Origin of the sequence: Nocardia sp. SYP-A9097 (assembly GCF_009649815.1) — a bacterium.
GTDB lineage: Bacteria > Actinomycetota > Actinomycetes > Mycobacteriales > Mycobacteriaceae > Nocardia.
The window spans coordinates 1-57087 of sequence record NZ_WJIC01000033.1 but is presented as its reverse complement, the minus strand read 5'-3'; the positions used below and the strand labels follow the sequence as shown (position 1 = coordinate 57087).

Here is a 57087-nt window from a genome sequence, read left to right as displayed (position 1 = left end):
CGCACGGCGCGGAGGGTGTCATCCCGCCCGCCGAGCAGGTGCCCGGCGAAACCTATGAGCACGGCGACCGCATCAAGTGCTACGTGGTCGGCGTCTCGCGTGGCCCCCGCGGCCCGCAGATCACCCTCTCGCGTACCCATCCGAACCTCGTGCGCCGCCTCTTCGCGCTCGAGGTCCCGGAGATCGCGGACGGCTCGGTCGAGATCGTGGCCGTGGCCCGCGAGGCCGGGCACCGCTCCAAGATCGCGGTCAGATCCACCGTCTCGGGCGTGAACGCCAAGGGCGCCTGCATCGGCCCGATGGGTCAGCGCGTGCGCAATGTGATGAGCGAGCTCGCCGGCGAGAAGATCGACATCATCGACTTCGCCGACGATCCCGCCACTTTCGTCGGGAATGCACTGTCCCCGTCGAAAGTTGTATCCGTCACCATCGTCGACCCGGACGCGCGTGCCGCGCGCGTCGTGGTGCCGGACTTCCAGCTCTCCCTCGCCATCGGCAAGGAAGGCCAGAATGCCCGGCTCGCCGCCCGTCTCACGGGCTGGCGAATCGACATTCGCAGTGATGCGGCCCCTGATGTGGCCGGTTCGGTGCGCTCCGAGGCGCACCGGAGCTGAATAGGGGTTGATCTTGCCGGAGCCCTCCGGCCCGGTCCGTCCCGAGATTTGTGAAACAGACCCCCTGGATGACAGCTTGGTAACTTCCAGGGGGTACGGATGCGGAGATCGGGACATGGCAGCGGTAGAGTGGACTCAGGCTCAGCGCGAGTCCTCGGCTTCTTTGCGCGCTGCACGGGTGAAATCAAGATCGGAACCCATGCGGACCTGCATCGGATGCCGTGAACGCGAGTTGACCGTCGAACTGTTGCGAATCGTGGCACAGGAAACTGTGGTCGTTCCCGATCCGCGGCACAGACTGCCCGGACGGGGTGCCTGGTTGCACCCCGCTTCGTCTTGTTTGAGCCAAGCAGTTCGGCGCCGAGCATTCGGCAGAGCACTACGAGTGTCCGGACATCTGGATATCTCAGCCCTGGAGCATTACGTAGAGAACAGGCACGAGCACTCATGAGCACACCGTGAAGCACCAACGATGATCGGCCGTCGGAAATAATCTGAGGTCGTGCGGGCCATCCCAAAAGGGTTGCCGCGCTCGACCTCTCAGTGAGGAGAGCAGTGGCAGGCAAGGCCCGCGTGCACGAGTTGGCGAAAGAACTCGGTGTTACCAGCAAGGAACTACTCGCAAGGCTCAAGGAGCAGGGCGAGTTCGTGAAGTCCGCGTCGTCGACGGTGGAGGCCCCCGTCGCACGTCGCCTGCGTGAGTCCATGACGCCGAAGAGCACCCCGGCCAATGGCACCGCAAAGCCGGCATCCGGCACCCCCGGCGGTCAGTCGCCGCGTCCGGCTGCCAAGCCGACCCCCGGCGCCACCTCGGGACCCCGTCCCGGCGCGCCCCGTCCGTCCGCACCGGTCCCGGCGGCTCCCGCCCCGGCTCCGGCCGCACCCAAGGCTCCGGCCGCGCCCGAGCAGATTGCTCCGGCCGCCAGTGCCGCAACCCCGGCCGTGCGTCCGGGTCCGGCGATCAAGCCGGGTCCCGCGCCGAAGCCGCCAGTAGTCGAAACCCCTGCTCCCGCAGCGGCTTCCGAGGCTCCGGCCGCGGCGCCCGCACCGCAGCAGCAGGGTCAGCGCCCGACCCCGGGTGCCCCGCGTCCGGCTCAGCCCGCGCCGCGTCCGGCTCAGCAGTCCGGCGCTCCGGCGCAGGGTGGCGCGCCGCGTCCGGGTGGTCCGAAGCCGGGTCCGAAGGCCCCGCGCGTCGGTAACAACCCCTTCTCCTCCGCTCCCGAGCGTCCCGCGCCGCGTCCGGCCCCCGGTCAGGGCGGTCCCCGTCCGGCTCCGGGTCAGGGTGGCCCGCGTCCGGGTCCCGGCCAGGGCCCGCGCCCGGGTCAGGGTCAGGGTGGTCAGGGTCAGGGTGGTCCGCGTCCCGGTGGTGCCGGTCGTCCGGCTCCCGGTCAGGGTGGTCCGCGTCCGGCCGCAGGTCAGGGCGGTCCCCGTCCCGGTGGTCCGCGTCCGAGCCCCGGCTCCATGCCTCCTCGTCCGAACCCGGGTGCCATGCCGTCGCGTGCTGCGCGTCCGGCTCCCGGCGGTCGTCCCGGTGGTCCGGGTCAGGGTGGTCCGCGTCCCGGTGGCGGTGCGGGTCGTCCGGCCGGTGCCGGTGGTCCGTACCGCGGTGGCCAGGGCGGTGCCCCGGGTACCGGTGGTGGCGGCGCTCCGGGTGCCGGTGGTGCGGCAGCGGGTGGTTTCCGCGGTCGTCCCGGTGGCGGCGGTGGCGGTCGTCCCGGTTCCGGTGGTGGTCGTGGCGGTGCCGCGGGTGCCTTCGGTCGTCCCGGTGGCGCGCCCCGTAAGGGTCGTAAGTCGAAGCGGGCGAAGCGCGCCGAGTACGAGAACATGCAGGCGCCCGTCGCCAATGTGCGGCTGCCGCGCGGTAACGGCGAGATCATCCGTCTCGCCCGTGGCGCGTCGCTGTCCGACTTCGCCGACAAGATCGGTGCCAACCCGGCCGCGCTGGTGCAGGCGCTGTTCAACCTCGGTGAGATGGTCACCGCTACCCAGTCGGTGAACGAGGAGACCCTCGAGCTGCTCGGTGGCGAGATGAACTACGTGGTTCATGTCGTCTCCCCGGAGGACGAGGACCGCGAGCTGCTCGCCAACTTCGACCTCACCTACGGCGAGGACGAGGGCGACGAGGACGATCTGCAGATCCGTCCGCCGGTCGTGACCGTCATGGGTCACGTCGACCACGGTAAGACCCGACTGCTGGACACCATCCGTCAGGCGAACGTCCGCGAGGGCGAAGCCGGCGGTATCACCCAGCACATCGGCGCCTACCAGGTGCTGACGCACGTCAACCAGCTCGACCGGCTCATCACCTTCATCGATACCCCGGGTCACGAGGCGTTCACCGCCATGCGTGCCCGTGGTGCCAAGGCCACCGATATCGCGATCCTCGTGGTCGCGGCCGACGACGGCGTCATGCCGCAGACGGTGGAGGCCATCAACCACGCGCAGGCCGCAGATGTGCCGATCGTGGTGGCGGTCAACAAGATCGACAAGGAAGGCGCGAATCCGCAGAAGATTCGCCAGCAGCTGACCGAATACGGTCTGGTCGCCGAGGAGTACGGCGGCGAGACCATGTTCGTCGACATCTCGGCCAAGCAGGGCACCAATATCGAGTCGCTGCTCGAGGCTGTCGTGCTGACCGCGGATGCCACGCTGGATCTGCGTGCCAACCCGGACATGGACGCGCAGGGTGTGGCCATCGAAGCCCACCTGGACCGCGGTCGTGGCCCGGTCGCCACCGTCCTCATCCAGCGCGGCACGCTGCGCGTGGGTGACTCGATCGTGGCGGGCGACGCCTACGGTCGTGTGCGCCGCATGGTCGACGAGCACGGCGACGATGTCGTGGCGGCCATGCCGTCGCGGCCCGTCCAGGTCATCGGTTTCACCTCGGTGCCGGGTGCAGGCGACAACCTGCTCGTGGTCGAGGAAGACCGGATCGCGCGTCAGATCGCCGATCGCCGCAACGCTCGCAAGCGCAACGCCCTGGCCGCGCGCAGCCGCAAGCGGATCTCCCTGGAAGATCTGGATGCCGCTCTGAAGGAGACTTCGGAGCTGAACCTGATCCTCAAGGGCGACAACTCCGGTACCGTCGAGGCCCTCGAAGAGGCGCTGCTCGGTATCGATGTCGGCGAAGAGGTGCGTCTGCGCGTCATCGACCGCGGTGTCGGTGGCGTCACCGAGACCAACGTCAACCTGGCGTCGGCCTCGAACGCGATCATCATCGGATTCAACGTCCGTGCCGAGGGCAAGGCGACCGAGCTGGCAAACCGCGAAGGCGTGGATATTCGCTACTACTCGGTCATCTACCAGGCGATCGACGAGATCGAGAAGGCCCTCAAGGGTCTGCTCAAGCCGATCTACGAAGAGGTCGAGCTGGGTCGGGCGGAAATCCGCCAGATCTTCCGCTCCTCCAAGTTCGGCAATATCGCCGGTTGCTGGGTTACCTCCGGCTCGGTCAAGCGCAATGCCAAGGCGCGCCTGCTGCGTGACAACGTCGTTGTCGCGGAGACGGTGACGATTGCTTCGCTGCGTCGCGAGAAGGATGACGCCACCGAGGTTCGTGAAGGCTACGAATGCGGTATGACGTTGACCTACAACGACATTCGCGAGGGCGACATCGTCGAGGCTTACGAGCTCCGCGAGAAGCCGCGCGACTAGTAGTACAACGACCTTGCCGGGTCGGGAGTGATCTCGACCCGGCAAGGGTTGTGTACCAACAGAATCCGGCGCACTCGTGCGCACGCCGTGGAGCGCGCCGGTCATTCGATGTAAGTGCGTGCGCAATACATGACTGAAAAACTGTTTGTTGGAGCGCTCGAGTTCGACATACTTCTCGGTGATGTGCATTCACTGAAGGAGAAGCGCTCCATCCTCCGCCCGATAATCGCCGACCTGAAACGGTTCGAGGTGAGTGTCACCGAGGGCGGAGATCATGACCGATATCGCCGGACAATGGTCGGTGTGGCCATGGTCAGCTACGGCATGAACCACTTGACCGAAGTACTGGACAAGTGCGAACGGCATGTCGCCAATCGTCCGGAGTTACAGTTGCTGGCGGTCCGCCGCCGCGTTTTCGGACCCGAAGACTGAATCTATCCAGTGAGGAGGGCATGACCATGGTGGATCAGGCCAGGGCACGCCGACTCGCCAAGCGGATCTCCTCGATCGTGGCCACGGCCATCGAGTACGAGATCAAGGATCCGCGACTGCGTTTCGTCACGGTCACCGATACCAAGATGACCGGTGATCTGCGGGAAGCCACCGTTTACTACACGGTGATGGGGGAGACCCTCGACACCGAACCCGACTACACCGAAGCCGCTGCGGGTTTGGAGAAGGCCAAGGGCATTCTCCGTTCCAAGGTCGGCGCCGGTACCGGGGTGAAATTCACCCCCATCCTGTCGTTCAAGCTCGATATGGTTCCGACCGCCGCGAAGGAGATGGAGGAGCTGCTGGCGCGCGCCCGCGCCGCCGACGCTCGTGTCGCTCAAGTCGCGGTGAACGCCAATTACGCCGGCGATGTCGACCCGTACAAGGCCGACGACGACACCGACGACGAAGACTGATTCTGCGGTCTTATTCGGGAGGAGACCGCCGGTGACCGAACCGGTCGATCTGGCTGCGGCGGTGTCGATACTCGACACCGCTCGGTCGGTGACGGTGCTGTGCCATATCCAGCCCGACGCCGACACCATCGGCAGCGGTCTGGCTTTGGGGCAGGTGCTGCGGCGGCGGGGCGTGCCGGTGCAGGTATGCTTCGCCGAACCCGCCGAACTGCCCGTCTCCATACGATCGCTGCCCGGTACCGAACTGCTGGTGCCGCCGGATCAGGTACGGCAGGAGGTTGACGTACTCGTCGCGGTGGACTGCGGCAGCGCGGATCGCCTTGGCGCACTGAAGGATCGGCTCAGCGGGGCGCGCGTCACCATGGTGCTCGATCATCATCGCTCCAATACCCGGTTCGCCCAGGTGAATATTGTCGACGAGACCGCGGAATCGACCGCGGGCATGGTGGCGCGGGTACTGGACGCCTGGGGCGAAACCATCGATCAGCCTGTGGCGCATTGTCTTTACGCCGGCTTGGTCACCGATACCGGTTCGTTCAAATGGGCTCGCCCGGGTTCGCATGCCCTCGCCGAGCGGCTGCTCGCGACGGGGATCGACGGCCCGGGGATTACCCGAAAGCTCATGGACACACACCCTTTCGCGTGGCTTCCCATGCTCTCGCGCGTCCTGGCCTCGGCCGAGCTCGACACCGAAGCGGCCGGTGGTGCGGGTCTGGTCTATGTGTTCGTGCGCCGCGAAGATACCGCGGGCGTTCGATCGGAAGAGGTCGAGAGCATTATCGATCTGGTTCGCACGACCGCCGAAGCGCAGGTGGCGGCGGTCTTCAAAGAGGCCCGCGGCAGATCGGATCAGTGGACGGTTTCGCTGCGCTCGCATGATGCGGCCGATGGTTCACTCGGTGTGGACGTAGCCCGGGTGGCGATTGCCCTGGGCGGCGGCGGACACCGTTATGCCGCAGGCTATTCCACCACCGGCAGCCCAGCCCAACTCGCAGCTGCCCTGAGATCCGAACTCGGCAAATAGCCGGATTCCTCCGGCGAGTGTGCACTCACGGCGGTAATCCGCCCATATCGCCGCCCTGAGTGCACCCTCGCTGAGCGCGTTAGTCGGGCAGGCCGAAGATGGTGACTCCCTTGGCGGCTTCCACTCGGTAGCCGAAGGTGATGGTGGTCTGGGCCTGCGGGTCGAGGGTGGATTTCCAGGTGAGGATGCCGAGGTCGTTGCGGTCGGCGGGCTGTGGCTTGGTGACTGTTTCGCGGACGGTGATGGCGGCGTCGCGGGTTATCGGGAGACGGTCGAGGATGGTCACGGTGGCGGGGCGAGCGCTGTGGTTGGCGACCGTGATGGTGTATTCGACTTCGGTGCGGCGGGCCGTGCCGAGGGTGACCTTGGTCGCGTTGCGGCGCACCAGTTCTCGTTCGATTCTGATGCGGTCGTCGACGCCGAGGGCGAGTTCGCGTTCTTCGCCCGGAGCCCAGGTTTCCAGGTCGGTGGCTCCGACGAATTCGGCCTCGTGGAAGAGGGCGGCGCGGCCCGAAGGCAGGGTGTGGTCGGAGGTGTTGCGGGCGGTGGCGCGCAGTACGGCCTCGGGCGACTGCACCGGCGCTGTCACATAGTCCAGCCGGGCCTCGAGGTCGAGGGCAGTGATGACCGTGCGGTGTTCGGTGTTGTCGGAGGGCACCGCGACGGTTCGTTGCGGGGAATACGTTGCGGCGGTGACGGAGTGCTCGACGGTGGCGACGGATTCGCGTACCGGGACCGGCGGCCGGGCTGCGGCGGGTGCCGCGGGTGCAGCGCCGAAGGCGACGGGTGCGCCGCCCGCGACCATTTCGCTCGACCGCTTGCGGGCCATCCGATGTTGCTCGGGCGCGATGGACGTGATGAACCAGGCATCCAGTTCCGGGACGTCCAGGGCGTTGGCCGGGCGGGCGGTGGAGAGCTGCAATTTGCACTCGGGCCAGTCCTCGCCGGTGCGCTGTCGCACCAGGCCGAACCAGCGCAGGGTCAGTCCGGTGTCGGCCAGGCGCAGGTCGTAGCTACTGCTCCAACTAGCTTCGGGGACAACGTAGGTGATGTCCAGGTCGACGGTTACCGGGCGCGCGGCTTCCACGGTGATCACCGCGACCTGGGTGTCGTTGCGGTTCTTTCCACGCAGATCACCGAGGCGGCGTTGAATGGCCTGCTGTTCGCGAATATGCTCCTGCCGCAATGCTTCTCGCTCCCGCCGGGCGGTGTGCACGGTCTCGTACTGTGCTTCCAGTCCGTCGACGAATTCGGTGACGCGCTCGCTATCCGCCTTCGCCAGCGTCTCCGCCGAGCGCCGGGCCAGCCGCTCCAGGAAGACGATTCTGGCCTCGGCCGCGCGATCGGTATCCGCCAGCGCACTCATCGCGGCCTCCAGTTCGCGGATGCGTCCCTCCAACTCCGCGACCTGCTCATCGGCCGTATCCGGCTGCCGCTCGGTGCCGATATCCACCCCGAGTACCGTCACGTCCCCCTGCCCGGCGACTCGAATCGAGTCTCGCAGCAGCCGCAATGGCAATGGCGCGACGCGTATCCGGTGTTCGCCCTCGGGGATATCGACCTTGCCGGACCTGGTCACCCGAGCCCGGTCCGGATAGACCGTGACGGCGGTGATGACGGTGTCGAGAGTGATCATGTCTCCAGCCTGCCTCGAGGTGACTGCGATTCGGGGTGCTCAGTCATGGAATCCGATGATTTCCAGTGATTGCTGGTCACTGCAGAGCACCAGCAGGGCACCGGGTGTGGCGATGGTCGATGACTTGCCGGTGCATCGGTCGCCGTGGTCGAGTGGCCGCTGTGTGACGAGGCTGTTGTCGGCGCGGTTCCAGGCGCGCACGGTGGGGCCGAGGTCACGATCGGTGTGACGATCCCACGTGACCTGTATGAGCTGGGTCGTCAGGAAGGCCAGGTGGCCGTCTTCGACGGTGGTGGATATTGCTGGGGGAGAGTACTTTTCGGTGCCGGTCGCGCCGTCGATCACCACCGCTCGGACGGGCGGGCTGAAGCCGCTCGGCCAGTCGGCGACCAGTAGATCCGGCCCGGTGGGGTCGGCTGCCAGGACCCGGCTGTTCCCCATATCGGTCTCGGCGGCGGTGGCGAACTGGTCCGGGGCCGTGACGATCATTTGCCGGCTGCCTTTGCCGAGATACCAGTCGATGATGACGGTGTTCCCGAGCGTGCGCAGGTGTGCGGGCAGATTGGTCGCGTCGGCATTCGGTGTACGGCCCACTTCGCGGGTGCTTATGGTCGCGCCGGTCCGGCTGTCGAGGACCGATGCCGCGTACCACTGCTCGGTATTGTTGTAGCACTGGATGATTCGATAGATCGCTGTTGCGGTGCCGGCGGCGTTGGTACTTCTGGCACGGCAGCCCGGGTCTGCGAATTCGCTCGACCATTTCCGGGCGCCCGTGCGGGCGTCGTAGACGGTGACGCGGTCATTGGAGACCAGTGTGAGTGGCCCGGAGGTACCGGGGCCGAAGCTGTAATCAGGGTCGTCGTGTGCGGCGTCATAGGTGAAATCCGAGTCCTGCCAGAGGATTTCGCCGGTGATCGCATCGAATGCGAGCCAGCCGAAGTGCCGCCAGTAGGCGAGCGCGACCGTCCCGCCCTCGAGTGCGCGCAGGGAATCGCCGACGTATTCGACGCCGTCGATTGCGTTGTCGGCGATTCCTCGGCGCAGGTAATGCCAGCGGGCTGCGCCGGTCGTACCGTCGTAAGCGGTCAAGCCCGCCGCGGAGGCCGCGACGAAACCCGTTCCGGCAGGGACGATATCGCCGTAACTCCGACTGGAATCCCAGTCGCTGCGCATGAAGGGGATGCGCACCCGATATTGCTCGGTGCCGAGTTGGCCGGGCATGCTCGGCGGCTGTGCTCGGGTCGCGGTCAGATGGTCGAAATTCCGCTGATCATCGCCCGCGCGGATGGCCGCCACCGCGACGCCCGCCGAGATCACCACGCCCAGTACGGCGAACAGCACCGTTAGCCGGCGCGAGAGGCTCCGCAGGTACGCCGGTCGCAGGCCCGCGCCGACGATGAGGACCGCGCCTATGGTGAGGAGCCCGCTCGCGCCGACCGCAGTCGGTAATTGCTCGAAGAACGGGTAATCGTGGCGCAAGCTCGGAAAGGCCTCGGGCAGATGGTATTTCGCGGCCATGATCGGCAGCACCGACAGCCCCGCGACCACCGCGAACCAGACGAGTGCGCTCCAGCCGCCATACCAATCGATATCGCTGCCGGTGCCTATCGCGATCAGTGGCACGGCGATCAGCAGTGTGACGCCGATAATGAGCGCGGCGGTCGACAGGGTCGAGGGGAGGCCGCTATCGGTAGGCCGGGAAGAAGCCGCGAACCTGCTGTAGCCCGCGAGTAGCGCACCACCCGCGATCATCCCGAATCCGATCGCCGCGGCTGCCCCTGCCGCGCGAGCGAACCATTGCCGCGGCCGTGTCTGGTCGGCAGACATCCCCACCCATCTCCCCGTGAACGTGCGTTGCGTTCAGCCTAGGCATCGAAAGATGGGCGGCGCAAAGGCAAGTCGAGTCGGGGCCCGCGCTGGTTCGCGCAGGTCGCCGAGTTCCCGTGGGATGTCGGGGGCGTGTGGGATGGTGATCGCATGGTGGAGAGCGAGGTGGGGGCGGCGGCGGTGCAGGCGGGGCCGCGGCGGATTCTCGGGATCGCGGTGCCGACGCTGGGTGTGCTGGTGGCGGAGCCGACCTATCTACTTTTCGATATGGCCGTGGTGGGTCGGTTGGGGGCTTTGGCGCTGGCGGGGCTGGCGGTCGGGGGATTGATTCTGGCGCAGGTCAGTTCGCAGTTGACGTTTCTGAGTTATGGGACGACCGCGCGGGCTGCGCGGCGGCATGGGGCGGGCGATGAGCGGGGCGCGATCGGGGAGGGGGTGCAGGCCAGCTGGCTGGCGGTCGGGGTCGGATTGGCGATTGTTGTTGTGCTGCAGGTCTTCGCGGGCACGGTGACTCGGGCTATCGCGGGTGGGGATGAGATCGCGCCGCGGGCGGAGTCGTGGCTGCGGATCGCGCTGTTCGGGGTGCCGTTGATTCTGTTGTCGATGGCGGGGAACGGATGGATGCGCGGGGTGCAGCAGACTCGGCGGCCGCTGCTGTATGTGATTGCGGGGCTGGTGGTTTCGGGGATTCTCTGCCCGGTGCTGGTGCACGGGCTGCTGGGAGCGCCCCGGATGGAGCTGGAGGGGTCCGCCGTGGCCAATGTGGTCGGGCAGGTGGTGATGGCTGCGTTGTTCGTATGGGCGCTGATGGGATCACGGGTGCCGCTGGCTCCGCATATCGCGATCATGAAGGCGCAGTTGGTGCTCGGGCGGGATTTGATCGCGCGGAGTCTGGCATTCCAGGCCTGCTTCGTCTCGGCCGCCGCGGTGGCCGCACGGTTCGGGGCGGCTTCGGTCGCGGCACATCAACTGGTGCTGCAATTGTGGAACTTCCTTGCGCTGACCCTGGATTCGCTGGCGATCGCGGCGCAGACGCTGGTCGGTGCGGCGCTCGGGGCCGGGAATGCCAGGGGCGCACAGGCTTTGGCTCGGCGCATCACCGCGTGGTCGACGGTGTTCGCGCTGGTCTTGGCGTCGATCTTCGCGGCCGGGTATTCGGTGATACCGCAGCTGTTCACCAGCGACCCATCGGTATTGGACCGCACGCATGTGGTGTGGTGGTTCTTCGTCGGCATCATTCCGATCGCGGGCGTGGTGTTCGCGCTCGACGGCGTACTGCTGGGCGCGGGTGACGCGGCCTTCCTGCGCAATGCCACACTCGGTTCGGCGCTGCTCGGATTCCTGCCCGCCATCTGGCTATCCCTGGCCTACGACTGGGGAATCGCCGGAATCTGGACCGGCCTGGTCGCTTTCATGGTGCTGCGACTGGTCGCGGTGTCCTGGCGCGCCCTCTCCGGAAAGTGGGCGCGGGTCGGGGCGGATGTGCCGGGGCGGCTCGCCTAATCGTTGTCGGCGGCCGCGCCATTGCTCGCCGCGGCGGCCGCTTCGGCCGCCGCGGCCTCCTCGACCGCCCGCTTGGCCAGATTCTCGGCGACCTCGGCCTGCCAATTCTCATTCGCGTGCGTGGTATCCACCTCGAATTCGAAACGCGCCGTCATCTCCGGCTTGATATCGGCGACATCCACATAGAACTGCTCATACCAGCGGCGATGCTGATACACCGGCCCGTCCTCCTGGGTGAGTAGCGGATTGTCTATGCGCGTCTTGTGTTTCCAGATCTCGACATCCTGCAGGAATCCCACCCCGAAGCTCCTCCCGAACGCCTTGGCCAGGGACTGCGATTTGGCGGGCGGCAGGCCCTCGATGCGCTGCACGCTCACACCCCACTGCAGCATGAACGAATTGTGTGTGACCGGATAGTGGCAGTTGATCAGCGCCACCTCGACGGTCCGCTCACCGAAATCATTGTGCAGGTAGTTGATCATGTACGACGGCCCGAAATACGAAGCCTCCGAACGCAACAGCTGCATCTCGGTGTTGTAGTTCGACGACGTGTGCACGTCCGGCCGCCCCTTGGAGTGCAGGAACTGCGTCGCCACATGCCCTTCGAAGACATTCTTGAAGAACACCGGATACGCGTAGTGGATATAGAAGAAGTGCGCCATATCCACGTTGTTGTCGATGATTTCGCGGCAGTGCGCGCCCTCGATCAACAGCGAGTTCCAACTCCAGTCGCTCCACTGTTCGGTACCCATACCTTCGATATGCGGTATGGCGACCTCGGGCTGTGGCGGATTGCCCTCGGGATCGTTCCAGACGAAGAACTGCCCGTTCTCCTCGCAGGTGGTCCAGGAGCGCGTCTTGGCCAGCGGGGGCACCCGGCGCGCGTAAGGGATTGCGGCACAACGCCCGTCGCCGCGCCAGCGCCAATCGTGGAAGGGGCAGGCGAGATTGTCGTCCTTGACGCTGCCGTAGGACAGGTCCGCGCCCATATGGCGGCAGTACCCGTCGAGGGCGTGCAGCGCGCCCTTGCTGTCGGACCAGATCGCCAATTTGGTGCCGAAGGCGTCGATCGAGTGTGGCTGCCCGTCCCGGAAACTCTCCGCCAGGCCGAGGCAGTGCCAGCCCCGGGCGAACCGGGTCATGGGTTGTCCGACATCGATCATCCGGGCTTGTGTGCCACTCATACCACCGAGGTTAAGCACGTGTGCTTAACCACAGGGGGCTTTTCGATAAAGGGCCGGGATCAGCTTTTCGGGTCGTGATACCGCCGGACAACCACTTTCGCGGGCCGCACCGAACGGTCGGCGATGGTGAGGCCGGGTTGCAGCACGGTATCTATGGTCCGATCGGCGGCCGGATCGGTGGTGGCCGAGGTATCGGCGGCCTCCATGGTGAGGGCGTCGAACGCGCTGTCCGGGGTCGGGCGTTCCACCTGCCCGCCGCGGCCGACCAGCAGGCGCTCCACCCGATTCGCGAAGGTTTCGAACGCCGTTCGCTCGGACTCGGACTCTGCGGTGCCGGCCAGCGCGAGCGCATCGCCGAAGACCGCGAACAGCTCCACCACCAGCGGTGCGTCCGCTCCCGCGCGCTCGCGCCGCTCCCGTGCCTTGGCGTCATCGGCCAGGCGCTCCAGGGTCGCCGCCTGCCGGGCGATCACCCGGGTCAGATCGTCGATGCGGGCGCTGAGATTCGCGGTGCGGTCGTCCGCGACGGGTTCGGTTGCGGTGTCAGGGTTCCCGGTCGCTGCGGCGGGTTCGGTCATGCCCGAACCTTAATCCCGATGGTCGGTCACGACTGCTACGATCGCCGCCATGGGGGTCTTCGGCATCGACCTGGGCACAACGAATTCCGCTATCGCGCGTATCGACGCGGACGGACGCCCGGAAATCTTGATCGGTATGAATGGGGAGCCGACGGTGCCGTCCGTGGTGCTGTTCGCCTCCGCCACCGACCATGTGGTGGGTGAGGGTGCGCGGCGGCAGGCGCGGTTGGATCCCGAGCATGTGTGCTCGCTGGTCAAACGGCGGATGGGCGATGCCGAGTGGCGATTCATGGGGCATGGGCAGACCTGGTCCGCTCCGGCGGTGTCGTCACTGATCCTGAAGAGCCTGGCCGCCGATGCCGAATTCGGTGGCGGCGGCACCGTGCAGCGGGTGGTCATCACCGTGCCCGCGTACTTCGGTGACGAGGAGCGGCGGGCCACCATTCAGGCCGGTACCTATGCCGGATTCGATGTCGCCGGAGTGCTTTCCGAGCCGATCGCCGCGGCCCTGTCCTACGGTTTCGGTCGCCTGGACGGCAGTATCGATATCGGTAAGAACGGCGGGCGCGAAACCGTGCTCGTCTACGACCTCGGTGGCGGTACCTTCGACGCCACGGTCATCGAATTGTCCGACCGTCGTATCGCGGTGCTCGCGGTCGAAGGTGATCATCAGCTCGGCGGGGCCGACTGGGATGAGCGCATCGCCCTGCACCTGTCTCAGCAGTTCTGCGCCGCCAACCCGGATGCCGAAGACCCGCTGGATGATTCGGCCGGATCGCAGATGCTGGTGCTGGCCGCCGAGCGCGCCAAACGCGAACTCAGCGCCGCCGAGCAGACGGAAGTGCTTGTCGCGCATGATGGTGCGCGCGCGGTGATCATGCTGACCCGCTCCGAGATGGAGGCCATGACGGCCTCGCTCATGCGCCGCACGATCGATCTCACCAAGGCGTGTCTGGAGGAGGCCGGGCAGCGCGGTGTGCGGCAGGTGGATCGGGTGCTGCTGGTCGGCGGCTCCTCCCGCATGCCCATGGTGACGCGGGAGTTGCAGCGGGAACTGGGCCTGGCCGGTGAGCTGCGCGATCCGGATCTCTCGGTCGCGCGTGGTGCCGCGCTGTACGGCGAGAAGCTGGAGATGGAGCGACTTGTCTTCGCCGACTTGGTGACTCGCGGGCGACTACGCGATGGCGCGGAACTGCGCGATGCCGATCCGCGCGAACTGGAGCAGTCCCTCGGCCGGGTGGCCGACTCCTTCGGGCAGCCGGTGAGTCTGGTGCGGCGCATGCTGGAGATCCAGGTCGACACCGTGGTGTCGCGTGGCTTCGGCGTGCTCGCACTGGACACCTACAGCGGGTTGGCGGCGAGCTGGCTGGTGCATCGCAATCAGACGCTGCCGATCAAGGTGCGGCGGTCCTACGGCACCGTGCGCGCTGATCAGGATCAGATCGAGCTGACCATTGTCGAACAGCAGGGGCAGGCCGCCTCGACCCGTCCCGAGGATACGAAAATCCTGGTGGAGGGGCGGATCAAGGATATTCCGCCCGGCTATCCGGCGGGCAGTGAAGTGCGGGTCACCTTCGAGATGGGCTTCGACGGGGTCCTGCATGTGACCGCCTATCACGTGGATGCGGGTATGCCCCTTGCCCTTTCGGTGCAGACCGGGGCGACGCTGTCGCAGGCCGATGTGGCACGCGAACTGGATCAGCTGCAGCGCACGCGCCGCCGCGCCGTGTAGAGCCAGAGCTATGCACGCATTCGACCCGAACGATTATCGCAAGCGAGTGCTCGCCGCCGTGGAACGCCGCGGCGGCATCGAGGCGTCGGATGCGTTCGAGCTGTACGACATTCCGCTGGACGAGGCGGGCGAACTCGGCGATGCCGAGGTGGCGGCCCGCGTGCACGAGGTATGGGGGTTCTGGCAGAAGCAGCGTGACCATCCGAAGTATCGGGTGCTGGCGGGGCTACTGGTGGACGCGCATGAGGAGCTCTCCGGGCTGCTGCTGGACGCGTCGTCGCGGCGGGTGGAGGCCGAGCGCGTGCAGCGGTTGCGGGAGCGGCGGGACTCCGAGCGGTACGAGATGATCGACACCGCCATCGAGCGACTTGTGCAGCGGCACGGGGGAATTCCGGCGGGCAAGCTGCCCGGACTGGAAGATATCGGCAAGATGAGCGGCCTGGACGCGGCCGAGGTGCGGGCCCGGCTGCGCCGCTACCGCATTCTCGAAGAGGCCACCGCGCCCACACCCCCGCCGCCCGCCGGCGTGAGTGCGCAACGGCGGCAACAGATTCGCAAGCTCCTCGCCGAATACGACCGCCTGCTTCCCGGTGATCCCGTCCCCACCCTGCTGGCCCTGCTCGGCCTGGATTTCACGAAGGCTCGCCAAACCGGCGAAATCCGTTTGCGCGCAGAAGCTTTGCGCGCCCGCACCCGCGAACTACCGCCCGGGCGTGTCCGAGTCGTATTGGACGAACTCCTGGTCCACGTCAGCGACCTGCTCGAATCCGGAGCGGTGGACGACTACCTCCAGGCCATTATCGATGACGCCACAGACCTGCTCCGCCCGCAGGTCCGCGCGGCGGTCCTGGTTGAAGACAGCCTGGTGGCAGGCGATTACGAATTCCTGGTGGGCGAAGCCATCGCCGCGGGCCTCGACCGCGCCGCCGCCGACCGGGTAATCCTGTCCCTGGCGGCGGAACTCGGCACCACCGTCGAGGGCAAGGACATGCCGTCGAATTCCGCTACCGCCCACCAGGGTTCAGCCACCCCGCCGATCTCGTTTGCCCGCCCGGACCGCACCTCGAGGGCGGGTACTCGCGGCACCGGCGCGGGGAATTCGGGCTCGTCCGGTGCTGGGAGTTCGGGCTCGTCCGGTGCTGGGCACGCGGGTTCGGCCGGGACTGGGTCGGTGGGTTCGGCGGCTGGTGTGGGTGGATCGTCCAGCTTCGATAGTGGGCATGCCGGTTCGGCCGCAGGTGCCGGACATGGTGGATCGGATTCTGGCGCAGGGTATTCCGGGGCAGGTTCTGGTAGCGGCTCGAGCTCGGGGTATCGGCGGGTGCCGCCGCTGCCACCACCGCCGCCCGTGCGGGCGTGGGAGGAGCCGCTCAAGGCGGCTCGGGCCGCACTGCGGGCGGGGCATCCGTATGCGGCGAAAGAGTATGTGGCGCAGGCGCAGCGGATTGTCGGTGGTGATGCCGCCGGGACGACCTCGGTGCGGCCGATTGCCGAACTGGTGGAACGAGTTCTCGCCGAAGCCGCGGTGCACTGGCGCGGTGCGACGGCCGGGTGTGCGGGTAAGCGGTATATGGAGGCGATCGGGCATCTCGAGTATCTCGAGCGCTCCGCCTCCGACGTACCGAACCCGGATGGTCGTGGCCTGCCCCTGGAACAGCTACTGACACAGGCCCGTTCGGCGCTGGCCGAGGCCGACCGCATGTTCGCCGCGGCCCCACCCGCTCCCGCCGCGGACCGAATGCGTGCCCTGCGAGCGGTTTTCGAGGTGTGCGCCGACCACGCGGGTACCGTCGCCGCACTCGCAGACCTCCCGGTGGAAGCCCCCGGCCAAGTCGCCGCCACCCGCAAGCCCGACGGCACCGTGGTGATCGCCTGGTCACCCTCGCCGACCGAACAGGTCGAATACCGTGTCACCCGTTTACAACCCGACGGTTCCTGGCGAGTGGTGGGCCGCACCCGCGGTACCGCCCTCGAGGACGGCGCGGCCGGCACCGGCGCGGTCCCCGTTTACGGAGTGACAGCCTCGGTCGCAGGCAGGGCCTCCGACATAACCCGCTCGGACGGCCAGGGCCGCCCGGACTCGACCCCGTCCGGCACCACCGCGTCCGGCACAACCGCATCCGGGGCTGCCGCACCCGGCACGCACGGGTCCGGCGCCACGAACTCCGGTGCCGCCACCTCATCCGGCGACTCCACCCCCAGCGGTATGCCCACGGTCACCGCCCTGGCCGAACGCGCCGGTCTCCTCACTTTCACCTGGCCGGTAGGCATCACCGAGGTCATGATGGTCGCCCGCGCCGACGCCCCACCCCGCACCCCGGACGACCCCGAGGCCGACCGCAAATGGAAGGTCACCAACTCCCGCTACGAAATCGACGGCGGCGCGAAACTCCCCATCGACCTCCCCCGCCCCTGCCACCTCGCCATAGCTTCCTGCCGCCGGGAACCCGCCGGAACCCTCACCGTCGCAGCAGGTTTCGCCCCGACCGCCCGCATTCACCTGGACCGCTGAGCCGCTCACCCGAATCCCGGATGCCACCGCCCACCCGAATCCCGGATGCCACCGCCCACGTCCGCGACGGATCCCGGGTGTGCGCGACGGATCCCGGTCAGATACGCGACCGATCACGCACGCGACAGATCACGCACCCGACCGAGCCCGGCTGCGCGAGTCCGCCTCCCGTCATCCCGGCATGCTCTTGGCCGGGATCCACACTTGTTGTGTGTCAGCCGGTTCAGTGGATCCCGGCCAAAAGCCCGCCGGGATGACGGAGGGTGCTTCACATCAAGGTCGGCAGCGGCCATGTCGCGCCCGGCCTGGTTCGTGCAGGCCGATACCCGGGGTGTCAGCGGCTCGGACGGGCTGCCGGCGCCGGCGCTGCTGCTGTATCCGATGGTGTCTGCCGGGGGTGTGCGGCGGCTGTTGGGGGCGGGCGTGGGAATCTGGTGGGGGTCGGCGCGGTTGGTGCGAGGGCTGGTCATGACTGGAAGGCGGAGCTGGGTGATTCCGAAACTTGTGGCGGTGAGCGACATTCACGTCGGTCATCAGGGCAATAAGCCCGTGGTGGAGGCTATCCGGGCGGATTCGCCGGAGGATTGGCTGATTCTCGCCGGGGATGTGGGGGAGAAGACCGATGACTTCCGGTGGGCCCTGGAAACGCTGAAGCGGCAGTTCGCCAAGGTGATCTGGGTACCCGGGAATCACGAATTATGGACGACCGCAAAGGATCCCGTGCAGATGCATGGGGCGGGCCGGTACGACTATCTGGTGTCGATCTGCCGTGACCTGGATGTGGTCACGCCCGAGGATCCGTTCCCGGTGTGGACCGGTGCGGGCGCGGAGGAGCACGGCGGCGCGGTCACGCTGGTGCCGATGTTCCTGCTGTACGACTACTCGTGGCTGCCCGCCGGGACCACCACCAAGGCGGCGGGGCTGGCGCTGGCACGCGAACGCAATGTGGTCGCCACCGACGAATTCCTGCTCTCCTCGCAGCCGTACCTGACCCGGGACGCCTGGTGTCATGCCCGCGTGCAGTACACCCAGCGCAGGCTCGACGCACTGCCCGCCGACACCCCGGTGGTGCTGATCAATCACTTCCCGCTGCTGCGCGAGATCACCGACATGCTCTGGTATCCGGAGTTCGCACTGTGGTGCGGTACCGATCTCACCGCCGACTGGCACACCAGCTACAACGTGGTCTGCTCGGTCTACGGGCACCTGCATATTCCGCGCACCACCTTCCACGACGGTGTCCGCTTCGAAGAGGTTTCGCTCGGATATCCGCGCGAGTGGCAGCGCCGCGGCCTGCCGGACCAACTGCTCCGCCAGATCCTGCCGACCCCGGACTACGGCGACACATTGAACGAGTGGGGCGGCCACTTCAAGATCACCCCGGAGATGCAGGCAGCCGCCGCGCAAATGCGCGAACAGGCCCAGCGCCGCCGCGGATTGGCATAGGCGGCTTCAGTCCACGGCGTCGTGCGCACACATTGCGGCGATGTTGCCATCTCGTGTGCGCCCGTGCACGATTGCCGACCAGCGGCGATGATGGAGGTATGCGTGATGTGCTGCCTCAGTTGATCGATCGGGTCCGGGAGGGCCCGGTCGCGCTGGCGCGAGTCGTCGCGATCACCGGGGGCGGACCGCGCGAGGTGGGTGCGGCCATGGTTGTGACCGGGGCGGGGGAGGTTCTCGGGTCACTGTCTGGTGGGTGTGTCGAATCGGCGGTGGTCGAAGCGGCGGGCATGGTGCTCACCGAAGGTGAAGCGGTGCTGGAGCGCTACGGGATTGCCGATCCGGACGGGTTCGCCATCGGTTTGACGTGTGGCGGTGAGATGGAGGTCTGCATCGAGCGCGTGGACACCGATCGGCTCGCGGAGCTGGAGATGCTGGCCGCCGATATTCGGGCGGGTCGATCCGTCTCGCTGGTAACCACGCTGACCGGCTCGCCGTCATGGCAACTCGTTCGCACGGGCGAGGCTGCGATCGACACCGGTAGCACCGCGCAGATCAGCGGCGGCGCGGACATTGGCGACGATGCATCGATCAGCCGCGATGCGTTGCATATGGCACGGGCGGGCCGCACCGGAACCATCGGGTCGGATGAGTGCGGGGATAGTGCCTTCCCCACGCGGTCATTCGTGCAGAGTTTCGGCCCGCCCGCGCGGATGATTCTGGCGGGCGCGAATGATTTCGTGCGGGCCCTGAGTCGGCTCGGCGCGCAGCTGGGCTACCGCGTCACGGTGGTCGACGCGCGCGAAACCTTCGCCACCGCAACACGATTCCCCGCCGCGCACGAGGTGGTGGTGGATTGGCCGCACCGATATCTGCGCGGCGAGTACGAGCATGGCCGGATCGACAATCGCACGGTGGTCTGCGTACTCACCCATGACACCAAATTCGATGTACCCATGCTCGCGGAGGCGCTGCGCATCGAGGAGATCGGTTTCGTCGGGGCGATGGGTTCGCGCCGCACACACGCGGATCGCGTAGAGCGGCTCACCGCCGCGGGCGTTGCCCCCGAACAACTTCGGCGACTCCGTAGTCCGCTCGGCCTGGATCTGAACGCCTCCACACCGGATGAGACCGCGGTTTCCATTGCGGCGCAATTGATTGCCGAGGCCGGACGCGCCTCGGGCCGCCCGCTCGACGAGACGGACGGCCCGATTCACCGCTGATCGCGCTTGCACTGCCGCGCTGTTCAACTCGCGGCCTCGTATCCAGAATTGCACCGGCGCAGCGGATTCAGCCCACGGCGACCACGGCACACGCGCCGAGGAAGACCACCTGCACGACGGATCGCAGCGCCAGCGGCATGGTCTGCACGCCGATGTGTTCCTTGGCGGCGCGCACATTCGCCGGAAACATGATGAGCAGTAGCAGGAATAGGCAGATGGCCGCCACCCGGGGGAACGGCGGGATCAAAAGGCCCAGTGCGCCTGCGGCTTCCAGTGCGCCGGTGAGCGTCACCATGGCCGCGGCATTGGGGAAGGCCGGCGGCACCATGGCGATGAGTTCGCCGCGCTTGGGCTGTACGAAGTGCGCCCCGGCGGTGAGGGCGAACATGGCGGCTAGTCCCAGGGCGGTGGTGTGCGGCCAGGAATCGAGCCAGTCCGGGCCGGCGAGCCAGCCGATGAGGCGGGTGAGTCCGGTTACGGCGGCGAGTACAACGATCGGGACCATCGGTTTCTCCTGTGTTCGCGCAATCTTGACAGTGGAAAGATTAGGTCTGGGCGGGAAACTTGTCAATGGCTAGATTGCGCGCCATGATTGACCCATGGCGAAGAGCAGCTACCACCACGGCGATCTGCGGGCCACCATCCTGGCCGCCGCCGCCGAACAGATCGCCGCGGACGGCGTCGACGCGATCTCCCTGCGCGGCCTGGCCCGCCGCGCCGAGGTCTCACACGCGGCCCCCGCCCACCACTTCGGCGACCGCGCCGGACTACTCACCGCCCTGGCGATCGAGGGCTTCGACCTGCTCACCGAGGAGATGAACGCGGCAGCCGGCGACTTCCACGCCGCCGCAATCGCTTACATCCGCTTCGCCCTGCGCCACCCGGGCCACTTCGACGTGATGTACCGCCGCGACCTGATCAATGCCGACGATCCGCGACTTATCCAGGCGCGCATTCGATCCGGTGCGGCCCTGCGATCCGGTGTGGCCGCCACCCAGCCCGATTCGAGCGAAAAGGGTCAGCGCGCAACCCAACTCGCCGCGTGGTCGCTCGTACATGGATTTGCCGTGCTGTGGCGCGAGGGTGCCCTGGAGCAGTCGCCCCTCAATTCCGAGGCCGACCCCGAAGCCCTGGCCCGCGCCATGATCGCCACGGTCCGATTCGACTGAACCGCTCGCCGGAGAAGAGCGGCGCGGACGGTTCGTCGCTGATCCGGTGGTCGAGAAGAAGTTCAAGCCGTGCGCGACCCGCGGTGGGACGCGAAGTGCGGGTCGCCGCCGGCGCTCCCGACCCGTAGCGGCGAACATCCATCCCGGTCGATGGGCGTTCGGCCCGACCGCGCCCTGGCCGGTAGGCTCGACCGGGGCAAGTGGTGTGCGATCAGGAGGCGGTCATCGAAGAGCGGGCAGTCGCGGCGACGGAGTCGGCGCGCATTCTCGGCAGAATCGTTCCCGAGGGAGTCGCTGCCGCTGAAATGGTGGCGTACCCGGAGGGCCTGCGGGCCCACCCCAGTGAGGAACACCTGATCGCGCGGGCGGTGGAGAAGCGCCGCCGTGATTTCATCGGTGCCAGGCACTGCGCGCGGCAGGCCCTGGCTCAGCTCGGCGAACCCGCCGTCGCGATCGGCAAGGCGGAGGACGGCGGGCCGATCTGGCCGCGCGGCATTGTCGGCAGCCTCACCCACTGTGACGGCTACAAGGCCGCCGTACTCGGGCACAAGCTGCGGTTCCGGTCCATCGGCATCGATGCCGAACCGCATGCCGCACTACCCGAGGGTGTCCTCGACTCGGTGAGTCTCGCGCCCGAAAGGCAGTGGCTCACAACGGTTCTCCCGGGCACCGCACTGCATCTGGACCGGCTGCTGTTCTGTGCGAAAGAGGCCACCTACAAGACGTGGCGGCCGCTCACCGGCCGCTGGCTGGGCTTCGAGGACGCGCACATCACCTTCACCGTCGACGAGGAGTCGGCGGGCAGCGGTGCGGGCACCTTCCACACCGAATTGCTGATCCCCGGCCACACCACCGACGGTGGCACCCCATTGCGGGCTTTCGACGGCCGCTGGCTGATTTCCGACGGACTTATCCTGACCGCGATCGTGGAGGCTTGATGGGCGAGAAGCGAACACCCGTGGTCGATGCCCTCGGCGGCTTGCTGATCGTCGACAAGGAGCAAGGCTGGACCAGTCACGATGTGGTCGCCAAGAGCCGAGGTCTGTTGCGTACCAAGAAGGTCGGTCACGCGGGCACCCTCGACCCGATGGCGACCGGCGTGCTGGTGCTCGGCGTCGAGCGAGCCACCAAACTGCTCGGCCAGCTGATTTTGACCACGAAGGCGTACACCGCCACCATCCGTCTCGGGCAGTCCACCATTACCGATGACGCCGAAGGTGAAGTCACCGCCACCACTTCCGCCGCCCATGTCACCGACGCCGAAATCGCCTCCGGCGTAGCGGAATTGACCGGCGATATCCAGCAGGTCCCCGCCACGGTGAGCGCTATCAAGATCAACGGTGAGCGCGCCTACGCCCGCGCCCGAGCGGGTGAGGATGTACAACTGTCCGCCCGCCCCGTCACCGTCAGCCGCTTCGACATCCTGGCCCGCCGCGATATCGACACCGGCACAGCGCAATTCGTCGATCTCGACGTAGAGGTCGATTGCTCCTCCGGCACCTACATCCGTGCCCTGGCCCGTGACCTCGGCGAAAAGCTCGGCGTAGGAGGCCATCTCACCGCCCTGCGCCGCACCCGAGTAGGCCCCTTCACCCTCGAACACGCCCGCACCCTCGAAACCCTCGCCGCCTCCGCGGCAGCCGGCGACCCCCTGCTGAGCCTGGAAATCGACGAGGCAGTCCGCACCGCCTTCCCCGTCCGCGACATCACCGACACCCAGGCCGACGACCTCCGCAACGGCCGCTGGCTCGACCCCGCCGGCATCCAAGGTGTCTATGCCGCAGTGGATTCCACCGGCCACGCCATCGCCCTCCTGAAGGAGAGCGGCAAACGCGCCGCCTCGGTGATGGTGATCCGCCCCGCGAATCTCTAACCCCGCAATCAACTCGCCGAGTGTGCACCTAGGGCGGCGAAATCGGGCACCTGCCGCCCTGTGTGCGCACTCGCGGAGCGCCCTGCCGGTCGGTAGGTGACCGCGCCGCCGAACCCTCCAAGTGTCATCGCCTTCGTCATCCCGGCATGCTTTTGGCCGGGATCCACACTCGATGTGCTTCAGCCGATTTCAGTGGATCCCGGCCAAAAACGCGCCGGGATGACGGAGGGTTGTCGGGCGTCGGGATGGCGGAGGGGCTTCCAGGCCCGGATGGCGAGGGGTGCTGCGCCGGGATCACCAGGGCATCGCGCAGGTTGGATGCGGTGCTCCGAGATCATTGGCGGTCTTCGGTGGGTTGGAGGGGGTGCAGTGCTCCGAGTAGGGCTCCGACGCAGATGTCTCGGAGTAGTGGCCGGGGGCAGGTGGGGGTTTCGAGCCAGTCGACTACGAGGACTCGGACGAAGGTGAGCCAGCTCATCAGGACGGTCGAGAAGAGTTGGCGCGGTTGGCCTTCGAGGCCGAGGGTGTCGAGGATGCGTTCGCGCAGGGTGGAGAGTTCGCCGGTGATGATGGCCTGGATGGTGGGGTCGGCGAAGAGTAGGCGGTTGGCCACCAGGACGGTTTTGGCATTGGCTTCGAAGTAGTCGAAGTGGACGTCCAGGCCGGCGGCGATCTGGTCTTCGAAAGGCATGTCCGGGTCGAGGTGGGTGTCGACCAGTAGTTGTGCGGCGGCCTGCTGGTACACGGCGGCGAAGAGGTCCGGCTTGCTGGGGAAGTGCCGGTAGAGCAGGGCTCGGGAGACTCCGGCCGCGGTGGCGACGTCCTCCATGTGCACGGTGGGGTAGTCGTGCGAGGCGAACAGTCCGGCCGCGCTGTCGAGGAGTTGGCGGCGGCGTTCGTCGGGGGAGAGGCGGCGGCGGGTCACGGCACAAGCTTAGTTGACGTGTGTCTACCAGCGTTCTAGCCTGGCTTAGTAGACGCGTGTCAACTAGGCGAGAATCTTTGCGACTCAACCCCACTCGGGAGGATCGAATGACCGCAGCACTCAAATGGCTCAGCCTGCTGATGGGCTACGCCTGCGTCGCGATCGGCGTTTTCCATCTGGCGCTGGGTATCGACGGCATCCCGGATATGGGATCGGCGGGCGCCACCGCGGACAGTCAGAGCCGGTTCTTCGGAGCGATCTTCCTCGGCTACGGTCTTGTCTGGCTATGGGCGGCGCGCCGCGATCCCGTCGATACGACGGCCGTGCGCTGGCTGGCCGGAATCTTCGCGCTCGGTGCGCTCGGCCGCTTCATATCCATCGCGGTATACGGCTGGCCGCACTGGTTCCAACTGGTGCTCACCGCCATCGAAGTCGTCCTCCCACCGGTGTACTTCTGGCTGGCCACGGCACAGGACCAGCGCACGCGTGCGACGGCGAGTGCACTCGGCGCGAACTGAACCCATCGGCAATCCGGTGCCACCCTGACCGACACCTGCGCGGCCTACAGTGCTCTAGTGGTGGAATTGCGGCAGTTGCGGTACTTCGTGGCGGTAGCGGAAGAGTTGCACTTCCGGCGGGCCGCCGAGCGCTTGTTCATCTCCACCCCCACGCTGAGCCAGCAGATTCGCGCCATCGAACGCGAGGTCGGCGGACCGCTCTTGATCCGAGGATCACAGGGTGTCGAATTGACCTCTGCCGGTGAGGTTTTGCTGAAGTCCGCGCGCGGCGTGCTCGAGGCCGCCGAGACCGCACTGCGTGAGACCCGCATGGTCGCCAATCCGGAGCGGTCGGTCTTCCGACTCGGTGTGGTGAACGGCGCGCCCACCTGGTTACCCGCGCGCATCGAGGCGCTGTTGAAGTCCCGCCAGCCCGGTGCGCGCGTGGTCCTGACCGGCGGTCCGAGCGTCGATCAGGTGCGCCTGCTCGATCGCGAGGATGTCGATCTCGCGGTGCTGCGCATGCCGATTCGACTGCCGGACCACCTCACCAGCACCGCCATCGCCGAAGAAGAACTGGGCATAGTCATGTCCCGTGAGCATCCGCTCGCCACCCGCGACACCATCGAACCGGCCCAGCTGCGCGATCAGGAATTGATTATGTTCGCCCGCGATGCCGCACCCGAACTGCACGATTCCATGCTCGCGCAATTACGTGACCGTGGTGCGGCTGTCGCCCTGAGCGAAAGCGCCATGAGCCACGCGCAGATGCTCTCGCTACTGCCGATGCGCCCCGCCGCCATCGGCCTGGGATCCTCGCGCACGGCCTCGGCCCCCGGATTGGTATGGCGTCCACTGCAACCGCGCCCCGTGCTGGTCACCTATGTTGCCGTCTGGCGTCCCGCCGCCCGCAATTCGGCCATGCACACGGTCGCCGAAGCGCTTTCCAGTGGAATCAGATTCGCGCCGTAACCGGCATCGTTAGCCCGCCCCTAACCCGGATTCACCGCTGCGACATGGACGTTCACCGCTGCCGCCGGTTTGCTGAAAGGCATGACACACAAGGGATTCGAACATGAGATCGGCCGGGCGGTCGTGGTGGGCGGCGGCTCCGGAATGGGGTTGGCCATCGCCGACGCACTACTGGCGGCCGGAGCGGAGGTCACCATTGTGGGCCGCTCACCCGAGCGTCTCGCCGACGCGGTGCGCGAACTCGGCGACGGCAAGCTGAACGCCATCGCCGCGGATGTCGCCGACGAGGAGCAGGTCCGGCGGATCTTCGACACCGTCGGCGTGGTCGATCACGTGGTGACCACCGCCGGTGACACCACCGGAACCTACGGCCCCATAAAGGATTTCGACTTCCCCAACGGACGAGGCTTCGTCGAGACCAAGCTGATCGGCTCCATGCTGCTGGCCAAGCACGCCGACATCACCCCCGGCGGTTCGCTCACCTTCACCTCCGGCATCGCGGCCTACCGCCCCTCACCCGGCGGTGCCATGGTGGCCGCCGTGAACGCCGCACTGGAGGGCCTGGCCCGCGCCCTCGCGGTGGAACTAGGCCCGACTCGCGTCAATGTGGTCTCACCCGGCTGGGTGCGCACCGGCATTTGGGACAGGATGACCTGGGACGACAAGGACGAGCGCCTCCAGGCCATGGCCGAGCGGCTACCGGTCGGCCACCTCGGCTTGCCGGAAGATATTGCGCAGGCAGTACTTTCGCTACTGCGCAATCAGTTCGTCACCGGCACCGTGCTGCACGTCGACGGTGGCCACCGGTTGGTGTGAGATCCCGGCCGAAAACACGCCGGGATGACGGGGTGGTGGTCGCGCCGGGCTGGCGAGGGTGGCCTCGCGTTCAGTTGTTCTCGTGGGTGAGCCAAATAGCTTCGGCCGCAATACTTCCGAGGTCGATGGTGCGCTCGTCGACGCGCACCGCGATGGTCCCGGCGAAGTCCCGCCGCTCCACCACCGCGATCGGCGTATCGAGCGCGATACCGAGCGAATCGAAGTAGCGCAGCATCGCCGGATCGGAGTCCGAGATGCGCGCTACCCGCCCGATCTCGCCGTCACCGAAATTGCTCAACTGCCGCGCGGGCGGCGTCGGCACCGCACCATCCACGGACGGAATCGGATCGCCGTGCGGATCCCGGTCCGGGTGGCCGAGTTTGGCGTCTATCCGTTCCATGAGCGTCTCGGAGACGGCGTGCTCGAGCACTTCGGCCTCATCGTGCACCTCGTCCCAGCCGTAGCCGAGCTCATTGACGAGGAAGGTTTCGATCAACCGATGCCGGCGCACCATGGCGATGGCGGCGCGCCGCCCGTCCTCGGTGAGCGTGATGGCCCCGTACCGGGCGTGCTCCACCAATCCCTGATCGGCGAGCTTGCGAACCGCCTCGGAGACCGTCGAGGCGGAGACTCCGATCCGTTCGGCCAGCAGTTTGGTCGACACCTTCTCCTGCGACCATTCCTGCGCGGTCCAGATCACCTTCAGATAGTCCTGCGCAACCGAGGACAGAATCGGCGCGACACTGGTCGCGACAGCGGTGGAGGTACCGGTGGGTTCGGACGGATCGGCCAGCTCGCGGCGGGTGGCGATGTCTCGTTTTCCGGGCACGTAACCGAGCTTAGGCACAGCCGCAACGGTTTCACACATCGGCGCGCTTGCTGGTAGATCACGACGAACGCGACACGAACGGGCGTGGTCGGGGGCGGTGCCGAACCGGTGAACGCGCGATGACGAGCATGCTGCGTCCGTGCAAGATCCGTACGGCCGAATATTGTCTGTGACGCGCTTTGCGTAGGCTTCCGGTGTGCAGAGATGGCGAAGTCTCGATGAGATGCCCGCAGAGTGGGGCCGGTGTGTGCTCACGATCGGGGTGTTCGACGGCGTGCACCGCGGTCACGCCCAGCTCATCAGCCGTGCGGTGAAATCCGCTGCGGTGCGGGGTGTTCCGTCGGTACTCATGACCTTCGACCCGCATCCCCTCGAGGTGGTGCGGCCCGGATCGCACCCCGCGCAGCTCTCCACCCTGCATCGCCGCGCGGAGTTGGCCGAGGAACTCGGTATCGATGTCTTCCTGGTCATGCCGTTCACCAAGGATTTCATGAAGCTGACTCCCGAGGAGTACGTCGAAGAGCTGCTCGTGAACAAGCTGCACATCTCCGAAGTGGTGGTCGGCGACAATTTCACCTTCGGTAAGCAGGCGGCAGGGACCGTTGACACCATGCGCGAGCTGGGCGCCCGCTTCGGCTTCGATGTGGACGGCGTGCAACTGCTCGGCGAGCACGCGGTGACCTTCTCCTCGACTTTCGTGCGCGCCTGCCTGGCCTCGGGTGATGTGGCCGCCGCCGCCGAGGCGCTGGGCCGCCCGCATCGGGTCGAAGGCGTGGTCGTGCACGGTGACGGCCGTGGCCGCGGGCTCGGCTTCCCGACCGCGAATGTGGCTCCGGTGCCGCGCGGCGCGATCCCCGCCGACGGTGTGTACGCGGGCTGGTTCACGGTGCTGGACGATCCGGAGCAGACCCGTCGCATGGCCGCCATCTCGGTCGGCACCAATCCGACCTTCGAGGACGGGCGTTCCCGCACGGTCGAGCCGCACATTCTCGAATTCGACGGCGACCTCTACGACAAGCATGTGGCCGTCGACTTCGTCGAACAGCTGCGCGGTATGCGCAAATTCGAGTCGATCGAGGACCTCGTCGAGGCCATCGGCCGCGATGTCGAACAGGCCCGCAAGGTGCTCACCGCGCAGACCGTCGACTAGGGCCGATTAACAGTCCAGGTCAGCGGTCCGGTAACCTCGTCTGTCGGGTTTGCTGTGGTTCGCGGCAGCGCCCATCCGAGGTTCATTTCTCGGCTTCCGAGCGCGGACTGAAATAAATCAGGAGTGATTCTGTGGCGCTGACCACTGAGCAGAAGAAGGCCATTCTGGCCGAGTACGGCCTGCACCCGACTGACACCGGTTCTCCGGAGGCTCAGATCGCGATGCTGTCCAAGCGTATCGCCGACCTCACCGAGCACCTGAAGGTGCACAAGCACGACCACCACACGCGCCACGGTCTGCTTGCGCTGATCGGTCGCCGTCGTCGTCTGTCGAAGTACCTGCAGGCCAACGACATCAACCGTTACCGTTCGCTGATCGAGCGTCTGGGCCTGCGTCGCTAATTCTCGCGACACAACACAGCTGCCAAGGTAGTTGACGAACCGGCCGGCGGGGAGGCATAGAATCTCCTCGTTGGCCTTTCGTGCATCCGGTGAACGTTGTCGTGTGCACGCCAACATGAGCCGTATGCACCCGTCGCGTGGCGTCGGTCTTCGGTAGTGGCTTTTCGGAGCGCAGCAAGAGGAGACGTTTTTCGCGCTGCCGGAGGGCTTCGATCGATGACCGCCTCCGCGTCGCCGTTTCCAAGGGGAGAGGGCCGGGTGTGCGCGTGCGGGCCAGGAGGGTCCGCGTGCGCCCGTGCCGGGTACGGCTCACCCCTGCCAAGGGGACAACACAGTCGGATCGCGTAGCGGTGTCATACCGCGGCGCTGGTATCCGGCGAAGACGAGAGGTTGAGAGAAGAGAATGACCGAAACTGTGACCAGTTCCGCCGCCGAGGTCGAGCCCGGCGTATTCGAGTCCGTCGCGCTGATCGACAACGGCGCCTTCGGTACCCGCACCATCCGTTTCGAGACCGGCCGTCTGGCCAAGCAGGCCGCCGGCTCCGTCGTCGCCTACCTGGACGACGAGACCATGCTGCTGTCGGCGACCACCGCCGGTAAGCACCCCAAGGACCAGTTCGACTTCTTCCCGCTGACGGTGGATGTCGAAGAGCGCATGTACGCCGCGGGCCGTATCCCCGGCTCGTTCTTCCGTCGCGAGGGTCGTCCCTCCACCGACGCGATCCTGACCTGCCGTCTGATCGACCGGCCGCTGCGCCCGTCGTTCGTCGACGGTCTGCGCAATGAGATCCAGGTCGTCGTGACCGTCATGTCGCTCGATCCCAAGGATCTGTACGACGTGGTGGCCATCAATGCCGCTTCGGCGTCGACTCAGCTTGCGGGCCTGCCCTTCTCGGGTCCGGTCGGCGGCGTGCGCGTCGCCCTGATCGGTGACCAGTGGGTCGCGTTCCCGACCGTCGAGCAGCTCGAAGGCGCCGTCTTCGACATGGTCGTCGCCGGCCGCGTGGTCGACGGTGACGTCGCGATCATGATGGTCGAGGCCGAGGCCACCGACAACGTGCTCGCCCTCATCGCCGACGGTGGCACCGCGCCCACCGAAACCGTTGTGGCACAGGGCCTCGAGGCCGCCAAGCCGTTCATCGCCCGGCTGTGCAAGGCGCAGGCCGACCTCGCCGCGCTGTCCGCCAAGGAGACCGCCGAGTTCCCGGTCTTCCTGCCGTACCAGTCCGATGTGTTCGAGGCCGTGCTCGGCACCGCCAAGGAGGAGCTGAACGAGGCGCTCTCCATCGCGGGCAAGCAGGAGCGCGAGGAGCGCACCGACGAGATCAAGCTCGCCGTGCTCTCCAGCCTGTCGGAGACCTTCGAGGGTCGCGAGAAGGAGATCGGCGCGGCGTTCCGCTCGGTCACCAAGAAGCTTGTGCGCCAGCGCATTCTGTCCGACGGCTTCCGTATCGACGGTCGCGGTCTGGCGGACATCCGTGCCCTGTCGGCCGAGGTCGCGGTTGTTCCGCGCGCCCACGGTTCGGCGCTGTTCGAGCGTGGCGAGACCCAGATCCTGGGCGTCACCACCCTCGACATGGTGAAGATGGCGCAGCAGGTCGACTCGCTCGGCCCGGAGACCTCCAAGCGCTACATGCACCACTACAACTTCCCGCCGTACTCCACCGGTGAGACCGGTCGCGTGGGCTCGCCCAAGCGTCGCGAGATCGGCCACGGCGCTCTCGCCGAGCGCGCCCTGATGCCGGTGCTGCCGTCGCAGGAAGAGTTCCCGTACGCCATCCGTCAGGTGTCGGAGGCGTTGTCCTCCAACGGTTCCACCTCGATGGGCTCGGTCTGCGCCTCGACCCTGTCGCTGCTGAACGCCGGTGTGCCGCTGAAGGCTCCCGTCGCCGGTATCGCCATGGGCCTGGTGTCCGACACCATCAAGAACGACAAGGGTGAGGACGAGGTCCGCTACGTGGCCCTCACCGACATCCTCGGTGCCGAGGATGCCTTCGGCGACATGGACTTCAAGGTCGCCGGTACCCCCGAGTTCGTGACGGCGCTGCAGCTGGACACCAAGCTCGACGGCATCCCGTCGCAGGTGCTGGCCGGTGCGCTGAACCAGGCTCGCGATGCCCGTATGACCATCCTGGATGTCATGGCCGAGGCCATCAACATCCCGGACGAGATGAGCCCGTACGCCCCGCGCGTCACCGCCATCAAGATCCCGGTCGACAAGATCGGTGAGGTCATCGGGCCCAAGGGCAAGGTCATCAACCAGATCACCGAGGAAACCGGCGCCAACATCTCGATCGAAGATGACGGCACCGTCTACGTCGGTGCGACCAATGGCCCTGCGGCGCAGGCGGCGATCGATCAGATCAACGCCATCGCGAACCCGCAGCTGCCGAAGGTCGGCGAGCGCTTCCTGGGCACGGTCGTCAAGACCACCGCCTTCGGCGCGTTCGTCTCGCTGCTGCCGGGCCGCGACGGCCTGGTGCACATCTCCAAGCTGGGCAATGGCAAGCGCGTGGCGAAGGTCGAGGACGTGGTGAACGTCGGCGACAAGATCCGCGTCGAGATCGCCGATATCGACAACCGCGGCAAGATCTCGCTCGTCCCGGTCGACGAGGATTCCGACAACGCGGACGCAGCGGTCACCGAGACCGTCGCGGCCGAGTGATTGTCGGACGACTGACGTAAAGTGCGGTGGCCCCCTTGCTCCGGATAGTGGAGCGGGGGGCCATCGGTTTTTCTTGTTTTATCGCGCTGCGGGTTGGGAAGCATGGGTCGGAAGAAGGACACTCCACTGTCGGCTAAGAGTTCTGCGTTGGTTCTCTCCACATCCGAAGCGCCACCATATGCCGATACCGGCGTGCGAAAGACCGTGCTGCCCGGCGGGCTACGGGTCGTCACCGAGCATGTGCCCGGCGTGCGCTCGGCCTCGATCGGGGTATGGGTCGGCGTCGGTTCGCGTGATGAGGGCTCGTCGGTCGCGGGGGCGGCGCACTTCCTGGAGCATCTGCTCTTCAAGGCCACGCCCACCCGTTCGGCCCTGGATATCGCGCAGGCCATGGATGCCGTTGGCGGAGAACTGAATGCGTTCACCGCGAAGGAGCAGACCTGCTACTACGCGCATGTGCTCGACGAGGATCTGCCCATGGCGGTGGACCTGGTCACCGATGTGGTGCTGAACGGTCTGTGCCGCACCGAGGATGTGGCCGTCGAACGCCAGGTCGTACTCGAAGAGATCTCCATGCGCGATGACGATCCCGAGGATATGGTCGGCGACGCCTTCCTGACCGCGCTGTTCGGTGATCATCCGATCGGCCGTCCGGTGATCGGCAGTGTCGAGAGCATCGAGACCATGGGCGCGTCGCAATTGCGCTCATTCCATCAGCGCCGGTACCGCCCCGATCGCATGGTCGTCGCGGTCGCGGGCAATATCGAGCATGAGCACACGGTCGAGCTGGTGCATCGCGCCTTCGCCAATCGCCTCGACCCGATTCGCGAACCCGCCCCGCGCCGCGAGGGCAAGTTCCGTCCGCGCAGCAATCCCGAACTCATTCGCATGCATCGCGAGAGCGAGCAGGCGCATCTGGTCTTCGGCACCCGCGCCTTCGGCCGGCACGAGGGCGAGAAGCGCTGGCCGCTGTCGATTCTCAATACCGTTCTCGGCGGTGGCCTGAGTTCCCGTCTGTTCCAGCGCATTCGGGAAGAACGCGGCCTCGCCTACTCGGTCTACTCCAGCGTCGACACCTTCGCCGACACCGGAGCCTTCTCGGTCTACCTCGGTTGCCAGCCCGAAAACCTCGGCCAGGTAGCGAGTTTGGCGCGCGGCGTCCTGGAAGAGGTTGCCGCGGACGGTATTACCGACGCCGAATGCGCCCGCGCCAAGGGCTCTCTGCGCGGCGGCCTGGTGCTCGGCCTGGAGGACTCCGGCTCCCGGATGAACCGCATCGGTCGCAGCGAACTCAGCTACGGCAATCACCGCAGCGTCTCCGAAACCCTTGCGCGCATAGACGAAGTCACCACCGACGAGGTCTCCCGCATAGCCGCCCAACTCCTGTCCCGCCCGGTAGCCGTCTCGGTGGCGGGCCCATACCGTCGCACCCGCGACCTCCCCGCCGTGGTTCGCCGCCTCGTCGACTGAGCCACCGCGCCCGCCACGCACGAGTTGGCCCATCGGCGATAGTCATCTGAAGTGTGTGGCCGCTGCGAGGCGGTGTGGTGGTGGCGGATTTGCGGCAGACTGACCCGGGTGACGAATCTCAGTAAAGGGGCCAATGTGCCCGTGGCCGCCAATGCCGTTCGCGCCGTGCTCGCTTGGACCGGCGGGCCGGGGGTGCCCGCGGTCGACGCCTCCGCGCTGCTGCTCACCGCGGCGGGGCGGGTGCGGTCGGATGTGGATTTCGTCTTCTACAACCAGCCCGGGCATCCCAGTGGGGCGGTGCGGCATCTCGGTAAGCGCGGGGATTTCGATGCGCTGGAGGTGAATCTGGCCGGGGTGCAGGCCGATATCGAGCGAATCGCGGTATGCGCCTCCGCCGATGGCGGGACATTCGGGCAGGTGCCGGGATTGCATCTGCGCGTGGTGGATACGGTCACCGACGCCGAGATCGCGCGGTTCGATATCGCCGCCGGGCCGGAGACGGCCATGCTGTGCGGGGAGCTGTACCGGCGTGCCGGAGCGTGGAAGTTCCGCGCGGTGGGGCAGGGTTGGTCCAGCGGATTGGCTGGACTGGCAACAGATTTCGGCATCACCGTGGATGACGCACCCGCGCAACCGGCGTCCGCACCCTACTCGCAGCCCGCCCAGTACGCGCCCGCGCCACAGCCCGCTTCGCATTTGCCTGCGCCGCAATCTGCTTCGCAGCTGCCGCCCGCGCCGCATCAGTCCGCGCAACCTGCCGGTCAGCCCGCTATTCGGCTGACCAAGGGGGAGGAGCAGCTGCCGATCGATATGCGAAAGCGGTTGTCGCTGCGCAAGGAACAGGTTGCGGTCAGTCTGGCCAAACGTGGTGTATCGCATTTGAACGCGCGAGTGATTCTGGTGCTGGATGCGTCAGGGTCGATGACTCCGCTGTACGCCAAGCAGCTGGTGCACCGAGTGGTCGAGCGCATGGCCGCGGTCGCCGCACAGCTGGACGACAATGGCGCGATGCAGGCATGGACCTTCGCCACCAATCCCGCTCGCCTGCCCGACCTCACCATTGCCGATATGCCGCAATGGATTTCACTGCACGTCCGCTGCGGCCAACTCTCCCTCTTCGGTGGTCGCAAACGCGCCCGCGAAGCGCAGCAGCCGGGTCAGGTCGATATGCGCGCGGTCGGCATCCAGAACGAGGAGCAGAAGGTGATAGCCGAGGTACGCAACTACGTGCGCGCCGAATCCCAGCCCGTCCCAACCCTGGTCCTGTTCTTCTCCGACGGCGGCGTCTACAAGAACCGCGAAATCGAACAGGAGTTGCGCGCCGCGGTCGAAGAACCCATCTTCTGGCAGTTCGTCGGCCTCGGCACCCGCTCCGGCTACGGTGTCCTCGAGCGCCTCGACACCCTGTCGGGCCGTCGCGTCGACAATGTCGGTTTCTTCGCGGTCGACGACATAGACCAGATCACCGACCCCGAACTCTACGACCGCATCCTCACCGAATTCCCGGCTTGGATCAACGAGGCGACGAGGGCCGGCATTCTGCGCTGACCTGTCAGGTATACGGGGCCTTCGTAGCCGAATACCCTGCGGGACATTACGTTCCAGCGGGGTTCGGGGGATGGCCAAGATTTTTCGGAGTGGTTACTTCGTCTGCCGTACCCGACTTTCGGTCCCCCTTTTGGGTGCCGCGCTCTCACGTTCCAGCCCGGTCGGCTGGCCGTGGGAACCTTCAGAACCACAACGACAAAAAACAAAAGACGAAAAGACAAAACGGACAGAACCAAGACCAAAGACGCCAGGACGAGAAGAACCACCGACTCGAAGTGGACAATCTGGGCAAGGTGAAGGGTCTCGGGGGGCGGCGCGCACACCCTTATCGACTCATCACACCCCGTCTCGTACCCGCACACCCCTTATATAAGGGGTGTGCTGATTAGACACGGGGTGTGATGGCTTCGAGGGTGGGCGGTTTGGGGGGTTTTGGTCTTTGGGGTTTGTGTTTTTTGCTCGAGATCGGTACCACGGCCTGCCGACCAGGCTGGTAGGTGAGAGTTCGCTCCCAAAAGGGGGAGCGAAAGCCGGGTACGGCAGGCGACGTAACCACTCCGAAAAATCTTGGCCCTCCTCCGAACCCCGCTGGGGCGGAAGCTGATTGCGTGTCCCGGCTACGTAGGCCCCGTGACCGAACCCTCCTCCGGTTGGTCGAAATCGAGTGGTCCGCTACTCATGCCGCCCAGCCCGGCGGCGAGCAGTCTGAGTGTTATGTCCCGATCGAATGCCCCGGCAGAGCGTGAACGTATGGCGGAGTTGTTGCATGCGGCCCTGTTCGAATTGCCCGTGCATGACATCGACCGTCATGCCAAGGTGTTGTCGCTGATCGGGGAAGTGCGGCATCCGGATTCGGTGCCGTTCTTGGAACGCTTCGTGTGGTTGGAGGACGCGCAACTCCTGCCGCCGGAGGTGCGGGAGGGAGAATCCGGCGGATCCTGCGGGCGGGTCGAGTCATGGCGCGTCCTGCAGGCGCGTGCGGCTCAACTGCTGGTCTGGGTTTCGCGGGGTGCGCACCTGGACCGGGTTCGCCGGATTCTGTACGAGCACCCCGATATTCGGGTGCGGGTGGCCACCATCGACGCGTGCGTGGACGCCACCGGTGATGACCCGCGCATGCTCGGCGCACTGCGTGAGATGGCCAGGGTGGAGGCTTGCGGATAGCGGCCCGGGCCGCGTCGGTTCGCGTAGTTACAGTTCGCGCCGCATGGCGGTGCGCGGCCAGCGGTCCAGCCCGAGTTCGGCCTCGTGCGCCCGGATTTTGCGCAGCCCGGGGGTGAGCTCTTCGTCGTCGATGACGTGGAAGCCGATGCGTGCGTAATACGGTGCGTTCCAAGGTACTTCGGTGAATGTGGTGAGGGTCAGTGCCGAGAGTCCCTGTCCGCGTGCGTGTTCGGCGGCGGTTTCGATGAGCCGGCGGCCGATGCCCTGCCGTCCGGCGTTCGGATGCACCGAGACCTGTTCTATATGTTCGGTGCCGTCGACCTCCTCGCTGATGAGGTAGGCGATCGGAGTGTCGCTGTCGTCGACGGCGACCCAGGCTCGCCCGGCGCGCCGATGTTCGTCCAATAGTTCCAGCGAGGGGGCCTCATCGTCGGCGATCTCGATCATGCCGATGGTCCGGAAGGGCTCCCCGGTGGCATCCTCGATGCACTGCATGGTCGGGAGGTCGTCGGTCGTGGCCGCACGAATGCGCATTGGGCGACGTTAGCGCACCATGTGGTGCCTGGTCACTCGGTTTGCCGGTTCGCCGCGCCGAGAACCGCGTCGAAGAGTCCGGGCAGGGCCGAATCGATTTCTTCGCTGCGCAGTCGCTGGCAGGTCAGACCGTCGATGACGAGGCGTTCGGTGAGTCCGGCCTCGCGCAGGATTTTGAAGTGGTGGGCGGCGGTCGATTTGCTGATCACCTCGTAGAGCGCGCTGCAGCGCAGGGGTGTGCCCGCATTGCCGAGGCGGCGCAGCATTTCGAGCCGGACCGGGTCCTGGAGTGCGCCGAGGACCGTGGCCAGGGGGGCGACGGGCAGGACCGCGGGGAGCGTCGTGTCGGTGTCGGTCATGAGCTACCTCACTCGATAAGTGGTTTGACGATCATCGAACCAGGAGTAGCGTCAGGTTCGATAATTATCAAACTTACCTGATGGAGGGTTCGATGACGGCGACAGTGACGGTTGCGACTCGAGCCGAGCAGGGCAGCCAGAAATGGGCGTACGCGCTCGTGCTCGCGGCCAGCGGCGTAGCGCTCGGGGTATCGGGAGCACCGGCTCCGCTGTACGGCATATATCAGCAGGCGTGGCATTTCTCGCCGCTGACAACCACCTTCGTCTTCGCCGTCTACGCGGTGGCGGCACTGGTCGCGGTGCTGGTGTCCGGCCGCATCTCCGATGTGGTGGGCCGAAAGCCGGTGCTGCTGGGCGCTTTCGGCATCATGATCCTGGGCCTGGTGGTCTTCCTGTTCGCCGACAATGTGGCCATGCTGCTGCTGGCCCGGGCGCTGCACGGTCTCGCCGTCGGTGCGACCGTGGTGGCCGGCGCGGCGGCGCTGCTGGATATGCGTCCCAAGGAGGGTGCGCGCGCCGGGCAGCTGGTCGGCGTCGCCTTCAATATCGGTATGGCAGTGGCGATTCTGGGTTCGGCGCTGCTCGCGCAGTACGCCCCGCATCCGCTGCGCACACCGTATGTGGTGATCACGCTGGCCTGCCTCGCCATCGGCGCCGGCGTGATCGCGCTGCGGGAACCGCATACCGCGCGGACCGCCGGACGTATCACGATCACCAAGCCCGCTGTGCCGCAGGAGATTCGGAGTGATTTCTGGTTCTCCGCGCTCGGTGTGATGGCGGCCTGGTCGGTGCTGGGCGTACTGCTGTCGCTGTACCCGTCGCTGGCCTCGGCCAAGACCGGTATCCACAACCTGGTGTTCGGTGGCGCGGTGGTCGCCTCGACCGCGCTCGCGGGTGCGGGTGTGCAGTACTTCGCCACCGGGATTCCGGCGCGGCGCGCGGCGATCATCGGCGATATCGGCATGGCGATCGCACTGCTGCTGACCATTCCCGCCCTGGCCACCCACAATTGGGTGCTGGTGCTGGTGGCCGGTTTCGCGCTCGGCGCGACCTTCGGCCTGGGCTTCGGCGGCTCGCTGCGACACCTGTCCAACGTTGTGCCGCAACACAAGCGGGGCGAAACCATGTCGGCCTACTACCTGCTCGCCTATAGCGCTATGGCCCTGCCGACGGTGGTCGCGGGCTGGGCGGCCACCACCTGGGGCCTGACCACCGTCTTCCCGTGGTTCGTGGTCGCGGTATCGCTGGCCTGCCTCGCGGCGGCCGGGCTGGGCATGCGACGGCAGTCGGCCTGATCCCGCAGGAGCCGACCGACGCCGTGCAGTAGCGAAATCGCTTGGCGGGGAGTGGGAATCCACACACCCCGCGCGGCGTCGGGATGTGATCGTTATCCTTCCGCTATGCGACGGTGGGGCGGGTTCGGCGGAGTGTTGAACCGGACAGTTCATCGATCGGCACTATTGCTTTCGGTGTTGATCGCGGTGGTTGGCGGGCTGGCCGTCGGGGCGCTCACCTGGTGGATACTGTGGCTGGCGCTGGGCGCGAAGGCGGAGACGCCGAATCAAGTTGATCTCACCAAGATCGCGCTCAGTATCACCGCCGGTGTCGGCGGCGCGGTGGCGCTGGTGGTGGCGTATCGGCGGCAGCGGGATCTGGAGCGCGGGCGGTTCGCCGAGTTGTTCGGGGCGGCGGCCTCGCAGCTCGGCAATTCCGATGTGGCGGTACGCATTGCGGGTGTCTACGCCATGGCCGGTGTCGCGGACGAGTTCTCCGCGCGCGGACGCCGGCAGCAGTGCATCGATGTGCTCTGCGGATATCTGCGACTCCCATACGCACCGGATGAGGGTGCCAGTCATCTGGTTTCGAAGTCTCAGCGCATAGAGGATGCCGGGACGGGCGTGGAGCGCGTCTACCACTATCGGCAGAATGACCGGCAGGTGCGCGAGACCATTGTCCGGGTGATTACCGAGCGGCTCCGGCGTTCGGCCGAAGTCTCCTGGTCCGCATGCGATTTCGACTTCTCCGAGGCGGTCTTCGAGAATGCCGACTTCCGGTACGCGATCTTCGCGGGCCGCAATACCCGCTTCACCAATGCCTCGTTCACCGGTGGCCGCGAGACCACTTTCGAGGGCGCTTCCTTCCTCGGAAGGCGAGTGACGTTCCGCGGGGCCATGTTCCGTGGTAGCAGCACCTCTTTCGAGCATGCGAAGTTCACCCACACCCGGGTCGCCCGATATGAACGCGACAGCTCCGGAACCACGTTCACCGATGCCACCTTCGGCGGTCCGGTGAACTTCGACAATGCCGTATTCGGTGGTGCGCGAACGGCATTCACCCGTGCGACCTTCGCGAGTGAGCGCAGCGGCTTCGCCAACACCAAATTCACCGCCGAGCTGACCAGTTTCGAACGCACCGTTTTCGACGGCGACCGGGTGACCTTCACCGGAGCCGAATTCTCTGGTGCGCGAGCGGTTTTCACCGCCGCGCGGTTCTACGCCGAGATGACCGCCTTCGACTGCGCGCAGATCGGCACGGCCACCCGCTGGGGTTCCGGCCGCACCGAGGAGATCACCTTCGCCCGCGCCGAATACCACGGCAAGGTGTCCTTCGCCGACGCCAGCTTCGGTGGCCGCCTGATCACCTTCAACGGCGGAGACTTCTTCGGCGAGATCAACTTCCGCCGCGTGGCCTTCGACGCCCGCGAAATCTCCTTCGAACGCCCCAAAGCCTGGGTCGGCGTCCACTTCGACTGGCAGGGCAGCTCCGCCACCAAACCCGCCAATATCCGCCCGGAGTCCTGGCCCCCGGTCCCCGCCGAGGTCCCCGCCGAACCAGTCACCTGAGCCGAATCCTCATTCACCGATTTGTCGGATTGCCCTCGTATCGTCCTCTGCGATAGTTTGCGGCGGTACCGATTTAGGGGATTGTGGTGGGGACGCTGGGCGTGGAATGGGCAGATGTGGGCCGGGCAGCTGCATTGCTACTGGCAGCGGGCGTAGCCGGTTTCTTCGCCATCGCCTCCGAGCGTGAGGCCAAGCGATCCTGGAATCCAGCCGCCCACGGCAAACGCCGGCTGATCGTCCTCACCGTGACCCTGGGCCTGTTCGGCTGGCTCGCGATGGCCTCGGCCGCAATCCCACTCACCTCGGCGATCGCGGGCGACACCATCTCCGGCAGCGCGCACCCCACCTCCCCGGGCCTGGTCGACGCGGGTATCCCCACCAGCACGGCCAACCCGAAACCCGCCGCCTCCGACCCGATGGCGCAGCTCAAACCCGGTGACTGCGTCGAGGTCCCGATGGAGGCCGCCACCGATCCGGACGGCAGCCCGACCTGGAAGCCCGGCAGCCCCGCCCCCGCCGACTGCAATACCATCGACGCGAATTACCGTGTCCTGCAGAACAGTCCGGACCCATGCACCGGACCCCTCTACAAACTGGAGACCACCCGCAAGGATCACGCGGGCAAGCAGATCTACCACCTCTGCCTGGCCTTCGACTGGCGGGTCGGATTCTGCTACGACACAGCCCATATGGACGAACCGTCCAAGGTCGACTGTGATACCCCCGGCGATCACATAGTCCAGGCCACCGCCGTCTTCGAGAACTCCACCGACGGTTCCCGCTGCCCCCGCGACGGTCAGGGCGCGGTCTGGGTCGTCTGGGACAAACGCCAGATGACAGTCTGCTTCCGCGGCGGCGACCAGCCCGGCCGCTGACTACCCGCGACGGCCGACGGTGATGACGTCGGGGACCAGCCAGGCGGGGATGGGACGGGCGATCTTGCGCTGGTCCGTCACCTTGAAACCGGCGGCCTCCAGCAGCTTTCGAGTCTCGCGGGGTGAAGGCGCGTGCGCGGGGAAGAGCGGGCTGCGGGTGAGGCGCTGGATCGGGCGGGCGGTAGGGGCCGACGGGTGCATGGTGGCAATGGCGATCAGCCCGCCGGGGACCAGCACACGATGGAATTCGCGCAGCGCCACCGGATGGTCGAAGAAGTGGAAAGCGCTGGTGGAGACCACCGCATCCAATTCGCCGTCGTCCAGGGGCAGCTGCTCGGCCGCCGAATGCAGCCACCGCACCTCGGCGGAGCGGGCGCGGGCCTGGGCCAGCATGCCGGTGGAGGCGTCCACCCCGTACACCACCTCGGGCCGCAGTTCAACGGCGATGCGGGTGGTGAGAATGCCGGTACCGCAGCCGATATCGGCAATACGACGCGAGCCCGCGGCGCGCAGTTCGGCCACCACCTGATCCTGCGGCGGGCGGTAGATGGCCTGTTGCAGGGCCTTGGTGTCGTAGGCGCGGGCGACGTTTCCGAAGAATCCGGTCACCAGCCGATTGAGGGCGCGACTGCCGGTGGTCAGGGAAGTGCTTGGCATGTGTGCTCCTATCCGCTCTCATAGAAGCAGATTTCCAACTGTCTGGGAAGGTTGAAGGTCTGAGATGCGAGAGAGCGTTGGAGTAGCGTCGGGCGCATGAGGATTCGTGGAGCTGTCCTGGAACGAATCGGGGCGCCGGCGCCCTTCGCGGAGTCGAAACCGATTGTGGTGAGCGAACTCGACCTGGGCGAGCCCGGGCCCGGTGAGCTGCTGGTCAAGATCGAGGCGGCCGGATTGTGCCACTCGGATCTGTCGGTGGTGGACGGGAATCGGGTACGGCCGGTGCCCATGCTGCTCGGGCATGAGGCCGCCGGACGGGTCGAGGCCGTCGGCCCGGGGGAGAGCGATATCGCGGTCGGCCAGCGGGTGGTCATGACCTTCCTGCCGCGCTGCGGCGAATGCGCGGGCTGCGCTACCGAGGGTCGGACGCCATGCCTGCCGGGCAGTATGGCGAACAATGCCGGTGAACTCATGAGCGGCGGACGACGGCTGCTGCGCGACGGCGAGCCGGTGCACCACCATCTGGGCGTCTCGGCCTTCGCCACGCATGCCGTGGTGGATCGCCATTCGGTGGTCCCGGTGGATGACGATGTGCCGCCGGATGTGGCCGCGGTGCTCGGCTGCGCGGTACTGACCGGTGGTGGGGCACTGCTGAATTCGGCGAAACCCGGTCCGGCGGATCGCATTATGGTGGTCGGTCTCGGCGGGGTCGGCATGGCTGCCGTGCTGGTGGCCGCCGCGCTGCGGGAGGGCACCGGGCGCGCTGTGATCGCGGTCGATACCGTGCCGGAGAAGTTGCAGGCCGCCATGGAGTTGGGGGCGACCGCGTCATACACCCCGGCGGACTTGGCCGAGCAGGGTATTCAAGCTGAGGTGGTGATCGAGGCGGCTGGCAATATTCGCGCCTTCGAGACCGCGGTGGCCGCGACCGCGGTCGGCGGCACGACCGTGACGGTCGGATTACCCGCGCCCGATGCCATGGCGAGTGTTTCCCCGCTGGGCTTGGTTGCGCAGGGGCGCTCCATCATTGGCAGCTATCTCGGTTCAGCGGTGCCCGCGCGGGATATTCCGGAGTACGTGCGTATGTGGCGCGAGGGCAAGCTGCCGGTCGAGCGTTTGGTCTCCGCGCGGATCAAGCTCGAGGAGATCAATGCCGGGATGGATGAGCTCGCCGCCGGGCTTGCGCTGCGTCAGGTCGTCGTCTTCGACTAAACAGCAAAGACGTTGGGTTGAATGAACCGCGCCCGCCATGGATCACCATGGCGGGCGCGGTCTTTCGGAGACTGCCTACTTCACGGTCAAGCTGATCGTCTTGGTCTGCGTCTTCGCGGGCAGCTTGGTGGTATCCACCATCAGGATCTCGCCGCTGTCCTGCACGCCATTCGGCAGGATCTTGGCCTCGAGCCCGAACGGCGGCTGATCGCCGGTGGAGCCTTCCAGGCCGAAATCGCTGTCATTCGAGATGTACAGCGTCTTACCGCCATCGGTGGTGGCCATGCCCTCGACCTTGTCATGGCCGAAGAACTTGCCGTCGGCGTTCAAGCCGTCGACCAGGCCGCCGAAATCCAGATTCGACTTCTTGGCGACGGCGGTGATGGCCGCCTTCTGCAGTGCCGCAACACCATCGGCGGTGCTCACGGTGCCGACATAGACCTCGATGGGCTTACCGTCGATGAGCAGACCCTTCTCCGGATCATATTGCGCGCCGGAGACTTTGGACTGCGGACCGACATCGGTGGCATTGCTGATATCGATGGTCCACAGCTTCTTGTCGGCCTTGGGCGCCTTGTTCCCATCCCGCTCGTCGACCACGAAGGTGGTGGCGCTCAGCGCGGTGACCTCGGAGACGGCGAGCTTCTCCTTCGGGTTCTCCAGCGGGTAGATGAACTCCTTGACGGCCTTCGTCTTCAGGTCCACGGTGACAATGCGCGTCATGGGAACCTCACGCGCAGAGGTGACTCCGGGCTCATTGAGCGCGGACTGCACAATGCCGACGAGGGTGTTGCCGTCCGGGGTGACGGTCAGCCCCTCCATGCCCTGATTGGCGGTGCGCAGCGAAAGTTCCTTGGGCAGACCGCGTCCCGGCGCGAGCCGCTCCAACTCCGTGCCCTTGGCATCGAAATGCACCAGGAACGGGCCGTATTCGTCCGAGACCCAGAAGCTGCCGTCGGCCAGCGCCACCAGGCCCTCACTGTCGATCCCGTGATCGGTGGGCGGCTGCACATTCCCATTGAGATCCTTGATGGTCTCGCCGGTGGAAGCCGAGCTGTCGACCAGTCCGTTGAACGGCTGCCCGGCCGGATTCTTCAGCGGAATAGTCGATTCCACCACCGCGCGGGTACCGACCAGCTTGAACTTGGCGATCGCGGGCATGAAATCCGGTACCGCGACCAGCTTTTCGTTCTTACCCTTACCGTCCACATTCGGCCCGCGGTCGGTGAGCCCGTAGAACTCGTCCTTGGAGCCGGGCACCGGCGCGAATGCCGACCCGAATCCGCTGCCCTGCACGGTAACTCCGCCGAAGTCGCCCAGCGGCTTGATATCGGTGGTGTACAGCTTCACCGCATCCGTAGTGGTGACGGTGATGCTGTCCGAACCGGTGTAGCCCGCGGCGGGCGTGTACACCACCGAGCCGTCGACGCGGCGGGTGATCTTGCCGTGCTGCGGGTCCGCGATGCCCACCGCCGCGCTCCCGCCGGTCTTGGCCAGGAAGTCGTCGAGGGAGATGACCAACGGCTGGTCCTTGGTGGCGGTGAAGTCGGCGCCGGCATCGGAGGACGAGCAGGCGGCCAGGGTCGCGGCGCAGACGACGACGGCGACGAGCGCGCTGGGGGTACTACGGTGAATTCTCACAGCCGATGCCTACCGAGCGGACACAACCACCAGTTGACACCGAACTGAACAGTTGCCATCGCCACACCGTAATGGGGGTTCCGCAGGTCGAATCGGCGACCCGATAGGCTCGGACCAGACTTTTTGTGTTCAGGCGAAGTATGTGAGGAGACGTGGTGACCACGAACCGGATCCGGGTGGGTGTGCTCGGAGCGCGTGGCAAGGTCGGGCAGGCGATCTGCGCGGGTGTCGAGGCGGCCGCCGATCTGGAGCTCGTCGCCCAGGTCGACAAGGGTGACGCGCTGGAGACTTTCACCGCCGCCGGGACCGAGGTGGTCATCGACTTCACCCATCCCGATGTGGTCATGCCGAATCTGGAGTGGCTGGTGGCCAATGGCATTCACGCCGTGGTCGGCACCACCGGCTTCGACGCCGGACGGCTCGAGCAGGTGCGTGGCTGGCTGGCCGCCAAGCCCGAGGTCGGCGTGCTCATCGCCCCCAATTTCGCCATCGGCGCGGTGCTGACCATGCGTTTCGCCGAACAGGCCGCGCGCTGGTTCGATTCGGTCGAGGTCATCGAACTGCATCACCCGAACAAGGCCGATGCCCCGTCCGGTACCGCGTTCCGCACCGCGAGCATGATCGCCGCCGCCCGCGAGAAGGCGGGCGTGGGCCGTAGCCCCGACGCCACCTCCCAGGAGTTGGAGGGTGCGCGCGGCGCGGATGTCGACGGCGTGCGCGTGCACTCGGTCCGCCTGGCGGGTCTGGTCGCGCACCAGGAGGTGCTCTTCGGCACCCAGGGCGAGACCCTCACCATCCGGCACGACTCCATGGACCGCACCTCCTTCGTCCCCGGCGTCCTGCTCGGCACTCGCAAGACCCCGCACCGCCCCGGCCTGACCGTGGGCATCGACGCCCTCCTCGATCTGTGAACGCCACCGCGGAGAACAACAGCCGAGAGGTCGGCAAAAGGGTCGCGTTCATCGCGGCCCTGGTGCTGATCCTCGGCTTCTACTTCCTGCTGTTGGGCCGCATCGCGTTCAGCCTGATCGCCTCGGGCTCCATTCCCGCCGCGATCCTCGGTGTGGGCGTCCTGCTGCTCCCGCTGCTGGGCGTCTGGGTGGTCGCCTCGAGCGTCCGCGCCGCCTTCGCGCACCAGCATCTGGCCAAGCGGATTCACGCCGAAGGCATGGAGCTGGACACCTCGGACCTTCCGCGCCGCCCGTCGGGCCGACTGGAACGTGAAGCGGCAGACCAACTCTTCGAGCAGGTCAAAACGGAGTGGGAAGCCGATCCCGACAACTGGCGCACCAACTACCGCGCCGCCCGCGCCTACGACTACGCCGGCGACCGCACCCGCGCCCGCGAAGTCATGCGCCGCGCAGTTGAATTGGAGCGCCAGGAGCGCAGCGCTCAGCAGTCCTGAGCGGTCAGCGGAAGTCGTCCGCGTGATCCTTCGCCCACTGTGCGAAGGTGTGCGCGGGCCGACCCGTGACCTCCTCGACAATCGTCGAAACCTGCGGTGCCGCAACGGTTCCGGCCTCCCAACCGGCCATGATCGCATCGACCCCGATCTGCGGCATGGTCTTGCTCATCTCCGCGCGCGCCTGCTCGGGTGAGACCACCTCGCAGGCGATCTCACGGCCGATGGCAGCGCCGATGGCGAGCACTTGCTCCCGCAGGGTCGGTGCCTCGGGCCCGAATACGCTGTAGGCGCGGCCGCTGTGCCCCGGTTCGGTCAGTGCGGCCACCGCGATGGCCGCCATATCCTTCTCGTGAATTGGTGCGGTCCGGGAGTCGGGATACGGCAGCCGCGCGACGCCTTCCTCCCGAATGGACCGCTGCCACCACCACAGCGTGTTCGTCGCGAACATGCCGGGACGAATGAAAGTCCATTCCAGACTGGATTTTTCGATGGCCGATTCGACCGCGATATGCATCTGTGCGATCGGACTACGTGCGGGATCGGGTAGCGAGACAGCGCCTGAGGACAACAGCACCACCTGCCGTACCCCCGCCGCTTCGGCCACCGCCACGAAACCGTCGATCCCCTCCGGCTTGGCGTACAGGAAGACTCGCTCTGCGCCGTCGAGCGCGGCAGGCAGCGTTTCGGGCTGCTCCAGATCCGCCGCGACGACCTCCGCGCCGGGCGGGAAGCCCGCCGCACCCGGCTCCCTGCTCGTGAGGCGGACCTGTTCGCCCGCCTCGCTCAGGCCCGCCACGACATGGTGGCCGACATTGCCCCTGGCTCCGAAAACGACTGTGCCCATGATCGCAGCGTACGCGCGGCGGCGTGATCGGACAGGCCACGGCCCGGAACCGAAAGGCTCCGGGCCGCAGTGGTTTTCGTGATATTCGCTGCTCAGCTGGGTGGATGCACCTTGCGCCAATGGTCGGCGATATCGATGCGGCGGGTGAGCCAAACCTTGTCGTGTGACTGCACATAGTCGAGGAAGCGTTCCAGAGACTTTGCGCGGGCGGGCTTTCCGATAATTCGGCAGTGCAGGCCCACCGACAGCATCTTGGGTGCGCCTGCTTCGCCCTCGGCGTAGAGGATGTCGAAGGCGTCTCGAAGGTAGGAGAAGAACTCGTCACCGTTGGCGAAACCTGCGGGGGAGGAGAACCGCATGTCGTTGGTCTCGAGGGTGTAAGGGACTACGAGTTGGTCGTGCTCGCCGACCTTGACCCAGTATGGGAGGTCGTCGGCGTAGGAGTCGGAGTCGTAGGCGAAGCCGCCGTGTTCGACTACCAGTTCGCGGGTTCGGGGGGAGTCGCGGCCGGTGTACCAGCCGCGAGGGGGCTCACCGAAGAGACGGGTGATTATGCCTACCGCCTCCTCCATGTGCACACGCTCAATCTTCGGGTCGACCTCCTGGTAGGAGATCCAGCGCAGTCCGTGGCAGGCGATTTCGTGGCCGAGGCGTTTGAAGGCGGCTACGGCTTCCGGATTGCGTTCCAGGGCGCGAGCCACACCGAAGATGGTGAGGGGGATATCGCGCTGTTCGAACAGGCGCAGCACCCGCCAGACACCGGCGCGGGAGCCGTACTCGTAGATGGTCTCCATGGACTGGTGTCGGTCCGGGAACGACTGTGCCGGAACGATATCCGACAGGAAGGTCTCCGAACCCGGATCACCGTCCAGGACATTGTTCTCGCCGCCCTCCTCATAGTTGAGGACGAAGTTCACCGCAATATTGGCCTGTCCGGGCCACTGTGGGTGCGGGGGATTGGGGCCGTAGCCGACCATGTCCCGGGGGTAGGTCGAATCGAAATCGCTCATGCGAGTTCACCTTCCAGCTCGGCGGCCATCTCCGCTCGTGCGGTGTCGGTGAGCGTGCCGAACAGTCGCAGTCGCGCCAGCCCACCGTCGGGGAAGGCGTCCAGGCGTACCTCGACCACGGCCGCGTCGGAGTCGATGGCGAAACGATGCCGGGTGTCGGGCCGAATCACCGTGCGCGGCAACAACTCCACCTCGGAGCCGTCCGCGCGAATACCGGTGAGCGAGACCGCGCCCGGGCTGTTGAACAGGAAATACGAGGTATCGATCTCGGCCATGGTGAGCACGCCCTCGCCGGCCAAACGCACTCGCACCCAGTCGTTGTCCTTATCGCGCCGCCGTGCGGTCTCCCAGCCGTCGCCCATGGAGCGCGCCCGTCCGGGCAGCAGGATCTGCTCTGGATGGGAGTAGAAGCGGTTGGAGCAATCCGCCACCAGCCCACCGTTTTCCAGCGCCGCCAAATCGAACGGACCCGAATCCAGCCAGCGCAGTTCGGGTTTGGCGATACCGTGCACGCGGAGCCGGGCAACACCGCCGTCCGGGAACATGCGCAACCGCACATGGGTGAAGCGGCGCTTGGAATCCACGGGGAACGGATTGCGGCTGTCCCCGTTCACCGCGGCGCGCGCCGCGATGGTGGTCCAGCCGTCCAGCGCGGCGATCTCCTCGGCGGACGGATACCCTTGCACCGCAATGGCTTCTACCGAAACTTCCGGCGGATAATTGCCCTTGAACCAGGCCGTGTCGACCACGACGCCGTGGATCACTCCCGGCACGCCCAGCCGCACGATCGCGGTATCGCAGTCATCGCTTTCGGGCGCGGCCCCGATATCCCCGCGCCGCCTACGGGTCTCCCACCCGTCGTACACCTGCCCCTTATGCCCGAAGGTGGCGGGTTGATAGGTGGATTCCTCCGGCCGGATGAGATTCTCCCGCTCGGCGAAGGATTCGTTATTCGCCCAGATCACCGCCCCACCCAGGGAGCGCACGGCCAGATCGGGAAGCAGCGTGAAATCAGTCGAATCAGCGGTCATAGGGATGGCATCTTCCTTTCTCGCAGCTGATGAAGCACGGTGACGGTCGCGGCCGGGACCAGCGCCGTCACCTCGTCGGGACCGACAGCGCCGCAATCCAATCCGCGCAGCACGACGGTCGCGAGAGCCTGCGCGGTGGCCGGTTCGTCGACCACCGCGCCACCCTGTCGATCCAGGTAGCGGCCGATACGCGGCGCGGCCACCTCGAGGGCGGTGCGGTAGAAGGCGAAGGTGGCCAGCCAGCGGGTGGCGAGATGGCCCGCACCCATATCCCAGCCCTGGTAGTAGCCGCGTTCGAGGGAACGGGTGACCAGGCGGTAATGGCGGGCCAGCGCGGCGCGCACCTCGGTATCGGTGCCGATGGGCAGTACCTGGGTGGAGCCGTCGCACACCCAGACACCGGTCTGCGCGGCGGCGGCCTGCATGACGGCCTTGGCGTGATCGGCCACCGGATGTTCGAGGGACTGGAATTGCGGGGCGATACCGCAGGCGGCGCTGTAATCGTAGGTACCGTAATGCAATCCGGTGCAGCGTCCGGCGGAGCGGTGGATGGCCTGCGCCACGGTGGCGGTGCCGTCGGCGGCGATCACGGCCTGCGGGCTCTCGATCTGCAGCTCGAACTTCAGTGAGCTCTCGGGCAGGCCGTGCGCGGATTCGATTGCCTCGCACAGCAGTACGGCTGCCTCTGCCTGATCCGCCGAACGAATCTTGGGAATGGTGAAGACGAAGCCCGGCGGCACGCCACCCGCACCTTCCAGGACCTTATCCAAAGTCCGTACGGCTCTGGCCCATTCGAGCGTGGTGAGACCCTTCATACGGATACCGCGTGAGATCACCTCGGCGGGCAGCGCCGCGAGCACCGTACCGGCGTGCAGTGCGTCGCGATCCTCCACCTCGTCACCGCGGGTGCCGTAACCGTCCTCGAAATCCAGGCGCAGATCCTGAACGGGCCGCCAGCGCAACGCATTCAGTGTCCGCGCCAGCGCCTCGTTTCCGGCCAGCTCGGTTAGCACATCGGCATGCTTACCAGCCAATTCGATGGCGGTAGCGCCCCACTCCTTCGGCAGTTCGGGCGTGGCGTCGGCGGCGCTCACATACACGGTGTGAATGGGCTGTCCCGCCCGATCACCCGGATATCGTTGTGCCAGTTCCGAATCGACTGCCCGCAATCGGCCTTCGATATCGCCCGGTACGTACGAGGGCAGGGTCACTTACGCGCCTCCTGACTTTCGAGGAAGAAGCCGGCCAGTAGACCGGTGTACTGCTTGGGCAGCGGTGCGGCGTACTCGCCGCGACCGGATTTGCGCAGCCCCATGGTCACCAGGGACTGCACGGTGAGCGTGGCGGCGGCGACACCGTCGACCACGGGCACACCGACCTCGCGGGTCAGGTATTCGCACAGATCCGCCATGCCCGCGCAGCCGAGCACGATCGACTCGGAGTTGTCGGTGTGCACGGCTTCACGGCAGGCATCGGCAATGACGGTGCGCGCCTTGGGATCTTCTAGCTCCAGCACCGGAATCTCACAGGCGTGGATGCCCGCGCAGAACCGTTCCATGCCATAGCGTTCGGCCAATTCGGCGGCCCGGCCACCGGTGCGCGCCAGCGTGGTCACCACGCTGAAACTACGCCCCAAATGGCTGGCGGCCTGCATGGCGGCCTCGGCGATACCGATCACGGGCCCACGTGCCAACTCGCGTGCGGCATCCAATCCGGGATCACCGAAGCAGGAGATGACATACCCGTCCACCCCGTCGGCCTCCCCGCGCGCGATCTCCGCGAGCAGCCCGGGCACCGAAAGCGCTTCATCGTAATGACTTTCGATGGACGCCGGACCCATGGCCGAGGTGATGCCCTCGACAATGGTCCCCGGCGCGACCACCGCGCGGGCGGCAGCGGCGGCCAGTTCCGTCATGGCCACGGTGGTATTGGGGTTGATTACTCGAATTCGCATGGGTTTCACCGAGTTTCGAATACGGGGACGGGTAGGCGCAGCGGTCCGCGGGGTGGTAAAGGGTCTGCGCGACGCTATCGAGCCGGTATTGCCCGGATGTTGCCGGAACTATATATCTTTCCGACCTGCTGGTTCCGCGAAAAGTCCGGTATCGGTGGGCAGTCGCGACAGTACTCCGTTCAAGCGCAGATGGTGCGCTGCGGTGGCCTTCAACAGCGCCTCGGCGTCGCGGGCCAGGAAGGCAGCGAGCTGCTTGCTGTGATCGGCGTGCAGCACCACGCGATCGGCGGTGCTGGCATGCACCATCGGCTGCACGGGCTCGGTGATATTCCAGGCGTATTCGAGCATGTGCACGACGCGCGGCATACTCGACGGGCGCACCAACGCGAGATGGAAATTGCGGGTTTCGCGGTGATAGGCCACCGCGTTCTCGGTGAGAATCGCGCGTTCGAGCCGGGCATGGGTCTCGTGCGCCAGCTCATGATCCTCGGCAGTCGCGCGAGGCACGGCCGCGACCAGCGCTGCCGCCTCCAAGCTCTCCCGCACCACATACAGCTCGCGCAGCTCCTCGGCGGTCAGCAGTGTGACCTGATAGCCGAGATTCGGCCGATGCTCGACCAGGCCCTCGCCGATCAAGGTCTGCAGCGATTCGCGCACCGGAATCGCGCTGACGCCGAACTGTCGCGCCAATTCCCCCAGCGGCATGCCGGTGCCCGGCGGCAGATTGCCCTCCAGGATCAGCCTGCGCAGCTCGGCGAGAATCTCGTGCTGCGTGTACCCGCGATGCGCGTCCAGCGGAGGCGTGAACTGCGGTAGTCGCGGTAGTCGTGGTCGAGAGGGCATCTGCCCACGGTAGTCGCCCAGGTGATTCGCCGGACGCCCATCAGGGCAGGTCGGGGCAGTGGGCTCAGAGTTCGTCCAGGTCGTAGCCGAGCGCCTTGAGCGAAAGCTGGTGCAGCGTAGCGCGTTCCGCCGGGGTGAGCCGGACCAGCAGGGCGTCGGTGGCCGCCGCGATCTGCGCATCGGTCTCATCGCGCAGTTTGCGGCCGGATTTCGTTATGGCGAGCCGGTACTTGCGCCGGTCCTCCGGATCGCGGGTGCGGGTGACCAGGCCCGCCTTCTCCAGGCTGTCGACCAGCCGCACCACTTCACTGCGGTCGATACCCAGGGCGTCGGCCATCTCCTGCTGGCTGATCTCGCTGAACTCCGAGAGGTAGGTGAGCACCCAGTGCTCGCGCAGTGACGTCCCCAGTTCGGCGTGCATGGACTTGTGCAGCTTGCCGAGTGCGTAGGTCGGATAGCGCAACAGGCCCTTGGGGTGGTACTCGCGGCTTTCGGTCACCTGCGGATTATATCTATTGTTGAGTAGCTCAATCATTGTTACTCTCTGCAATTGAGAAGCTCAATCACATCCGAAGGAGTCATCCGATGACGCAGCTGCGCCCGGATACCAACGCCCCCAAGACCTCTCGCTCACCCGATACACCCGCCGCCTCCGACAAGATCCCCGCGCATGTCTGGCGCACCGCCGGTGTCGTCGTCTTCGGCGCGATCATGGGCATGCTCGACACCTCGCTGGTGAATATCGGCCTGCACACCATCGGCGCGGACCTGCACGCTTCGCTCGCCACCATTCAATGGGTGGCCAGCGGATACCTGCTGGCCCTTGGTGTTTCGCTCACGGTATGCGGCTGGCTCGGCCGCCGATTCGGTGTCGGACGGCTCTGGCTCGGCGCCCTGCTCGCCTTCACCATCACCTCCGGCCTGTGCGCCCTGGCCGGATCGGCGGGCTGGCTCATCGCCTTGCGTGTCCTTCAGGGTCTGGCCGCCGGAGTCATGATTCCCGCAGGTCAAACAATTCTCGGCCAGGCGGCGGGTCCACAGCGTATGGGCCGGGTCATGGGCGTGGTCGGTATCGCCGTGGTCGGGGCACCCGCCATCGGCCCGACCATCGGTGGTCTCATGCTCGCGCACTGGAGCTGGCAGTGGCTGTTCCTGATCAATATCCCGTTGGGACTCATAGGTTTTGCCCTCGGCCTGCGCTACCTTCCCCTGAAGCCCGGTGTGCCAACGCAATCCCTGGACTTCATCGGCCTGATCCTGGCCGGTGGCGGTGTTTCCGCGGTCGTCTACGGACTCTCCGAAATCGGTGAAACAGGTTCCGTCGCATCGCTTTCCGTCTGGCTGCCGGTTGTGCTCGGCCTGGCCGCTCTGGCGGGTTTCATTTTCCGCACCGTGGTCAGCACTCGTCCGCTCCTGGACGTCCGCATGTTCACCAACCGGGTCTTCGCCGCCGCGAACACCGCCAGCTTTTTCGCGGGTGCCTCCATGTTCGGCGTCATGGTCCTGCTTCCGCTGTACTTCCAGGTCCTGCACGGCGAGGGGCTGGTCGGGACCGGCGTGCGCTTGATCGCGTTCGGTGCGGGCGGTGTAATCACCCTGCCGCTGGGTGGCCGCCTGGCGGACCGATTCGGCGGCGGCCTGATCGCCATCTTCGGCAACCTGGCCGTAGCCATCATCCTCCTACCCTTCGCCTTCCTCTCGGAGGATGCGAATCCCGTTCTGCTGCAACTACTCCTGTTCGCCGCAGGCGTGGCCACGGCCCTCGCCGGTATGCCCCTGGTCGCGGCCGCCTACGCCGCGGTCCGCCCCGACCAACTGGCCGACGCCGCGGCCTTCGTCAATATCCTGCAACGCGTCGGAGGGGCGGTGGGCGTAGCTGCGATAGCCGTAATCCTCTCCCGCGCAACGGCATCTGCTTGGGCTGTGGTCTCCGGATATCAGGTCGCGTTCGCCGTCATCGCGATCCTGTCCCTGATCGCTTCGATAGCCTCCACCCAACTCCGCCGCCACCAGCGTCGTTAGCCAATAATGAACGAAGTGTGACGCCCGGGCGGGGTGGGAACTTACCGCCTGGGACGCTGGTTGTACGTGTGGCCGAACTGAGGAGGTCATGTGACACAGGAATACAACCGGAATCCGGCGGCGGTCGCGGCGCTCTCACCCGAGCAGTTCCACGTCACGCAGGAGAACGGGACCGAGCGGGCATTCACCGGTGAGTACTGGGACAACCACGAGCCGGGTATCTACGTCGATGTGGTGTCCGGTGAGCCGTTGTTCGCCTCCACGGACAAGTTCGAATCCGGATCGGGGTGGCCCAGTTTCACCAAGCCGATCGAGAAGTCGAATGTGTTCGAGAAGCGCGATATGAGCCATCTGATGATGCGCACCGAAGTGCGCTCCGCACACGGTGACAGCCATCTCGGGCATGTATTCACCGACGGACCGCGCGATGAGGGCGGACTGCGATACTGCATCAACTCGGCGGCCCTGCGCTTCATCCACCTCGATGACCTCGAGGCGGAAGGCTACGGGCAGTTCAAGACTCTCTTCACGAAGGAGGAGGCGTGACCGACACGCGCAAGGCGATTCTGGCGGGCGGATGTTTCTGGGGCATGGAGGATCTCATTCGCCGCCAACCCGGAGTGCTCTCCACCCGCGTCGGCTACACCGGCGGCCGCAATGACAATCCCACCTACCGCAACCACCCCGGTCACGCGGAGGCCGTGGAAATCGTCTACGACCCCGCCGCGACCGACTACCGCGCCCTGCTGGAATTCCTCTTCCAGATCCACGATCCGACCACCAAGGATCGCCAGGGCAATGACATCGGCAGCGCCTACCGCTCCGCCATCTTCTACCTCGATGACGAGCAGAAGCAGGTCGCGCTCGACACCATCGCCGATGTGGACGCCTCCGGCCTGTGGCCCGGCAAGGTGGTCACCGAGGTGACTCCCGCCGGCACCTTCTGGGAGGCCGAGCCCGAGCACCAGGACTACCTGCTGCGCTACCCCGAGGGCTACACCTGCCACTTCCCGCGGCCCGGCTGGAAGCTGCCCAAGCGGGAGACCGCCAAGTAACACCGTCCGAATCCGTGAGGGCCGGTATCGCATTTTCCGCGATACCGGCCCTTGTCGTTCAGGTCCTTCCTGGTCAATTGTCTTGTCCGATACCGCGATCGGGTGCGCTCATATCGCCTGTTCCGGGCGTGCCTTGGGCGAGCCCGTAGCGCAGGTATACGGTGCCCTTCGGGCTGGCCACAGGCGGTTCGAGGAGGGTCATGTTGGTGGGCACGGCGCCGTTGTCGAAGACTTTCTTACCCACGCCGAGCACGATCGGGTGCACCCAGAGGTCGAGATGGTCGAAGAGCTTCTCGCGCAGCAGCGTCTGCACCAGGTTGAGGCTTCCGACGACCTTCACGCGCTCGTGCCGATCACGGATCTCGCGCACCGCATCGGCCAGATTCGGGCCCAGTTGGGTGGACCCGGCCCATGAGAGATCTGGTGTGCCACGGGAGGCCACGAACTTCGGGATGCTGTTGAAGAGTGAGGCGAACCCGTCGTCCACACCACCCTCCTGATTCGGCCAGTAGGCGGCGAAGATGTCGTAGGTGCGCCGGCCGAGCAGGAGGGCGTCCGTGCCCTTGTACGCGTCGTCGACCTGCGCCCCGGCGACCTCGTCCAGCAGGGGCGCCTGGCCAGCCGCCGAACGGGAACCCCACCGGGTCCTCGTCGGGCCCGCCGGGCGCCTGCCCGACCAGGTCGAGCGTTGTGAACAGTTCGATATCGATGGAACCCATGGCTGACTCCCGATCTCCCGATGCGTAGGTTCTTCTCGGTCGCAAGGTAGACCCGCCGACGCCCTCGGATTCATCGCCGCGCCGTAGGCTCGGAGGGTGCCGAAGCTGCTGCTGATTCATCACACGCCATCGCCGCATATGCAGGAGATGTTCGAGGCGGTGGTGGCGGGGGCTACCGATCCGGAGATTCAAGGTGTGGAGTTGGTGCGGCGGGCTGCCTTGGCGGTCACCGCCAGTGATGTCCTCGAAGCGGATGGGTATCTGCTCGGGACGCCCGCCAATCTCGGCTATATGTCCGGTGCTTTGAAGCACGCGTTCGACACCTTCTACTACCCGTGCCTGGACTCGACGCGTGGACGGCCGTACGCCATGTACATGCACGGCAATCAAGGCACCGAGGGGGCTGAGCGCGGGGTGGAGAATATCACCACTGGGCTCGGATGGGAGAAAGCCGCTGCGGCCGTACTTGTTTCGGGGCCGCCGAGTAAGCAGGACGTGGAGCGCTGCTGGGAATTGGGCGCGACGCTGGCCGCACAGCTCATGCCGTGAGCGCTACCGCGGTCGCCGTGGTGATCGCCGGGGCGCTCATCGCGGGCGCGCTGTTCGCTTGGCCGCGCACCCGCAGGTCGGTCACGACGCCCGCCGAACGAGCGGTGCATGCGACCTTGCAGACGGCCGCGCTGGCGGCAAAACCCTTGCGCGGCGGGCTTACCGAGGAATCCGCCGAACTGGCCGCACCGTATCTGCGAGCGCTCATGGGGGCCGAGGCGCTGGGTATCGCGGACGCCGCGGGGGCGCTGCTGGCGTGGGATGGCGCGCACGCCGAACTCGCGGAAGCGTTCGGGGAGGCGGCGAGTCGCGCCATCGCGGGGGAGCGGTCGGTGCTGATGTCGTGTGCCGACGGGTACACGCTGCTGGCGCAGCCACTGCACAGTGAGCACAGCGGGATGGTCGGCGCCTTCGGCGCGGTGACGCGTGGAAAACCCGGCCCCGGAATGGTCGGCGCCGTGGCCGAGGTCGCTCGATATGCCTGCGGCCAAATCGAATTGGCGGAGCTCGACGCGTCGCGGGCGCGGCTGGATCGCGCCGAGGTGCGGGCGCTACGGGCGCAGATCAGCCCGCATTTCATCTACAACGCGCTGAATACGATCGGATCATTCGTGCGCACCGATCCGGATCGCGCCCGCGAGCTGATTCTCGATTTCGCCGACTTCACCAGGTACTCCTTCCGTACCGCAGGTGAATTCACGTCCCTCGCAGACGAATTGACGAATATCGACCGGTACCTCGCCCTGGAACGCGCCCGCTTCGGCGATGCCCTGCGCGTGCGCCTGCAAATAGCCCCTGACGTCCTCACCGTCGTCCTACCGTTCCTCGCCCTGCAACCCCTGGTGGAGAACGCCGTCCGCCACGGCCTCGCCGGACAACCCGGCCTCGGCACCGTCAGCATCATCGCCGAGGACGCGGGCGCGGACTGCGTCATCAGCGTCGAAGACGACGGAGTCGGCATGGACCCCGAAATTCTCCGCTCCGGAGCCCTCGATGCCATCGAAACGGGCTCTGGCACAGCGGAATCCGCCCATGTCGGCATGGCCAATGTCGATGACCGCCTCCGCGCCGCCTTCGGCAATGATTACGGCCTGGTCGTGGAAACCGCTCCGGGCGCGGGCACCAAAGTCAGCATGCGCGTTCCGAAGTTTCGACCCGGTGTTCGGGCGTAATGCAAACAGATCGGAATGCGGGGAATGAAAGGCCAAATATTCTGAATATCTGTGTATCACAATAGAATTCGACTTTCGTGGTCTGTTCTATCACGGTAGAATAAAGGTATGAATCTCAGGGGAGAGACCGCAATCGTGGACGGCGCGCACGCGCTGCTCACGGCGGTGCGCACCCTGGCTTCCGAGTCGCTGTATCCGCTCACCGATGGTGAATTCGTGGAGATGATGGGTGAGGTCGAGTGTGCGATGCGGCAACTGGAAACGGTGAAGCATCGGTTGATCGCTGATACCGAGCGGCGGTCGTTGGCTAAGAATGCGGGATTCTCGAAGACGTCGATCTATTTGGAGCGGACTCTGCGGTTGAGTCACGCTGATGCGTTGGCGCGGGTGCGGGCGGCGGAGACGTTGTCGCCGCAGGTGACGTTGCAGGGTGTGGATGTGGGTCCGGCGTTGCCGTATGTCGCGTTGGCGCAGGAGGAGGGTGCGATCTCGGTGGATCATGCGCGGCGGATCGCGTGGATTATCAAGCGGCTGCCCGAGATTGCGACCGATGAGGAGAAGGAGAACGCCGAGCGGATCCTGACCGACTATGCCCGCGAGGGCAGTCCGGATGTGTTGCCGGGGTTGGGTGAGGAGATCATGGCCCGTATCGATCCCGACGGGACTTTGACCACGGACAAGGACCGCCAGCGCTTCCGGGGCATCACTCTGGGTAAGCAGCGGGTGGATGGGATGTCCCCGTTGTCCGGGGAGTTCACTCCCGAGTTGCGGGCGGTCCTCGACGCGCTGTTGGCCAAGTTCGCTCGCCCGGGCATGTGCAATCCGCAGGATCGGGAAAGCCCGTGCACGGCAGCGGCTGCCGAAGACCTCGAGGTGCTCAAGGCTGCGGCCAAGCGTGATACTCGTACCGCTGCGCAGCGCAATCATGATGCGTTGCTGTGTTTCCTGCGTTTCGACCTCGACGACGGCCAGTTGGGTAAGCATCGTGGTCTGCCGGTGGCGGCGGTCATCACGATGAGCTTGGCCGAGGTCGAGCGTGCTGCGG

Annotated in this window: 53 protein-coding genes and 1 pseudogene (1 of these 54 only partly in view); 35 read left to right on the top strand and 19 right to left on the bottom strand. The window is 66.4% G+C overall.

Going from position 1 to position 57087, the window contains the following annotated elements; translation table 11 throughout:
• The 6 genes from nusA to GFY24_RS35760 form a co-directional block, all read left to right on the top strand.
• On the top strand, nucleotides 1-614 hold the 3' portion of the coding sequence (nusA, locus tag GFY24_RS35785; RefSeq protein WP_153809535.1) for a transcription termination factor NusA. 415 nt of this gene lie to the left of the window's left edge; only the last 614 of its 1029 coding nucleotides appear in the window; the start codon falls outside the window, past its left edge; it ends in the stop codon at nucleotides 612-614.
• A 199-nt stretch (nucleotides 615-813) separates the two neighbouring features.
• Nucleotides 814-1065 carry a YlxR family protein gene (locus GFY24_RS35780; protein WP_194853148.1) on the top strand — a complete coding sequence of 84 codons (252 nt, stop codon included), beginning with the start codon at nucleotides 814-816 and terminating at the stop codon, nucleotides 1063-1065.
• Nucleotides 1066-1169: 104 nt separating this feature from the next.
• Entirely contained in the window at nucleotides 1170-4268 is a 3099-nt protein-coding gene (infB, locus tag GFY24_RS35775; RefSeq protein WP_309231734.1) for a translation initiation factor IF-2, read from the top strand.
• A 141-nt stretch (nucleotides 4269-4409) separates the two neighbouring features.
• Nucleotides 4410-4700 (top strand): DUF503 domain-containing protein, encoded by a 291-nt coding sequence (locus tag GFY24_RS35770; RefSeq protein ID WP_153809560.1) that lies wholly within the window; start codon nucleotides 4410-4412, stop codon nucleotides 4698-4700.
• Nucleotides 4701-4726: 26 nt separating this feature from the next.
• Nucleotides 4727-5176 carry a 30S ribosome-binding factor RbfA gene (rbfA, locus tag GFY24_RS35765; protein ID WP_153809559.1) on the top strand — a complete coding sequence of 150 codons (450 nt, stop codon included), beginning with the start codon at nucleotides 4727-4729 and terminating at the stop codon, nucleotides 5174-5176.
• Nucleotides 5177-5207: 31 nt separating this feature from the next.
• Nucleotides 5208-6200, top strand: a complete 993-nt coding sequence (locus GFY24_RS35760; protein ID WP_309231733.1) for a bifunctional oligoribonuclease/PAP phosphatase NrnA — start codon at nucleotides 5208-5210, stop codon at nucleotides 6198-6200.
• A gap of 79 nt (nucleotides 6201-6279) precedes the next feature.
• Here GFY24_RS35760 and GFY24_RS35755 read toward each other — a convergent pair whose 3' ends face one another.
• Both GFY24_RS35755 and GFY24_RS35750 read right to left on the bottom strand, forming a co-directional pair.
• Nucleotides 6280-7836: a mucoidy inhibitor MuiA family protein gene (locus GFY24_RS35755; protein ID WP_153809532.1), complete on the bottom strand. Its 1557-nt coding sequence runs from the start codon at nucleotides 7834-7836 to the stop codon at nucleotides 6280-6282.
• A gap of 39 nt (nucleotides 7837-7875) precedes the next feature.
• Complete coding sequence (locus tag GFY24_RS35750) at nucleotides 7876-9663, bottom strand: PQQ-binding-like beta-propeller repeat protein (RefSeq protein WP_153809531.1); 1788 nt, start codon at nucleotides 9661-9663, stop codon at nucleotides 7876-7878.
• A 150-nt stretch (nucleotides 9664-9813) separates the two neighbouring features.
• Here GFY24_RS35750 and GFY24_RS35745 point away from each other — a divergent pair, with 150 nt between their 5' ends.
• Nucleotides 9814-11166 (top strand): MATE family efflux transporter, encoded by a 1353-nt coding sequence (locus tag GFY24_RS35745; protein ID WP_153809530.1) that lies wholly within the window; start codon nucleotides 9814-9816, stop codon nucleotides 11164-11166.
• On the opposite strand, the gene GFY24_RS35740 is transcribed toward GFY24_RS35745, so the two are convergent.
• Nucleotides 11163-12350, bottom strand: coding sequence for a Rieske 2Fe-2S domain-containing protein (locus GFY24_RS35740; protein WP_153809529.1), 1188 nt, complete (start codon nucleotides 12348-12350; stop codon nucleotides 11163-11165). The two genes, GFY24_RS35745 and GFY24_RS35740, sit on opposite strands and share 4 nt — an antisense overlap.
• Before the next feature lie 59 nt (nucleotides 12351-12409).
• Nucleotides 12410-12928 (bottom strand): nucleotide exchange factor GrpE, encoded by a 519-nt coding sequence (grpE, locus tag GFY24_RS35735; RefSeq protein ID WP_153809528.1) that lies wholly within the window; start codon nucleotides 12926-12928, stop codon nucleotides 12410-12412.
• Between the two features lie 49 nt (nucleotides 12929-12977).
• Here grpE and GFY24_RS35730 point away from each other — a divergent pair, with 49 nt between their 5' ends.
• The 4 genes from GFY24_RS35730 to GFY24_RS35715 all read left to right on the top strand — a co-directional run bounded on the left by GFY24_RS35730 (nucleotide 12978) and on the right by GFY24_RS35715 (nucleotide 19838).
• Nucleotides 12978-14660, top strand: coding sequence for an Hsp70 family protein (locus tag GFY24_RS35730; protein ID WP_153809527.1), 1683 nt, complete (start codon nucleotides 12978-12980; stop codon nucleotides 14658-14660).
• Nucleotides 14661-14670: 10 nt separating this feature from the next.
• On the top strand, nucleotides 14671-17172 hold the full coding sequence (locus GFY24_RS35725) for a hypothetical protein (RefSeq protein WP_153809526.1): 2502 nt from the start codon (nucleotides 14671-14673) through the stop codon (nucleotides 17170-17172).
• Nucleotides 17173-17640: 468 nt separating this feature from the next.
• Nucleotides 17641-18618 carry a metallophosphoesterase gene (locus tag GFY24_RS35720; protein WP_153809558.1) on the top strand — a complete coding sequence of 326 codons (978 nt, stop codon included), beginning with the start codon at nucleotides 17641-17643 and terminating at the stop codon, nucleotides 18616-18618.
• Nucleotides 18619-18716: 98 nt separating this feature from the next.
• Complete coding sequence (locus tag GFY24_RS35715; RefSeq protein WP_153809525.1) at nucleotides 18717-19838, top strand: XdhC family protein; 1122 nt, start codon at nucleotides 18717-18719, stop codon at nucleotides 19836-19838.
• A gap of 67 nt (nucleotides 19839-19905) precedes the next feature.
• Here the strand turns inward: GFY24_RS35715 and GFY24_RS35710 are convergent, their stop codons facing one another.
• Nucleotides 19906-20343 (bottom strand): hypothetical protein, encoded by a 438-nt coding sequence (locus GFY24_RS35710; RefSeq protein ID WP_153809524.1) that lies wholly within the window; start codon nucleotides 20341-20343, stop codon nucleotides 19906-19908.
• A gap of 94 nt (nucleotides 20344-20437) precedes the next feature.
• Here GFY24_RS35710 and GFY24_RS35705 point away from each other — a divergent pair, with 94 nt between their 5' ends.
• The 3 genes from GFY24_RS35705 (at nucleotide 20438) to truB (ending at nucleotide 22880) form a co-directional block, all read left to right on the top strand.
• Nucleotides 20438-21007, top strand: a complete 570-nt coding sequence (locus tag GFY24_RS35705; protein ID WP_153809523.1) for a TetR/AcrR family transcriptional regulator — start codon at nucleotides 20438-20440, stop codon at nucleotides 21005-21007.
• Nucleotides 21008-21312: 305 nt separating this feature from the next.
• Nucleotides 21313-21945, top strand: coding sequence for a 4'-phosphopantetheinyl transferase Npt (gene npt / locus GFY24_RS35700; protein ID WP_153809557.1), 633 nt, complete (start codon nucleotides 21313-21315; stop codon nucleotides 21943-21945).
• On the top strand, nucleotides 21945-22880 hold the full coding sequence (truB, locus tag GFY24_RS35695) for a tRNA pseudouridine(55) synthase TruB (RefSeq protein WP_153809522.1): 936 nt from the start codon (nucleotides 21945-21947) through the stop codon (nucleotides 22878-22880). Before npt ends, truB begins: the two co-directional genes overlap by 1 nt.
• Before the next feature lie 334 nt (nucleotides 22881-23214).
• Here the strand turns inward: truB and GFY24_RS35690 are convergent, their stop codons facing one another.
• A complete protein-coding gene (locus GFY24_RS35690; RefSeq protein WP_309231732.1) occupies nucleotides 23215-23805 on the bottom strand; it encodes a TetR/AcrR family transcriptional regulator in 591 nt (196 codons plus the stop codon).
• 107 nt (nucleotides 23806-23912) lie between these two features.
• Between GFY24_RS35690 and GFY24_RS35685 the strand changes: the two genes are divergently transcribed.
• The 3 genes from GFY24_RS35685 to GFY24_RS35675 all read left to right on the top strand — a co-directional run bounded on the left by GFY24_RS35685 (nucleotide 23913) and on the right by GFY24_RS35675 (nucleotide 26090).
• Nucleotides 23913-24323, top strand: coding sequence for a DUF4345 domain-containing protein (locus tag GFY24_RS35685; RefSeq protein ID WP_153809521.1), 411 nt, complete (start codon nucleotides 23913-23915; stop codon nucleotides 24321-24323).
• Nucleotides 24324-24380: 57 nt separating this feature from the next.
• Nucleotides 24381-25274, top strand: a complete 894-nt coding sequence (locus tag GFY24_RS35680; RefSeq protein ID WP_153809520.1) for a LysR family transcriptional regulator — start codon at nucleotides 24381-24383, stop codon at nucleotides 25272-25274.
• Nucleotides 25275-25355: 81 nt separating this feature from the next.
• The gene (locus GFY24_RS35675; protein ID WP_153809519.1) at nucleotides 25356-26090 is read left to right on the top strand and encodes an SDR family oxidoreductase; all 735 of its coding nucleotides are present in this window, start codon (nucleotides 25356-25358) and stop codon (nucleotides 26088-26090) included.
• A 70-nt stretch (nucleotides 26091-26160) separates the two neighbouring features.
• Here the strand turns inward: GFY24_RS35675 and GFY24_RS35670 are convergent, their stop codons facing one another.
• A complete protein-coding gene (locus GFY24_RS35670; RefSeq protein WP_375336153.1) occupies nucleotides 26161-26937 on the bottom strand; it encodes a metal-dependent transcriptional regulator in 777 nt (258 codons plus the stop codon).
• Between the two features lie 178 nt (nucleotides 26938-27115).
• Here GFY24_RS35670 and GFY24_RS35665 point away from each other — a divergent pair, with 178 nt between their 5' ends.
• The 6 genes from GFY24_RS35665 (at nucleotide 27116) to GFY24_RS35640 (ending at nucleotide 35317) form a co-directional block, all read left to right on the top strand.
• Nucleotides 27116-28069, top strand: a complete 954-nt coding sequence (locus GFY24_RS35665) for a bifunctional riboflavin kinase/FAD synthetase (protein WP_309231730.1) — start codon at nucleotides 27116-27118, stop codon at nucleotides 28067-28069.
• Between the two features lie 131 nt (nucleotides 28070-28200).
• Nucleotides 28201-28470 carry a 30S ribosomal protein S15 gene (gene rpsO / locus GFY24_RS35660; RefSeq protein ID WP_309231729.1) on the top strand — a complete coding sequence of 90 codons (270 nt, stop codon included), beginning with the start codon at nucleotides 28201-28203 and terminating at the stop codon, nucleotides 28468-28470.
• A 403-nt stretch (nucleotides 28471-28873) separates the two neighbouring features.
• Complete coding sequence (locus GFY24_RS35655; protein WP_153809517.1) at nucleotides 28874-31135, top strand: polyribonucleotide nucleotidyltransferase; 2262 nt, start codon at nucleotides 28874-28876, stop codon at nucleotides 31133-31135.
• 102 nt (nucleotides 31136-31237) lie between these two features.
• Nucleotides 31238-32605 (top strand): pitrilysin family protein, encoded by a 1368-nt coding sequence (locus GFY24_RS35650; RefSeq protein WP_153809516.1) that lies wholly within the window; start codon nucleotides 31238-31240, stop codon nucleotides 32603-32605.
• A 108-nt stretch (nucleotides 32606-32713) separates the two neighbouring features.
• A complete protein-coding gene (locus GFY24_RS35645) occupies nucleotides 32714-34153 on the top strand; it encodes a VWA domain-containing protein (RefSeq protein WP_309231728.1) in 1440 nt (479 codons plus the stop codon).
• A gap of 714 nt (nucleotides 34154-34867) precedes the next feature.
• The gene (locus GFY24_RS35640; RefSeq protein WP_153809515.1) at nucleotides 34868-35317 is read left to right on the top strand and encodes a hypothetical protein; all 450 of its coding nucleotides are present in this window, start codon (nucleotides 34868-34870) and stop codon (nucleotides 35315-35317) included.
• Nucleotides 35318-35344: 27 nt separating this feature from the next.
• Here the strand turns inward: GFY24_RS35640 and GFY24_RS35635 are convergent, their stop codons facing one another.
• Nucleotides 35345-35851 (bottom strand): GNAT family N-acetyltransferase, encoded by a 507-nt coding sequence (locus GFY24_RS35635; RefSeq protein ID WP_153809514.1) that lies wholly within the window; start codon nucleotides 35849-35851, stop codon nucleotides 35345-35347.
• Between the two features lie 32 nt (nucleotides 35852-35883).
• Complete coding sequence (locus GFY24_RS35630) at nucleotides 35884-36210, bottom strand: helix-turn-helix transcriptional regulator (RefSeq protein ID WP_153809513.1); 327 nt, start codon at nucleotides 36208-36210, stop codon at nucleotides 35884-35886.
• 92 nt (nucleotides 36211-36302) lie between these two features.
• Here GFY24_RS35630 and GFY24_RS35625 point away from each other — a divergent pair, with 92 nt between their 5' ends.
• The 3 genes from GFY24_RS35625 (at nucleotide 36303) to GFY24_RS35615 (ending at nucleotide 39928) form a co-directional block, all read left to right on the top strand.
• Nucleotides 36303-37505 carry an MFS transporter gene (locus tag GFY24_RS35625; RefSeq protein WP_153809512.1) on the top strand — a complete coding sequence of 401 codons (1203 nt, stop codon included), beginning with the start codon at nucleotides 36303-36305 and terminating at the stop codon, nucleotides 37503-37505.
• Between the two features lie 174 nt (nucleotides 37506-37679).
• Nucleotides 37680-39053 carry a pentapeptide repeat-containing protein gene (locus GFY24_RS35620; RefSeq protein WP_309231727.1) on the top strand — a complete coding sequence of 458 codons (1374 nt, stop codon included), beginning with the start codon at nucleotides 37680-37682 and terminating at the stop codon, nucleotides 39051-39053.
• A gap of 101 nt (nucleotides 39054-39154) precedes the next feature.
• On the top strand, nucleotides 39155-39928 hold the full coding sequence (locus GFY24_RS35615; protein ID WP_153809511.1) for a hypothetical protein: 774 nt from the start codon (nucleotides 39155-39157) through the stop codon (nucleotides 39926-39928).
• On the opposite strand, the gene GFY24_RS35610 is transcribed toward GFY24_RS35615, so the two are convergent.
• Nucleotides 39929-40585 carry a class I SAM-dependent methyltransferase gene (locus GFY24_RS35610; protein ID WP_153809510.1) on the bottom strand — a complete coding sequence of 219 codons (657 nt, stop codon included), beginning with the start codon at nucleotides 40583-40585 and terminating at the stop codon, nucleotides 39929-39931.
• Nucleotides 40586-40681: 96 nt separating this feature from the next.
• On the opposite strand from GFY24_RS35610, the gene GFY24_RS35605 reads away from it, so the two are divergent.
• The gene (locus GFY24_RS35605) at nucleotides 40682-41797 is read left to right on the top strand and encodes an alcohol dehydrogenase catalytic domain-containing protein (protein WP_153809509.1); all 1116 of its coding nucleotides are present in this window, start codon (nucleotides 40682-40684) and stop codon (nucleotides 41795-41797) included.
• Between the two features lie 75 nt (nucleotides 41798-41872).
• Here GFY24_RS35605 and GFY24_RS35600 read toward each other — a convergent pair whose 3' ends face one another.
• Nucleotides 41873-43438: an esterase-like activity of phytase family protein gene (locus tag GFY24_RS35600; RefSeq protein ID WP_309231726.1), complete on the bottom strand. Its 1566-nt coding sequence runs from the start codon at nucleotides 43436-43438 to the stop codon at nucleotides 41873-41875.
• A 155-nt stretch (nucleotides 43439-43593) separates the two neighbouring features.
• Between GFY24_RS35600 and dapB the strand changes: the two genes are divergently transcribed.
• The gene (dapB, locus tag GFY24_RS35595; RefSeq protein WP_309231725.1) at nucleotides 43594-44349 is read left to right on the top strand and encodes a 4-hydroxy-tetrahydrodipicolinate reductase; all 756 of its coding nucleotides are present in this window, start codon (nucleotides 43594-43596) and stop codon (nucleotides 44347-44349) included.
• The gene (locus GFY24_RS35590; protein WP_309231724.1) at nucleotides 44346-44843 is read left to right on the top strand and encodes a hypothetical protein; all 498 of its coding nucleotides are present in this window, start codon (nucleotides 44346-44348) and stop codon (nucleotides 44841-44843) included. The genes dapB and GFY24_RS35590 overlap by 4 nt, the downstream gene beginning before the upstream one ends.
• 4 nt (nucleotides 44844-44847) lie before the next feature.
• Here GFY24_RS35590 and GFY24_RS35585 read toward each other — a convergent pair whose 3' ends face one another.
• From GFY24_RS35585 to GFY24_RS35555, 7 genes are all read right to left on the bottom strand, one after another.
• Nucleotides 44848-45687, bottom strand: a complete 840-nt coding sequence (locus tag GFY24_RS35585; protein WP_153809508.1) for an NAD(P)H-binding protein — start codon at nucleotides 45685-45687, stop codon at nucleotides 44848-44850.
• Between the two features lie 92 nt (nucleotides 45688-45779).
• A complete protein-coding gene (puuE, locus tag GFY24_RS35580) occupies nucleotides 45780-46697 on the bottom strand; it encodes an allantoinase PuuE (protein WP_153809507.1) in 918 nt (305 codons plus the stop codon).
• Nucleotides 46694-47728 carry an allantoicase gene (gene alc / locus GFY24_RS35575; RefSeq protein ID WP_153809506.1) on the bottom strand — a complete coding sequence of 345 codons (1035 nt, stop codon included), beginning with the start codon at nucleotides 47726-47728 and terminating at the stop codon, nucleotides 46694-46696. Before alc ends, puuE begins: the two co-directional genes overlap by 4 nt.
• Nucleotides 47725-48939 (bottom strand): aldolase/citrate lyase family protein, encoded by a 1215-nt coding sequence (locus GFY24_RS35570; protein WP_375336152.1) that lies wholly within the window; start codon nucleotides 48937-48939, stop codon nucleotides 47725-47727. Before GFY24_RS35570 ends, alc begins: the two co-directional genes overlap by 4 nt.
• Nucleotides 48936-49682, bottom strand: a complete 747-nt coding sequence (locus tag GFY24_RS35565) for an aspartate/glutamate racemase family protein (RefSeq protein WP_153809505.1) — start codon at nucleotides 49680-49682, stop codon at nucleotides 48936-48938. Before GFY24_RS35565 ends, GFY24_RS35570 begins: the two co-directional genes overlap by 4 nt.
• 108 nt (nucleotides 49683-49790) lie before the next feature.
• On the bottom strand, nucleotides 49791-50525 hold the full coding sequence (locus tag GFY24_RS35560; RefSeq protein WP_153809504.1) for a GntR family transcriptional regulator: 735 nt from the start codon (nucleotides 50523-50525) through the stop codon (nucleotides 49791-49793).
• Nucleotides 50526-50589: 64 nt separating this feature from the next.
• Nucleotides 50590-51024 carry a MarR family transcriptional regulator gene (locus GFY24_RS35555; RefSeq protein WP_309231723.1) on the bottom strand — a complete coding sequence of 145 codons (435 nt, stop codon included), beginning with the start codon at nucleotides 51022-51024 and terminating at the stop codon, nucleotides 50590-50592.
• Nucleotides 51025-51110: 86 nt separating this feature from the next.
• On the opposite strand from GFY24_RS35555, the gene GFY24_RS35550 reads away from it, so the two are divergent.
• From GFY24_RS35550 to msrA, 3 genes are all read left to right on the top strand, one after another.
• Nucleotides 51111-52547 carry a DHA2 family efflux MFS transporter permease subunit gene (locus tag GFY24_RS35550; protein WP_153809502.1) on the top strand — a complete coding sequence of 479 codons (1437 nt, stop codon included), beginning with the start codon at nucleotides 51111-51113 and terminating at the stop codon, nucleotides 52545-52547.
• A gap of 90 nt (nucleotides 52548-52637) precedes the next feature.
• Nucleotides 52638-53093, top strand: a complete 456-nt coding sequence (msrB, locus tag GFY24_RS35545) for a peptide-methionine (R)-S-oxide reductase MsrB (protein WP_309231722.1) — start codon at nucleotides 52638-52640, stop codon at nucleotides 53091-53093.
• Entirely contained in the window at nucleotides 53090-53602 is a 513-nt protein-coding gene (gene msrA, locus GFY24_RS35540; protein WP_309231721.1) for a peptide-methionine (S)-S-oxide reductase MsrA, read from the top strand. The genes msrB and msrA overlap by 4 nt, the downstream gene beginning before the upstream one ends.
• A gap of 73 nt (nucleotides 53603-53675) precedes the next feature.
• Here msrA and GFY24_RS35535 read toward each other — a convergent pair.
• Nucleotides 53676-54321: pseudogene (locus GFY24_RS35535) on the bottom strand (dihydrofolate reductase family protein).
• Nucleotides 54322-54417: 96 nt separating this feature from the next.
• Between GFY24_RS35535 and GFY24_RS35530 the strand changes: the two are divergent.
• The 3 genes from GFY24_RS35530 to GFY24_RS35520 form a co-directional block, all read left to right on the top strand.
• Nucleotides 54418-54870, top strand: a complete 453-nt coding sequence (locus GFY24_RS35530; RefSeq protein WP_309231720.1) for an NAD(P)H-dependent oxidoreductase — start codon at nucleotides 54418-54420, stop codon at nucleotides 54868-54870.
• Nucleotides 54867-56042 carry a sensor histidine kinase gene (locus GFY24_RS35525; protein WP_375336151.1) on the top strand — a complete coding sequence of 392 codons (1176 nt, stop codon included), beginning with the start codon at nucleotides 54867-54869 and terminating at the stop codon, nucleotides 56040-56042. Before GFY24_RS35530 ends, GFY24_RS35525 begins: the two co-directional genes overlap by 4 nt.
• Nucleotides 56043-56150: 108 nt before the next feature.
• A partial coding sequence (locus GFY24_RS35520; RefSeq protein WP_153809500.1) for a DUF222 domain-containing protein occupies nucleotides 56151-57087 on the top strand: 937 nt, incomplete at its 3' end.

Excerpts from the sequence above, each read along its gene's own strand:
- GFY24_RS35780 (WP_194853148.1), top strand. The coding sequence starts at position 814 with ATGCGGACCTGCATCGGATGCCGTGAACGCGAGTTGACCGTCGAACTG.
- rbfA (WP_153809559.1), top strand. The coding sequence starts at position 4,727 with ATGGTGGATCAGGCCAGGGCACGCCGACTCGCCAAGCGGATCTCCTCG.
- GFY24_RS35755 (WP_153809532.1), bottom strand. The coding sequence starts at position 7,836 with ATGATCACTCTCGACACCGTCATCACCGCCGTCACGGTCTATCCGGAC.
- GFY24_RS35750 (WP_153809531.1), bottom strand. The coding sequence starts at position 9,663 with ATGTCTGCCGACCAGACACGGCCGCGGCAATGGTTCGCTCGCGCGGCA.
- GFY24_RS35745 (WP_153809530.1), top strand. The coding sequence starts at position 9,814 with ATGGTGGAGAGCGAGGTGGGGGCGGCGGCGGTGCAGGCGGGGCCGCGG.
- GFY24_RS35740 (WP_153809529.1), bottom strand. The coding sequence starts at position 12,350 with ATGAGTGGCACACAAGCCCGGATGATCGATGTCGGACAACCCATGACC.
- grpE (WP_153809528.1), bottom strand. The coding sequence starts at position 12,928 with ATGACCGAACCCGCCGCAGCGACCGGGAACCCTGACACCGCAACCGAA.
- GFY24_RS35730 (WP_153809527.1), top strand. The coding sequence starts at position 12,978 with ATGGGGGTCTTCGGCATCGACCTGGGCACAACGAATTCCGCTATCGCG.
- GFY24_RS35725 (WP_153809526.1), top strand. The coding sequence starts at position 14,671 with ATGCACGCATTCGACCCGAACGATTATCGCAAGCGAGTGCTCGCCGCC.
- GFY24_RS35720 (WP_153809558.1), top strand. The coding sequence starts at position 17,641 with ATGACTGGAAGGCGGAGCTGGGTGATTCCGAAACTTGTGGCGGTGAGC.
- GFY24_RS35715 (WP_153809525.1), top strand. The coding sequence starts at position 18,717 with ATGCGTGATGTGCTGCCTCAGTTGATCGATCGGGTCCGGGAGGGCCCG.
- GFY24_RS35710 (WP_153809524.1), bottom strand. The coding sequence starts at position 20,343 with ATGGTCCCGATCGTTGTACTCGCCGCCGTAACCGGACTCACCCGCCTC.
- GFY24_RS35705 (WP_153809523.1), top strand. The coding sequence starts at position 20,438 with ATGGCGAAGAGCAGCTACCACCACGGCGATCTGCGGGCCACCATCCTG.
- npt (WP_153809557.1), top strand. The coding sequence starts at position 21,313 with ATGGTGGCGTACCCGGAGGGCCTGCGGGCCCACCCCAGTGAGGAACAC.
- truB (WP_153809522.1), top strand. The coding sequence starts at position 21,945 with ATGGGCGAGAAGCGAACACCCGTGGTCGATGCCCTCGGCGGCTTGCTG.
- GFY24_RS35685 (WP_153809521.1), top strand. The coding sequence starts at position 23,913 with ATGACCGCAGCACTCAAATGGCTCAGCCTGCTGATGGGCTACGCCTGC.
- GFY24_RS35675 (WP_153809519.1), top strand. The coding sequence starts at position 25,356 with ATGACACACAAGGGATTCGAACATGAGATCGGCCGGGCGGTCGTGGTG.
- GFY24_RS35655 (WP_153809517.1), top strand. The coding sequence starts at position 28,874 with ATGACCGAAACTGTGACCAGTTCCGCCGCCGAGGTCGAGCCCGGCGTA.
- GFY24_RS35650 (WP_153809516.1), top strand. The coding sequence starts at position 31,238 with ATGGGTCGGAAGAAGGACACTCCACTGTCGGCTAAGAGTTCTGCGTTG.
- GFY24_RS35640 (WP_153809515.1), top strand. The coding sequence starts at position 34,868 with ATGTCCCGATCGAATGCCCCGGCAGAGCGTGAACGTATGGCGGAGTTG.
- GFY24_RS35635 (WP_153809514.1), bottom strand. The coding sequence starts at position 35,851 with ATGCGCATTCGTGCGGCCACGACCGACGACCTCCCGACCATGCAGTGC.
- GFY24_RS35630 (WP_153809513.1), bottom strand. The coding sequence starts at position 36,210 with ATGACCGACACCGACACGACGCTCCCCGCGGTCCTGCCCGTCGCCCCC.
- GFY24_RS35625 (WP_153809512.1), top strand. The coding sequence starts at position 36,303 with ATGACGGCGACAGTGACGGTTGCGACTCGAGCCGAGCAGGGCAGCCAG.
- GFY24_RS35610 (WP_153809510.1), bottom strand. The coding sequence starts at position 40,585 with ATGCCAAGCACTTCCCTGACCACCGGCAGTCGCGCCCTCAATCGGCTG.
- GFY24_RS35605 (WP_153809509.1), top strand. The coding sequence starts at position 40,682 with ATGAGGATTCGTGGAGCTGTCCTGGAACGAATCGGGGCGCCGGCGCCC.
- GFY24_RS35585 (WP_153809508.1), bottom strand. The coding sequence starts at position 45,687 with ATGGGCACAGTCGTTTTCGGAGCCAGGGGCAATGTCGGCCACCATGTC.
- puuE (WP_153809507.1), bottom strand. The coding sequence starts at position 46,697 with ATGAGCGATTTCGATTCGACCTACCCCCGGGACATGGTCGGCTACGGC.
- alc (WP_153809506.1), bottom strand. The coding sequence starts at position 47,728 with ATGACCGCTGATTCGACTGATTTCACGCTGCTTCCCGATCTGGCCGTG.
- GFY24_RS35565 (WP_153809505.1), bottom strand. The coding sequence starts at position 49,682 with ATGCGAATTCGAGTAATCAACCCCAATACCACCGTGGCCATGACGGAA.
- GFY24_RS35560 (WP_153809504.1), bottom strand. The coding sequence starts at position 50,525 with ATGCCCTCTCGACCACGACTACCGCGACTACCGCAGTTCACGCCTCCG.
- GFY24_RS35550 (WP_153809502.1), top strand. The coding sequence starts at position 51,111 with ATGACGCAGCTGCGCCCGGATACCAACGCCCCCAAGACCTCTCGCTCA.